The sequence below is a fragment of the Bacteroidales bacterium genome, from assembly GCA_026418905.1.
Taxonomy (GTDB): domain Bacteria; phylum Bacteroidota; class Bacteroidia; order Bacteroidales; family DTU049; genus JAOAAK01.
In genome coordinates this window covers 115,343-173,013 of sequence record JAOAAK010000003.1, presented here as the reverse complement: position 1 = coordinate 173,013, position 57,671 = coordinate 115,343, and the positions used below count along the sequence as shown (strand labels likewise).

Annotated in this window: 45 protein-coding genes and 1 tRNA gene (1 of these 46 cut by a window edge); 29 read left to right on the top strand and 17 right to left on the bottom strand. The window is 35.7% G+C overall.

Translation table 11 applies throughout. The annotated features are described in order from the left end of the window. The first annotated feature begins 74 nt into the window (after positions 1-74). From N2Z72_00945 to N2Z72_00925, 5 genes are all read left to right on the top strand, one after another. Complete coding sequence (locus N2Z72_00945; protein MCX7696243.1) at positions 75-749, top strand: succinate dehydrogenase cytochrome b subunit; 675 nt, start codon at positions 75-77, stop codon at positions 747-749. A 12-nt stretch (positions 750-761) separates the two neighbouring features. Further along, positions 762-2,699, top strand: coding sequence for a fumarate reductase/succinate dehydrogenase flavoprotein subunit (locus tag N2Z72_00940; protein MCX7696242.1), 1,938 nt, complete (start codon positions 762-764; stop codon positions 2,697-2,699). Positions 2,700-2,714: 15 nt separating this feature from the next. Beyond that, a complete protein-coding gene (locus tag N2Z72_00935; protein ID MCX7696241.1) occupies positions 2,715-3,497 on the top strand; it encodes a succinate dehydrogenase/fumarate reductase iron-sulfur subunit in 783 nt (260 codons plus the stop codon). Positions 3,498-3,577: 80 nt separating this feature from the next. Beyond that, on the top strand, positions 3,578-4,651 hold the full coding sequence (locus tag N2Z72_00930; protein MCX7696240.1) for a C1 family peptidase: 1,074 nt from the start codon (positions 3,578-3,580) through the stop codon (positions 4,649-4,651). A gap of 601 nt (positions 4,652-5,252) precedes the next feature. Next, positions 5,253-6,239 carry a hypothetical protein gene (locus N2Z72_00925; protein ID MCX7696239.1) on the top strand — a complete coding sequence of 329 codons (987 nt, stop codon included), beginning with the start codon at positions 5,253-5,255 and terminating at the stop codon, positions 6,237-6,239. Here the strand turns inward: N2Z72_00925 and N2Z72_00920 are convergent. Further along, a complete protein-coding gene (locus tag N2Z72_00920; GenBank protein MCX7696238.1) occupies positions 6,179-6,472 on the bottom strand; it encodes a hypothetical protein in 294 nt (97 codons plus the stop codon). The genes N2Z72_00925 and N2Z72_00920 overlap by 61 nt on opposite strands. Between N2Z72_00920 and N2Z72_00915 the strand changes: the two genes are divergently transcribed. After that, the gene (locus tag N2Z72_00915; protein ID MCX7696237.1) at positions 6,447-7,982 is read left to right on the top strand and encodes a tail fiber domain-containing protein; all 1,536 of its coding nucleotides are present in this window, start codon (positions 6,447-6,449) and stop codon (positions 7,980-7,982) included. The two genes, N2Z72_00920 and N2Z72_00915, sit on opposite strands and share 26 nt — an antisense overlap. 31 nt (positions 7,983-8,013) lie before the next feature. On the opposite strand, the gene N2Z72_00910 is transcribed toward N2Z72_00915, so the two are convergent. Further along, the gene (locus N2Z72_00910; protein MCX7696236.1) at positions 8,014-9,171 is read right to left on the bottom strand and encodes a T9SS type A sorting domain-containing protein; all 1,158 of its coding nucleotides are present in this window, start codon (positions 9,169-9,171) and stop codon (positions 8,014-8,016) included. 747 nt (positions 9,172-9,918) lie between these two features. On the opposite strand from N2Z72_00910, the gene N2Z72_00905 reads away from it, so the two are divergent. From N2Z72_00905 to N2Z72_00890, 4 genes are all read left to right on the top strand, one after another. Next, positions 9,919-12,252, top strand: a complete 2,334-nt coding sequence (locus N2Z72_00905) for a TonB-dependent receptor (protein MCX7696235.1) — start codon at positions 9,919-9,921, stop codon at positions 12,250-12,252. A gap of 2 nt (positions 12,253-12,254) precedes the next feature. Then, the gene (locus tag N2Z72_00900) at positions 12,255-13,613 is read left to right on the top strand and encodes a hypothetical protein (GenBank protein MCX7696234.1); all 1,359 of its coding nucleotides are present in this window, start codon (positions 12,255-12,257) and stop codon (positions 13,611-13,613) included. Positions 13,614-13,834: 221 nt separating this feature from the next. After that, positions 13,835-14,956 carry a PH domain-containing protein gene (locus N2Z72_00895; GenBank protein ID MCX7696233.1) on the top strand — a complete coding sequence of 374 codons (1,122 nt, stop codon included), beginning with the start codon at positions 13,835-13,837 and terminating at the stop codon, positions 14,954-14,956. Positions 14,957-14,961: 5 nt separating this feature from the next. Next, positions 14,962-15,435 carry a hypothetical protein gene (locus N2Z72_00890; GenBank protein MCX7696232.1) on the top strand — a complete coding sequence of 158 codons (474 nt, stop codon included), beginning with the start codon at positions 14,962-14,964 and terminating at the stop codon, positions 15,433-15,435. Positions 15,436-15,480: 45 nt separating this feature from the next. Here N2Z72_00890 and N2Z72_00885 read toward each other — a convergent pair whose 3' ends face one another. The 3 genes from N2Z72_00885 to N2Z72_00875 are packed head-to-tail and all read right to left on the bottom strand — an operon-like array spanning position 15,481 to position 19,434. Then, positions 15,481-17,541, bottom strand: coding sequence for an AAA family ATPase (locus N2Z72_00885; GenBank protein MCX7696231.1), 2,061 nt, complete (start codon positions 17,539-17,541; stop codon positions 15,481-15,483). Between the two features lie 2 nt (positions 17,542-17,543). Next, positions 17,544-18,497 (bottom strand): phosphoribosylaminoimidazolesuccinocarboxamide synthase, encoded by a 954-nt coding sequence (locus N2Z72_00880; protein ID MCX7696230.1) that lies wholly within the window; start codon positions 18,495-18,497, stop codon positions 17,544-17,546. Beyond that, positions 18,481-19,434 (bottom strand): PhoH family protein, encoded by a 954-nt coding sequence (locus N2Z72_00875; GenBank protein MCX7696229.1) that lies wholly within the window; start codon positions 19,432-19,434, stop codon positions 18,481-18,483. The genes N2Z72_00880 and N2Z72_00875 overlap by 17 nt, the downstream gene beginning before the upstream one ends. Positions 19,435-19,469: 35 nt before the next feature. Here N2Z72_00875 and N2Z72_00870 point away from each other — a divergent pair, with 35 nt between their 5' ends. Both N2Z72_00870 and N2Z72_00865 read left to right on the top strand, forming a co-directional pair. Next, positions 19,470-20,237 carry an SAM-dependent chlorinase/fluorinase gene (locus tag N2Z72_00870; GenBank protein ID MCX7696228.1) on the top strand — a complete coding sequence of 256 codons (768 nt, stop codon included), beginning with the start codon at positions 19,470-19,472 and terminating at the stop codon, positions 20,235-20,237. A gap of 43 nt (positions 20,238-20,280) precedes the next feature. Then, a complete protein-coding gene (locus tag N2Z72_00865; protein ID MCX7696227.1) occupies positions 20,281-20,799 on the top strand; it encodes a 1-acyl-sn-glycerol-3-phosphate acyltransferase in 519 nt (172 codons plus the stop codon). 5 nt (positions 20,800-20,804) lie between these two features. On the opposite strand, the gene N2Z72_00860 is transcribed toward N2Z72_00865, so the two are convergent. From N2Z72_00860 to N2Z72_00840, 5 genes are all read right to left on the bottom strand, one after another. After that, positions 20,805-21,974, bottom strand: a complete 1,170-nt coding sequence (locus N2Z72_00860) for an OmpA family protein (GenBank protein ID MCX7696226.1) — start codon at positions 21,972-21,974, stop codon at positions 20,805-20,807. A gap of 1 nt (position 21,975) precedes the next feature. Next, positions 21,976-22,647 (bottom strand): hypothetical protein, encoded by a 672-nt coding sequence (locus tag N2Z72_00855; protein ID MCX7696225.1) that lies wholly within the window; start codon positions 22,645-22,647, stop codon positions 21,976-21,978. A 41-nt stretch (positions 22,648-22,688) separates the two neighbouring features. After that, positions 22,689-23,978 (bottom strand): aminopeptidase P N-terminal domain-containing protein, encoded by a 1,290-nt coding sequence (locus N2Z72_00850; GenBank protein MCX7696224.1) that lies wholly within the window; start codon positions 23,976-23,978, stop codon positions 22,689-22,691. Further along, entirely contained in the window at positions 23,971-24,804 is an 834-nt protein-coding gene (folP, locus tag N2Z72_00845; GenBank protein ID MCX7696223.1) for a dihydropteroate synthase, read from the bottom strand. The genes N2Z72_00850 and folP overlap by 8 nt, the downstream gene beginning before the upstream one ends. Positions 24,805-24,857: 53 nt before the next feature. Then, positions 24,858-24,931: transfer RNA gene (locus tag N2Z72_00840), tRNA-His, on the bottom strand. A gap of 58 nt (positions 24,932-24,989) precedes the next feature. Here N2Z72_00840 and N2Z72_00835 point away from each other — a divergent pair. The 9 genes from N2Z72_00835 to N2Z72_00795 all read left to right on the top strand — a co-directional run bounded on the left by N2Z72_00835 (position 24,990) and on the right by N2Z72_00795 (position 36,880). After that, the gene (locus N2Z72_00835) at positions 24,990-25,577 is read left to right on the top strand and encodes a molybdenum cofactor guanylyltransferase (GenBank protein MCX7696222.1); all 588 of its coding nucleotides are present in this window, start codon (positions 24,990-24,992) and stop codon (positions 25,575-25,577) included. Continuing rightward, entirely contained in the window at positions 25,562-26,041 is a 480-nt protein-coding gene (locus N2Z72_00830; protein ID MCX7696221.1) for an NAD(P)H-dependent oxidoreductase subunit E, read from the top strand. The genes N2Z72_00835 and N2Z72_00830 overlap by 16 nt, the downstream gene beginning before the upstream one ends. Beyond that, positions 26,016-27,233: an SLBB domain-containing protein gene (locus tag N2Z72_00825; protein MCX7696220.1), complete on the top strand. Its 1,218-nt coding sequence runs from the start codon at positions 26,016-26,018 to the stop codon at positions 27,231-27,233. The genes N2Z72_00830 and N2Z72_00825 overlap by 26 nt, the downstream gene beginning before the upstream one ends. A gap of 11 nt (positions 27,234-27,244) precedes the next feature. Beyond that, positions 27,245-29,974 (top strand): formate dehydrogenase subunit alpha, encoded by a 2,730-nt coding sequence (gene fdhF, locus N2Z72_00820; protein MCX7696219.1) that lies wholly within the window; start codon positions 27,245-27,247, stop codon positions 29,972-29,974. 127 nt (positions 29,975-30,101) lie between these two features. Beyond that, on the top strand, positions 30,102-31,157 hold the full coding sequence (locus N2Z72_00815; GenBank protein ID MCX7696218.1) for a hypothetical protein: 1,056 nt from the start codon (positions 30,102-30,104) through the stop codon (positions 31,155-31,157). A 76-nt stretch (positions 31,158-31,233) separates the two neighbouring features. Then, complete coding sequence (locus N2Z72_00810) at positions 31,234-32,391, top strand: RtcB family protein (GenBank protein ID MCX7696217.1); 1,158 nt, start codon at positions 31,234-31,236, stop codon at positions 32,389-32,391. Positions 32,392-32,457: 66 nt separating this feature from the next. Next, complete coding sequence (gene ileS / locus N2Z72_00805; GenBank protein ID MCX7696216.1) at positions 32,458-35,820, top strand: isoleucine--tRNA ligase; 3,363 nt, start codon at positions 32,458-32,460, stop codon at positions 35,818-35,820. Positions 35,821-35,826: 6 nt separating this feature from the next. Beyond that, on the top strand, positions 35,827-36,249 hold the full coding sequence (locus N2Z72_00800) for a TraR/DksA C4-type zinc finger protein (protein ID MCX7696215.1): 423 nt from the start codon (positions 35,827-35,829) through the stop codon (positions 36,247-36,249). Further along, positions 36,242-36,880 carry a lipoprotein signal peptidase gene (locus N2Z72_00795; protein MCX7696214.1) on the top strand — a complete coding sequence of 213 codons (639 nt, stop codon included), beginning with the start codon at positions 36,242-36,244 and terminating at the stop codon, positions 36,878-36,880. Before N2Z72_00800 ends, N2Z72_00795 begins: the two co-directional genes overlap by 8 nt. Here N2Z72_00795 and N2Z72_00790 read toward each other — a convergent pair. After that, positions 36,870-37,835 (bottom strand): D-alanine--D-alanine ligase, encoded by a 966-nt coding sequence (locus tag N2Z72_00790; GenBank protein ID MCX7696213.1) that lies wholly within the window; start codon positions 37,833-37,835, stop codon positions 36,870-36,872. The genes N2Z72_00795 and N2Z72_00790 overlap by 11 nt on opposite strands. A 67-nt stretch (positions 37,836-37,902) precedes the next feature. Between N2Z72_00790 and cysS the strand changes: the two genes are divergently transcribed. The 3 genes from cysS (at position 37,903) to N2Z72_00775 (ending at position 41,707) form a co-directional block, all read left to right on the top strand. Continuing rightward, on the top strand, positions 37,903-39,372 hold the full coding sequence (gene cysS, locus N2Z72_00785; protein MCX7696212.1) for a cysteine--tRNA ligase: 1,470 nt from the start codon (positions 37,903-37,905) through the stop codon (positions 39,370-39,372). Next, entirely contained in the window at positions 39,357-40,385 is a 1,029-nt protein-coding gene (locus tag N2Z72_00780; GenBank protein MCX7696211.1) for a M28 family peptidase, read from the top strand. The genes cysS and N2Z72_00780 overlap by 16 nt, the downstream gene beginning before the upstream one ends. A gap of 155 nt (positions 40,386-40,540) precedes the next feature. Further along, the gene (locus tag N2Z72_00775) at positions 40,541-41,707 is read left to right on the top strand and encodes a carboxypeptidase-like regulatory domain-containing protein (GenBank protein MCX7696210.1); all 1,167 of its coding nucleotides are present in this window, start codon (positions 40,541-40,543) and stop codon (positions 41,705-41,707) included. 124 nt (positions 41,708-41,831) lie between these two features. Here the strand turns inward: N2Z72_00775 and N2Z72_00770 are convergent, their stop codons facing one another. Together N2Z72_00770 and N2Z72_00765 are read right to left on the bottom strand one after the other, a co-directional pair. Next, positions 41,832-42,770 carry a radical SAM protein gene (locus N2Z72_00770; protein ID MCX7696209.1) on the bottom strand — a complete coding sequence of 313 codons (939 nt, stop codon included), beginning with the start codon at positions 42,768-42,770 and terminating at the stop codon, positions 41,832-41,834. Next, the gene (locus tag N2Z72_00765; protein MCX7696208.1) at positions 42,751-43,884 is read right to left on the bottom strand and encodes an AI-2E family transporter; all 1,134 of its coding nucleotides are present in this window, start codon (positions 43,882-43,884) and stop codon (positions 42,751-42,753) included. The genes N2Z72_00770 and N2Z72_00765 overlap by 20 nt, the downstream gene beginning before the upstream one ends. A 146-nt stretch (positions 43,885-44,030) precedes the next feature. Here N2Z72_00765 and N2Z72_00760 point away from each other — a divergent pair, with 146 nt between their 5' ends. Then, positions 44,031-46,433 carry a carbohydrate binding family 9 domain-containing protein gene (locus N2Z72_00760; GenBank protein MCX7696207.1) on the top strand — a complete coding sequence of 801 codons (2,403 nt, stop codon included), beginning with the start codon at positions 44,031-44,033 and terminating at the stop codon, positions 46,431-46,433. Here the strand turns inward: N2Z72_00760 and N2Z72_00755 are convergent. Continuing rightward, positions 46,416-47,579 carry an MFS transporter gene (locus tag N2Z72_00755; protein MCX7696206.1) on the bottom strand — a complete coding sequence of 388 codons (1,164 nt, stop codon included), beginning with the start codon at positions 47,577-47,579 and terminating at the stop codon, positions 46,416-46,418. The genes N2Z72_00760 and N2Z72_00755 overlap by 18 nt on opposite strands. Position 47,580: 1 nt before the next feature. Beyond that, a complete protein-coding gene (locus N2Z72_00750) occupies positions 47,581-48,432 on the bottom strand; it encodes a T9SS type A sorting domain-containing protein (GenBank protein MCX7696205.1) in 852 nt (283 codons plus the stop codon). A 97-nt stretch (positions 48,433-48,529) separates the two neighbouring features. Between N2Z72_00750 and lepA the strand changes: the two genes are divergently transcribed. From lepA to murA, 4 genes are read left to right on the top strand one after another with little or no spacing between them, the layout of a single operon-like run. Beyond that, positions 48,530-50,317 carry a translation elongation factor 4 gene (gene lepA, locus N2Z72_00745; GenBank protein ID MCX7696204.1) on the top strand — a complete coding sequence of 596 codons (1,788 nt, stop codon included), beginning with the start codon at positions 48,530-48,532 and terminating at the stop codon, positions 50,315-50,317. Positions 50,318-50,319: 2 nt separating this feature from the next. Next, positions 50,320-52,554, top strand: a complete 2,235-nt coding sequence (locus tag N2Z72_00740; GenBank protein ID MCX7696203.1) for a UvrD-helicase domain-containing protein — start codon at positions 50,320-50,322, stop codon at positions 52,552-52,554. A gap of 18 nt (positions 52,555-52,572) precedes the next feature. Further along, positions 52,573-53,208: a DUF4290 domain-containing protein gene (locus N2Z72_00735; GenBank protein MCX7696202.1), complete on the top strand. Its 636-nt coding sequence runs from the start codon at positions 52,573-52,575 to the stop codon at positions 53,206-53,208. Beyond that, the gene (gene murA, locus N2Z72_00730; protein MCX7696201.1) at positions 53,209-54,525 is read left to right on the top strand and encodes a UDP-N-acetylglucosamine 1-carboxyvinyltransferase; all 1,317 of its coding nucleotides are present in this window, start codon (positions 53,209-53,211) and stop codon (positions 54,523-54,525) included. Positions 54,526-54,565: 40 nt separating this feature from the next. Here the strand turns inward: murA and N2Z72_00725 are convergent, their stop codons facing one another. Both N2Z72_00725 and N2Z72_00720 read right to left on the bottom strand, forming a co-directional pair. Then, positions 54,566-56,614 carry a hypothetical protein gene (locus tag N2Z72_00725; GenBank protein ID MCX7696200.1) on the bottom strand — a complete coding sequence of 683 codons (2,049 nt, stop codon included), beginning with the start codon at positions 56,612-56,614 and terminating at the stop codon, positions 54,566-54,568. Between the two features lie 7 nt (positions 56,615-56,621). Further along, positions 56,622-57,671, bottom strand: partial view of a DUF1343 domain-containing protein gene (locus N2Z72_00720; GenBank protein ID MCX7696199.1) — the 3' portion only. The gene runs 150 nt beyond the window's last position; 1,050 of the gene's 1,200 nt are visible here — the last part of the coding sequence; its start codon lies off the right edge, out of view; it ends in the stop codon at positions 56,622-56,624.

Genomic DNA, 57,671 nt, shown 5'->3' with positions numbered 1-57,671 from the left:
AAAAATTGTTGTGTTTTTTTATTTTTTTAAAAAAATTATACTTGTAACAGTGACAATTTTAAATTTGCAAAAAAATGCCTTCTCGTTTTATATTGAGATTAAGTTCTATAAGTCAAAAGTTATGGATGGCTTCGGCCGGTGTTTTTTTATTGATTTTTCTTGTGGTCCATTTGTGTATTAACTTGCTTATGTTATTACCTGATGGGGGTCAGACGTTCAATGTTGCCTCACGTTTCATGGCTTCTAATCTGCTTGTAAAAATTTTTGAAATAGTTTTAATTGCTAGTTTTTTGCTTCACATTGCACTTGGAATTATCTTGAAAATACAGAACTGGATGGCAAGGCCTCAAAGATACGCCGTATCAAGTAAGACACCAACTTCTTTTTTTTCACGTTACACTATTTGGACAGGTTTAACTGTTTTACTGGTTTTGATCATACATTTAATAAACTTTAACTTTGTTAAAGAAGGGTGGGTTCCTATGCCGCCAGGTGTAAACGATCCTTTGGATTTTTATACGATGGCTATTCTCTTATTTACCAACGAGGTGTATGTAATCATATACTATGTTTGGCTCGTTGTTTTAGCTTTTCACCTTTATCATGCTTTTCAAGCCGTATTTCAGACATTTGGGTTTAACCATAATCGGTATCAAAAAACTATTCGTGTTCTTGCCCTTTTTTATGCCTTATTCATAAGTGGTGGTTTTATGACGATCCCAACATATTTTATGTTTTTTTACAAATAAAACCTATTCAATATGGAAATAAATGCCAAAATACCAGAGGGTCACATTGCTGAAAAGTGGACCCATTATCGTTCTACAGTAAAATTGGTTAGTCCTGCTAACAAGGAAAAACTTGATATTATTGTGGTTGGAACAGGTTTAGCTGGTGCTTCTGCTGCTGCATCACTTGCAGAATTAGGGTACCAAGTGAAAGTATTTTGTTATCAAGATAGTCCAAGACGAGCTCATAGTATAGCTGCTCAAGGAGGTATCAATGCAGCCAAAAATTACCGCAACGATGGAGATAGTATTTGGAGGTTATTTGAAGATACACTCAAAGGGGGAGACTATCGTTCTCGTGAAGCTAACGTCTATCGCTTGGCCGAAGTTAGTAATGCCATTATTGATCAAGCCGTAGCGCAAGGAGTACCTTTTGCTCGTGAATACAGCGGTTATCTCGATACACGTTCTTTTGGTGGCGCTCAACTTATGAGGACCTTTTATGCTAGAGGTCAAACAGGACAGCAACTTTTGTTGGGTGCTTACGGAGCTTTAAGTAGACAAATCAAGTTGGGAAAGGTTAAATTATATACACGTCGGGATGTCCTCGATATTGTACTCGTCGATGGGAAAGCTCGAGGTATTATTTGTCGCAATTTGCTTACAGGAGAAGTTGAACGTCATTCTGCACATGCTGTTGTGCTAGCTTCTGGCGGATATGGTAATGTGTATTATCTCAGTACCAATGCCAAAGGATCTAATGTCACACCTGTTTGGCGAGCATACAAAAAAGGAGCATGGTTTGCAAATCCGGCTTTTACGCAGATTCATCCCACATGCATCCCTTTGCATGGAACCTACCAAAGTAAGCTCACTCTTATGAGTGAATGCTTAAGAAATGATGGCAGAGTTTGGGTTCCTAAAAAGCTAGAAGATGCAGAAAAATTAAGAAGGAGAGAAATATCTCCCAATGATATCCCCGAAGAAGATAGGGATTATTACCTCGAACGACGATATCCTGCTTACGGTAATCTTGTTCCGCGTGACATTGCAAGTCGTGCAGCAAAAGAAAGATGCGACAAAGGTTATGGTGTCTATGTTACCGGACAAGCAGTCTTTCTTGATTTTCGCGATGCAATAAAAAAACTAGGAAAGCATGTAATTGAAGAACGATATGGTAATCTTTTTGAGATGTATGAAAAAATCGTTGATGAAAATCCTTATGAAGTTCCGATGATGATATATCCAGCTGTTCACTATACCATGGGGGGATTATGGGTTGATTATGAATTAATGAGTAACATACCTGGTTTATATGTGATTGGTGAGGCCAACTTCAGCGACCATGGTGCTAATCGACTCGGTGCTTCTGCCTTGATGCAAGGTTTAGCGGATGGATATTTTATTTTACCCGTAACTATAGGGAATTACTTAGCCAACGAGATTAAAACACCTCCTATATCCAGCAATTTACCTGAATTTATAAAAGCAGAACAAGAAGTCGATGATCAAATTAAGAAGTTGATGAGCATTAAAGGTAAGCTAACAGTTGATGAAATACATCGCGAACTTGGCAGCATCATGTGGGAATATGCGGGAATGTCTCGCAATGCAGAGGGATTAAAAAATGGCATTGGAAAAGTGCGGGCATTGCGAGAAGAATTTTGGAGAAATGTTTATGTTCCAGGTAAAAGCACTTATTATAACGAAGAATTGACTAAAGCCTGTCACTTAGCAGACTTTTTAGAACTCGGAGAGCTTATCATGTTGGATGCATTAGAACGCAATGAATCTTGCGGAGGGCATTTTCGTGAAGAGTATCAAACCGAAGACGGTGAAGCATTACGCGATGATGAAAATTATGCTCATGTTGCCATATGGCAATACACCGGAGACGATACAAATCCTACACGATTAACAGAACCATTGAATTTTGAATATGTTAAACCAAAGCAAAGAAGTTATAAATAAAAAAATTGTATAAGTATGCGATTCACATTGAAGATATGGAGACAAGAAGGACCTGATAAGAGGGGTAAGTTCGTAACATATCAGTTAGATAACGTTTCGCCAGATGCTTCTTTTTTAGAAATGCTTGATATTCTGAATCAAAAACTCATTAAAGACTCGATTGGAAAGGAAAATATTCCCTATGAACAAACTCCTATTGCTTTTGATCACGATTGTCGAGAGGGTATATGTGGAATGTGTGGTTTATACATCAACGGGCGCCCGCATGGACCTGACGATCGCGTTACTACATGTCAACTCCACATGCGAAAATTCAAAGACGGTGACCTTATTGTCGTAGAGCCATTTAGGGCGAAAGCATTTCCTATCATTCGCGATTTAATGGTGGATAGGAGTGTTCTCGATAAAATCATTCAAGCAGGTGGTTATATATCTGTCAACACTGGGAGTGCCCCTGAAGCAAACACTATCCCTGTGCCCAAGCATATGGCTGAGAAAGCTATGGATGCAGCTCAATGTATAGGTTGTGGTGCTTGTGTTGCTGCATGTCCTAATGCTTCAGCTATGCTTTTTGTAGGTGCCAAGGTTGCTCATCTAGCTTATTTACCGCAAGGACAAGTGGAAGCCATGATTAGAGTTCAGAAAATGGTAGAAGCCATGGATGAATGTGGTTTCGGCAATTGTTCAAATACCTATGCATGTGAATATGAATGTCCTAAAGGTATATCTGTTGTACATATTGCCAAAATGAATCGCGATTACCTGAAAGCAAAAATTATTGAAGAAAAGCATTTATAGAAAATTAACGATTTTACCCATATGGTCTTTATAAATTTAAATTCGTGAAAGTGTGTTTGTTTATGATGATGAAAAAGGACATGTATTACTTATGTTTGTTTTTACTTTTTACCCAACAACTTTGGGCACAGAAGAAGGTAGATACTCTGGCTATGGTCAAGCATACACCGATCCGAGATCAGCAGATGAGTGGGACATGTTGGTCTTTTGCTACAACTTCTTTCCTTGAAAGTGAAATACTACGGATCAATCCACAGATAAAGAATATTGATTTGAGTGAAATGTTTTTTGTCTATCATAATTATACGAATAAACTGCAACGTTTCTACTTAAAGCATGGTTATATGTTCTGGACCATGGGAGGTCAGCCTCATGATGTTTTGAAAATAGTTTTTGAAAAAGGGTTTGTACCTGAATATGCCTATCATGGTTATACGACTTCCGACAAAGGACATCATCATGCTCGATTGGATACGGCTTTAAAAAATATTGCACTAAAAATTGACTACACCATTCCTATGTCTGTTTACATGAAAAAATTTGCTGATACTCTCAATTGCTTTTTAGGAAAGGTTCCTGAAAAGTTCATCTATGAGAAAAGACAAATAACTCCGAAAGAATATTCTGCATTGTTAGGAATAGACGCCCAAAAATATGTCAATTTGACTTCCTATCTTCATCATCCTTATTATGAATGGTTTGTTCTTGAAAGCCGGTTTAACTGGGCAGATGTGCTTTTTTTCAATATTCCATGGAATCAATTTGAATCAATTTGCGACAGTGCTCTTATAAAAGGATATAGTTTCGTTTGGAATGGTGATGTTAGCGAGCAAACTTTTGATTATATGTCTGGTTTTGCGGTGTGGAACGATAAAATTTTGAACATTGATACTGAACGACTCGATCACTTTTTCATCCACAAAACTCAAGTGGAACATGTGATGCACGTAATTGGATTGTTGAAAATAGATGGTAAAAAATATTACCTAGTAAAAAATTCTTGGGGAAAGATAGGAAATTTCAAGGGTTACATTCTTATGTCGGAAGATTATTTTCGATTAAAAACAGTTAGCATAACAGTTTCTTCAGACATTTTACCTGAAGATTTTGTGAGAAAGATGATCAAAAAGCAATTTTTTCCTTTTGCCTATTAGTAAATGTATTGATACTTTGTGCTATTACATCACACTTTTACACATGCCTAGTCCGCTGCTGTAGGCCATTGAAAAGCATTCATGGCTCATGAAACTAAGTTTGTTTGATGATATGGATCTTTGACAAAAAATGATATTTCTTACCAAATAGGCAAATCTCCTAAATAGAGTTAATTTGGAGTAAACAATTTAAAAACTTCTAATGCAGGGACAGTTTGATGAGGTTATACATTATTCAAGAAAATAATAAATTTTAAAATACGATATATGCTGCTAATTTATACTTGTAATGATTGTCATGAGAATTTTAATATATCTTATGGAATAATAAACGCATTGATCATACTCTAAACGGTTGAAAATATTTTCAAGTTTACATTTTTATTTAAATTTAATGTTTCGATTTCAAAAGTAGATAAACATTGATGTAAGGTGACAATAAATCAACTTAATTTAAATAAGCTGAATTATAATGATAGTATTCCCTACACCATGAGCATAAAAAATATAATATAAATATTTTTTTGCATAAAAAATAAAATAATATGTAGTATTTTTTTTAAAATTTAAATGTTTTATATTTGTTATAAATTCTAATTTTATGAAAAGGATTGTTTTAATTTTCACGTTGTTATTGATTATTTATGATTCAATAGCACAGAACGTCGGAATATCAGAAACAAGTATTACTCCTCATCCTTCGGCGATGCTAGAAGTGCGTTCATCTAATAAAGGAATTTTAATTCCACGAGTAGTTCTCATTCAAACAACTTTATCAGCTCCCATTGCAAATCCTCAGACTAGTTTGCTTGTGTACAACACTGCTACTCAAAATGATGTGTATCCAGGTTATTATTATTGGGATGGGGCAAAATGGGTTCGCCTTCTGATTAATCAGGATCTTTCTTTTGCTTGGTTGCTTACAGGAAATAATATTTCACCTCAACATTTTATTGGTACGTTAAACAATGAGGACTTTAAAATATATACCAATAACTCGGAAAAAATACGAATAACAACACAGGGCTTCATGGGCATTGGAACTTCCAATCCTTTGGCCATTCTTCATGTCAAAGGTAACATTCGACATAGCGGTTTTCTTATATCTGAAGGAAATTATGCAAAAGAGTGGATGAAATTTGATGAAACACCGTTTGGACACTCTTTGATATTAGGTGCAGGAGCTCTTACTGTCGTAGGTGGTGGGGAATCTTCAGATAGTGTCAGAGCAAATATTCCACCTTCACAAGAATGCTTAATTCTTTCCTCGGATGAAACAGGAAATAATCCTGCTATACAGTTTATCACCAGTGTTCAAAGTGGATGGGGAAATCGTGTCGTTCCCATGACCATAGTTGGGAATGGGAAAATTGGAATAGGAACAATTTCACCAACTGAGCAATTACATGTCAAAGGAAGTGTTCGTTTTGAAGGCGTAGGTGCTGGTACAACAGAAACTACTGGTTTGGTGGTCGATGCAAGTGGGAATGTGAGAACGCGGACTCTTAATTCCATTGCTTTTACTGGTTATACCGAAACAGATCCCAATGCATGGCGTTTAATCGGAAATTCATCCACCAATCCATAAATAAATTTTATTGGAACAACCGATAACGTAGATTTTGTCATTAGAACAAACAATGCAGAACGAGCTCGTGTAAGCGGCGTTGGTAATGTTGGTATTGGGACATCATCTCCTACTGCCAAATTACATGTCAATGGGAGTGTTCGTTTTGAAGGCGTAGGTGCTGGTACAACAGAAACTACTGGTTTGGTGGTCGATGTAAGTGGAAATGTGAGAACGCGGACTCTTAATTCCATTGCTTTTACTGGTTATACCGAAACAGATCCCAATGCATGGCGTTTAATCGGAAATTCATCCACCAATCCATCAATAAATTTTATTGGAACAACCGATAACGTAGATTTTGTCATTAGAACAAACAATATAGAACGAGCTCGTGTAAGCAACGTTGGTAATGTTGGTATTGGGACATCATCTCCAAGTCAGAAGCTTACCGTTAACGGTAACATTGGATTAAATGCTGGGGTAAATTCTTTCATAGGTACGCTCTCAAACACCGACTTGTTATTTTACACTAATAATGGAGAAAAAATGCGACTTACTAAAAGTGGCGACCTTTATGTAGGAAGTAAAAATGATACGATGAGATATCTATTTGATTGGATGTTTCCTCAACCACCAGGGAATTTTTCGTCGAGAGTTCACATCAAAAAGGATTATGGAGTCGCTGGTAGTAATCCTACCATTTATTGTCCGTTAACCATTACTTCTATTGATACGTCAAATTATACTCCTCCTCCAATACCAGCTCACTTTGGTACTTACATTGAGGCCATTAACAAGCGAGGATCAAATAGTGTTTCTGGCGAAACTTATGGAATTATAGCTACAGCACAAGCTGATACATTGTCAAAATTTTATAGATTAACAGGGGGAATTTTTCATTCATACTCCAAAAGCAATGCACTTACCAATCAATCCACTATGACAGCTATAGCTGGTAGGATAAATTATCAAGGAAAAGGTTTTGTGGAAAAAGCATACGGGATAAATTTATTAGGGCAAAATCGTTCTTCAGGTACCCTTAAAAATTATTGTGGTTTTTACTCAATGGTGGATAATATATCTACTGGTAAATATGACACCATCGTTATGTATTATTCTCAGGTTCTGGGAAGATGTAAAGCATCTGTTCTTTATGGTCAGCAAATATTTCTTGACTCTCAATACATAAAACCTCAAAAAATATATGGTCTTTATATTTTAAATAAATCTCAAACAGTTAATCCAAATGATAATTGGGGAATTGCATTGTATGGTTTTAATAAAAATTACATAAGCGGAAATCTTGATGTGGGGGGTACACTTACTGCAACTGCTTGTATTTGCCCCTCTGATTTAAATCTTAAGTCCCATATTTATCCCATACCATACGGTCTTAAAGATGTTTTGATGCTTAAGCCTGTAGCATTTGAGTGGAAGGATAATCACCAACACGATATTGGGTTGATTGCTCAGGATGTCATGGGTGTGATACCTGAAGTTGTTCGAACTTTTTCGAAAAATTCTTCCGATTCTTCTTATTATGCTTTAGATTATGCTAAATTAACTTCAGTTATAATAAAAGCAATGCAGGAACAGCAAGCCATGATTGAACAACAACAAAAGATTTCTGAAGAACAACGAACTATCATCAACCAGCAACAAAAAGAGATCGATTTGCTTAAAAAACAAATTCAAGTATTGTCTGAAGAAATAAAAAAACTACAAACGACAATAATAGCTAATGGATCTGCTAGTAAATGATGTTTAAGTTTATTGAAAAACAAGAATTTTGTTATTGTTTAATGACTCTTACTTGATATGTTTTTCTAGGGGTAATGATATCAAGAATATAGAAACCTTGCTCTAGATGAGAAAAATCTACTTGGTTACTTGTTAATCTCCCATGTTGTATTTGATTGCCTTGAATATTTTTTATAGAATAAATTGCATCATCAACATTTTCGTTAAGAATGATAGTGCAGAGGTTTTGGGTAGGATTTGGATAAACATCAATAAATGTTGTTTCTTCATAGTGGTTGGATGCAGTTGGAGTGGTAGTATCGCATTGAAAAGTATAGTTGTAATAAGTAGTATTTTGCAATCTAGAGAAGAAAATGGTGCGTTGGCTCTGATTATTTTTAAGCATGTAGTTCAGATATGGTTTAAGTATATACATCACACGTTTTTGTTGCTCTTCACGAGAGATGGTGGGTTGGGGACTGGTAGTTGATTCACCAAAACTGCAGTTGAAGTTGTAGTTGGCAAAATAGCAATGACCACCACCCATGATAGTAACTAAAAATTTACAATCACTTCCACAGGCGTTGTACATGGGAATTTGGTGCTGAGAAGGAGGAGTAACACCATCTTTTTCACCGCATAACATTAAAACCGGTACAGTGACGTCGGGAGCTATGTCGATACTTGATGGGTTACTAGTTTCTGCTGCTGCAAAATTAACAATGGTTGTAACGTTGGTATAATTCTGTCCTGCTATGAAAGTACATCCACCCCCCATGGAATGACCCATGATAGCACTTGTACTAGCTACGCGTCCATAAAGGAATGAAGAAGGATTATTTCCTTCGCTTTTGATTTTTTCATTAAGGAAACGAAGATCAAGGCCAAATTGCTGATGATTAGGTGAGATACCGCCTTCTGTGCGAGGAAAAGCCATGATGTAGCCTATTGGAACTAGGCTGTCCCAAAGATTTTTATAACTATCCCATGACATCAAGAAACCGTGACCAAAGATGAGTAAAGGAAATTGTCCGGAAGCAACTGGAACATTATCGCCAGCTGTGTTAGCAGGATAATAGATTTCAGTTTGAATGCTTCGGCCATTACGTGATGGGTCGGTGTATGTAACCTGACGATGACCTATCTGATAGGTCTGGGCAAAAGCAAATAATGCATACCACATCGCATGAAATAAAAGAATTTTTTTCATTTTTTTTCAAAATTAATTATTAATTTTCTGTATGATAAACTGTTACCTGTTTCATAGGTGTTGAAATGAACACATGAATGAAAATGAAGTTTGGTTTAAATTTTTCACATCCACCATTAGATATGATATCCTATTTTCAATTCGTATTGTTTTTATTTCATAAGTTTGTAGAGTTTATCTGCATTGAGGATTTTATTAATCGCTATAGTGTGGGGTGAAAGATTGATTCGGGTAATGTTCAATTATTATTATTAATTATTACGCACGTTGATTTATTATGAAAGTTATAAGTAAACTTTCAAGTGAGGTAAAATTTTTTAAATTTGCTCGATTAAGTTAGCTGCCCAAAAATAAAATGCACTAAGATAGTGTATACTTGCCCAAACACCTAAAGTTTTTATCATTCTCGATTCATAGAATGTTTATTAATGAAAAACAGAATCTGATCAAGAAATATGATGCACAACTTTGCGGCTAAAAATGATTAACTAAAACTAAAAGCATATTCAACTTTAATATGATCAAGCCTTATTTCATTGATATTAATTTCTTTGTCATCGAAAAGTATGTGTGTTTAAAAGTTAAAAAAATAAGTTCCCAAAAGCATTAATGTCAATTACGAAGATCTTGATTTATGATGCATTTTTGATAAAAAGGTGAAATTGTGTGGGCAAGCAAAATTGGAGTTTTTTTATATTTCTTTAAGTAAAAATAAATGAACTATGTTTGTGATTACAATGGATGCCCATGAAAAAATTTTACATTATTATTTTTTTCTTATGGTATGGTTTTCAAAATGCTCAGGTTCCCTTACAAACACTGAGGGGTTATGTACTGGATGAGACTACACGTGAACCACTTATCGGAGCTGTGGTGCTTTTACAAAATCAAGATTCGACTCGGGGAACAGTAACGGATGAACAAGGTAATTTTCGATTCGATCAAATTGCAGTTGGCAGATATCACCTGAAAGTATCATATCTAGGTTATGAAACAAAAGAGTTACGAAACATTGAAGTAAGTTCTGCTAGGCAAACTGTTGTAGAAATTGTTCTAAGCCAAAATAGCATTCTTTTAAAAGGAGTAACCATACGTACTGCAAAGGATGAACAAACTTATCTTTCAGTGCGTTCTTTTCATGTTGAGCAGACCGAACGTTATGCTGGAAGTTTAGGAGATGTAGCTCGGATGGCAGGGAATTTTGCTGGTGTTTCTGTTCACAATGATACGCGGAACGATATCATTATTCGAGGAAATTCACCTGTTGGGCTTATTTGGAGATTGGATGGAATTGAGATTCGTAATCCAAACCATTTTGCAGCACTTGGAACCACAGGGGGACCTGTAGGCATGCTCAACAACAATACTTTGTCCAATTCAGCTTTTTATTCAGGTGCTTTTCCAGCTCGTTTCGGAAATGGGCTCTCTGGAGTTTTCGATCTAAAGATGCGCAAAGGCAATGATCAGAAAACAGAGCTTATGGGGCAAGTAGGGTTTAATGGTTTTGAACTTGGAGCTGAAGGCCCCATACCTTTGCTTAAGCGTTCTTCCTATCTTATCAATGCTCGTTATTCTACTCTTGCAGTTATGCATAAATTGGGTTTTGGAACTGGTACTGGTTCGGCTGTTCCCTTTTATGAGGATCTTACCTATAAAATTTTTCTGCCTGTTGGGGAAAAAAGCGGTATTTCATTGATTGGCCTCTATGGAGATAGCCACATCGATATGCAACCTGATACTGTTGGTAGTGGTTATATGCTAACAAATCAGCGAACAGCTTTTCAATCGGCTTTGTACGTAAGTGCTATTCAGTATCATACCCTCTTATTCAAACAAACTTTTGCACAGCTCGGTATTTCTCATCAAAGTTTTTTCGATAAAACTATTTTAGATGACTTAGATAGTACTCAGAACTTGAAACCATTTTATAGATCTCGCAATAATGGAATGAAGTATTCCTTACAAATGTCCTTTAAAACCCGATTTGCTGGTTCAGTTCAGCTTGAATATGGAGTGGCAGCTCATCGAAATACCTTTAGCATCGTAGATAGCGTATTTCTTCAAACTCAACAGTTGTTTAAAAAAATTCACAATGCAGATATCTCGTTTTATAGTGGTGCTGCTTTTATGCAAATCATAGCTCAGTTAACTTCTAAACTTACCCTAGAACCAGGTGCTTTTATGTTTTACCAAAACCTAAACAACGAAACTAGTTTTGAACCTAGGCTAAGATTACAATACAAGTTAACCCCCTTGCATGATCTTTATCTGGGATATGGTTTACATACTCAGATGCTTCCTCCACAAATATATTTTGTTCTTTCGTCAGATTCTGGATTAACCAACTACCATACTACCAATACTAACCTCAAACTGACACGAGCCCATCATTTAGTCTTAGGATATAGCTACTTACTCAAAGAAAATCTTAATTTGACTGTTGAAGCATATTATCAGTGGTTGTATCGTATTCCTGTTTCTCACAAAATACCCCAATTTAGTTTTACTAACATTGGTGAGTTTTTTTCTATTCCTGCCGTGGATAGTTTAGTAAGTAAAGGAAATGGGCGAAATATGGGAATTGAACTAACTATTGAACGTTCTTTGTGTAAAGGTTTTTATGTATTAGGAACAGTATCTTTGTTTGATTCTAAGAGTACAGGTTATGATGGGAAATGGCGTAACACTGCATTCAATAATCGTTTTATTTTCAATTTGCTTGGAGGGTACGAATGGCGCATAAAAGAAAAAAATTTTTTGACAGTTGACGTAAAAGCAACCTATGCAGGTGGAAAACCTTATCTGCCGATTGATTTGGCAGAAAGCATCAACGAAGGTTCGGTAATGTATGATTTCGATCGGGCTTACGAGGATCGTTTTCCTGACTATTTTCGCCTCGATATACGTGTAGGATTTAAACGAAATGGACGTCATACCACACAGCAATGGGCAATCGATTTACAAAATATTACTAATCATCGGGCTATTATTGGTCAGACATTTGATGCCAAAAGCAATGCCATTCAGAATGTTTACCAATTCGCTTTTTATCCCATGATGTTGTATAGGATATACTTATAAAAATGGAAATGAACGTTATGTATGTAATATCAAGGATCATAAGAGTAGTTTTTATTACTCTCATCACTTTGGTTAAAATTTCGAAAGCCATATCTCAGCCAGATTGGCATCAAATTCGTTCTCACGCAACTTTTCATGTAGCTGATACGGCAACGTATTTTTATCCGGAAATTTTATCCATACATGTCGATGGTTGGGAAGATGGCCTTTATGTTACAAGGGATGGAAAACATCTTTTCTCGACATACATTCCTATTGATATCATTTCGTGGTTAAGTGATTGGTATCCTTGCATTGACTTTAAGCCTTATTATAGAGGGCTTCTTCTTGATATTGATACCATTACGAATATTTTTGGATGTCCTAATTACATTCATAGCGATATTGTGAAGACAGAAAGAATGAATGTAAACAATCCTTTTAATTCGTGGCATTCGTCAAAGTTGAGAAAGTCTATGACGTTTGAAGGTGGTGCCTGTGGAGTGCAGAAAAACACTGATACGTTTGATGTTTTTGTCTTCACGCTCGACGAGGGTGTCAATGGAATGGAAATCATGTTGATGCGAAATGTGTCTACAAATCCGGATTACTCTTCAGCTGTTCCCATTTTAAGCAGTCCTGAGCATGAAGACAATCCACACATAGAACGTTTGTCTGATAGTATTTTGCTGATCTTCTTCGATCGTGCTCGATATATTTATTATTCACTGAGTTATGACAACGGAAGTACTTGGAGTGAACCCAGTTTGGTTACAAGTGTTCTCAATGATCATGCTCCTTACGATACTCAGCCGCATTTATGGTTTGATGGAAATTTCTGGTGGGTATACTTCTGTGCAGATAATCCGGCTGGTTATCGATCCATATATCGATCCCGTCAACTACAATCTGGTGATTGGAACAATTGGTCTCCCAAAGAGTTAGTAATAGCTCCTTTGGGTATAGGTAATGGATATGGAGATATGATGGCAATTGGTGAACCTTCTCTCACATCATGGGGAGATATTTATTTTGTCGTATGTTACGGTAATTCCATGCAATCAGATACAACCAATGTTTACGATTGTGATCCATGGCTTATGAGAAGAAAGCAGCTGCTGCACATTGATCATTACCAGTATTTAAATATACAAGTATATCCCAATCCTACTCAAGGTTGTATTAGCATCAAAAACATTCCTCCTGGTAGTGACATGTTTATAAACGATATGCAGGGTAGAGAAATATGTCGGTTAGGACAAATTTGGCTACATGAAGTTCAAGTAGATTTGAGTTTTCTCAAAGACGGTATTTATATTTTAACATGTCAATCATCACAGGTAAAACAATATAGTTTTTTCCTAATTCATCGAAATTTTTAGAATTTCCTTTGATATTTTGTTTGGTTTATTTTCGGGGGTTCTTCTTCTTATGTACTTGAAGATCTTACGAAAATATTTTATGAATTTTGGCTTATGATTTCATTTAAAAAGTTAAGAATTTATGAGGAATTTAACAATGATTAATTTTAATATGAAAATTTAATATAAAAATTATACTTGAATAAAAAAAATATGTATATTTGCATAAAATTTATAAAAATATGAAAGCATTAAATCATTTTTTAGAACCAGGAGAGGAAATCATTGCTTATCTTCGGAGTGGTGGTTTTAAAAACTGGATTTTTGGGCTAACAAGCAAACACAATGTAATTCTTGCTAAAAGAGCTCTTTTCTTTAAACCGAAAGGATATGAATTTAAAGTGCCGTTTAAGGAAATTAAGTATTTCGATTATGTTTATCGTCCATTTACTATTGAGTTTCAATTTAAAAAAGGAAGCGATAAATATACATTAAATTGTGCTGAAACGGTTATTAAATATGATAAAATTATAGATTTCTTAAATTTTCAACATGTTGAAGCATATCCTTCATACATGAATGGTGAAAAACTTCAAATGGTGATACCTATCAAAGGTAAAAAGGGTCGTCAGACTTTGAAAATTACCAATGAGAGTTTTTGCTTTACTGAACTTACAAAAATGGGTGATGAAAATGAAATAACATGTGTAGAAAGATTTCGTTTTGATGAATTAAAATATTTTGATATTTTGGGACCTTGGGGTCCAAATGCCCTTTATTCTTTGTATATAGCTACACCTCAAAAAGATGATAAATATAAAACTACAAATAATGCTTTGCCAACAATATTTATTTCCTTTCAACCTGCACTTGATATTGACAAATTTTTTGTACAGGAAGAAGTTTTTTACGATATTGATAGAAGCAATGTGGAAACAGCCACGAAAGTTTTTTATGATCCCATGTACAAGTTCCTTCGTTATATTCATGAAAAATTTACTCAGTCCAAACCTTCCTATTTGGAAGCAGATGAGGTCGTTATGTTGGATTTAGAATCAAGAAAAGAATTCTCGATAGGTGTGACTGAACCATCTACTTTTATACGCCTTACCAATAAACGCGTATTAGAATTGAATTTTGATAAAAATCAGAATAAATTTCTTCCGATAAATTCTTGGGTTTATGATAATTTTGAACGAGTTGAGATAACAAAAATTCATAAGGACGGAAGGCTTGAAAATATTAAAATAGAATTCCTTTTTAAAGATGGAGCTAAAAAAATATTTTATAATGATAGTGAAAATCTTGTAAATATTTGCTCTAACATGATTGTCAGCAAAATCAAAAATCAAGAAAAACAATAAAAATCATGAACACATTATTATTATTTGGGATTGGAGCTATTATTTTATTTTACCTTATCCCATGGTTCGGTAAATCGTATATGTTTAAAAAAGGCGGAGAGACTATGGGGAAAGCATATATCCCTATTTATAATACTTGGATATATCTTACTCTTTTACGTTATCCTAAATGGTTGAAAGTTATTTTTATATTATTAAATCTTGTCTGTTTGTCTTTTGGATTTTTGGCTATGTCTGAAAATTCTCAATTCCAAATTGATTTGTTTTTTCTTGGGATAGGTTTGGGGTTTGTTTTTTATGAAATGTTGTTGACTTCTTTTACTTACATACGTTTTTTTAATTTCTTCGGTGTATCTCATAGGAGTAATGAAATTATTATAGTTTTACCTTTTATTTACTACCCTTTTATATGCATTAGAAAAGATTTTTACAGGGTTTTAAAAAATGGAATTTTCTGGGAAAAGGATGAAAAACTTTGATAATTTTAGTTTTGAAAAATTACTGATCTTTTTGAATTAGGCTTTCTAAGAGAACTTGTTTATTATGAGATAGAGTTCTTTTTTCCAATAGTTATATTGGAAGTTATCTAGGATGTTTGAAATTTTTTCTGGTTCAAAGTTATTAAGTCTAGAGAGTTGAGACAATGTCTCATCTGAAACGAACAAAAGAGGATGAATAATCATTTCTGCAAGATGATAATTGCGCCACCATCGTAAGTGTACATATTTTTTATTATCAAAGTCAAGTACAGGTTTGTTTTCAAGAAGTATATGAGTCGATGGTGAGTTTCTTTTAAGAAGTTTAAGTAGTTGTGATTTAAGATGAGGGGATTTGTTGAGTTGTTCTAAAAGAAGAATTTTATTAATAACCTCATCTACAGTTTTATCGAAAAGGTTGCGGAATTGATGTGCTTCTTTGAAGTACGTAGAATATATGCCTCTAAAGCTACTGAGTAAAAAATACACCTCAGCAGTATATTGAATAAGAAAGGGGAATTTTTCCGATGCGAGATGAATGAATTTTTCACCATTTAGGAGTGTATCTACTTTCGTAGGATGAGTTATTAAGAATTCATTTATTTGACAACGAGGATATAATGTTGTGTTTATATATTGAAACCAAAATTTTAACATTGGATCTATAGGATGGAGGTCTTCTAGGGATATGAAATTCTGAATGTTATTATGGATAGGATCGATGTCTAAAAAGTTACGCATGAGCTTTAGCCAGTAAAGGAGTTGATATCGAGGTAGTTCCTCAGGTTTGATCGTATGTTGATGTAATTGATGATAAAACTCGATAATTTGTTGATCAGCTCGAATGATTCCTGGATGTATTGAGGTTCGAAGTAGAAGTCCATCCAGAGAAGTACATCGGCTTAATCCAACATAAACTTGTCCGTATGTGAACACACGTTGAAGATCTAAGTAGACTTTAGAGAAGGTAAGACCTTGGCTTTTATGTATGGTCATAGCCCACGCAAGTTTTATTGGGAATTGCGTAAAAGATCCTAACACTTCTTGCTGAATTTCCATTTTGTCTAGATCTAACTTGTACTGAATATTTTGCCATGTATGACGTTCAAGTTCTATAGGTTGTTCTTCATCATCTGTTTCAATAAATAGTACATTATCTGAAATGCTTTTGACGGTGCCTATTTTGCCGTTATAATATTTTTTATGTGGAGATAAATCATTCTTAAGAAACATGATCCGAGCACCTTCTTTAAGAGTTAGATTATAGTCTGTTGGATAGTATTTTTCGGGAAAGTCACCTTCAATAAGAGCTTCAAAATGATATCCTTTCCCTTTAAGTTGGCTAAGTCTAGTTTGATTGATTTCCTCAACTGTTTTGTTATGAGTAGTGAGTACGAGATAATCTTTATTAAAGAACCAATCAAAATAGGGGTCAATTCTTGAGTTTATCTTTTGTAGATCATCTTGAGTGATTTTGCCCACTCTAATGTTTTCCAAAATATTTATGAAATCGGGATCGGTTTGCCTATGTATTGTCTCGAGTTCTATGGTTGTGTATTGAATTTGACTAAAGGATCGACTGGTGAAAAAATATGGAGAATTATAGAAGTGATAAAAACCATTTTTTTCTTGTTCGCTTACAACTGGAGGGAGCTGAAAAAGATCACCAATAAAAATCATTTGGACACCACCATAAGGAGTTTGATTGCGGCGGATTTTCTTAAGAAGGTAATCAATTGCATCAAGAACATCGGCTCGAAGCATGCTCACTTCATCAATGATGATGGTGTCAAGTTGTTGGATGAGTTCAATTTTCCAACGAGGAAAAGCGATTTCTTCAAGTGGCGAGTTTTGCACATCATCGGGAAGTAGTAGAAGACCATGAGGTAACTTAAAGAAAGAATGTATGGTTTGGCCCCCTGCCTGTATAGCTGCAACACCAGTGGGAGCAAGTATTACAAAACGTTTGTATAAATGCTGACTTAGTTGTTGAAGGAAGTATGTCTTACCAGTTCCTGCACTTCCGGTCAAGAAAACGTGAAGATCTGTAAACTGAACAATATGATAAACAAGTTGGAAGGGTTCATGCAATATGATATCATCGTTCATTTTTAAATAGAAAGGTAGCTTCTAATGGCTTGCTCGATAGCATGAATGGAGGAATCTGCATAAGGTTCAAAGGGTAAACCCAAAAGCTGTTGATAGAGTTCCTGATAGCGAGCCGAGACGTTCATGATGAATTCTTCAGGGATGTTGGGTAAAGTTTGCCCTTCTTTCCCTTCAAAGCCATGACTCATAAGCCATTCTCGAACGAATTCCTTGGACAATTGTCTGGGTGAAATATTGTTTTGCCACTGGTAATCAAAATTTTCAGCATAAAAGTATCTAGAGGAATCGGGTGTGTGAACTTCATCAATTAAAATAATACCGTCGGAGGTTTTTCCAAATTCGTATTTGGTGTCAACTAAAATGAGTCCACGCTCACGAGCCATTTTAGAGCCAAGTTTAAAAAGTTCTAAACTATAAGCTTCGAGTTGTTCGTATTCTTCTTTAGTAGCAAGTCCTTGTTCAATGATTTCTAAAGGGGTGATGTTCTCGTCATGACCGGTTTCAGCTTTGGTTGTTGGTGTTATCAATGGTTTTGGGAATGGTTGGTTTTCCACCATTCCTTCGGGTAAGATATTACCGCATAGATTGCGACCACCTTGTTTGTAGAATCGCCAAGCACTACCAGTTAGGTAACCCCTGACAATAATTTCAATTTTAAATGGTTCAGCCTTTTTACCGATGGTTACATTGGGATGGGGAGATGCTACTTTCCACGTAGGAACTACTTCTTGAGCTGCATCGAGTGAATGGTTAGAAATAGCATTAAGTATTTGTCCTTTGTAGGGTATACCCACAGGAAGCACAACATCGAAAGCACTAATGCGATCGGTAACAACCATGATAAACCAATCTTCAACTTTGTAAATGTCCCGCACTTTACCCCGATAAAAAATTTGGTTATTTGCTAGTTGAAAATTGGTTTCCATCAAAATAGAAATCTCACGTATGTTTTTCATATGCTTGGATTATTTGATTTACAAGAGGATGACGAACCACATCTTCTTCGTTGAAATAAATAAAACGAATTCCTTTGATAGTGCGTAGAACATCTTGAACATGAACTAACCCACTTACTTGATTTTTAGGAAGGTCGATTTGGGTAATATCTCCGGTCAGTACAAATTTAGAATTTAACCCCATGCGAGTTAGAAACATTTTCATCTGTTGGGAAGTGGCATTCTGAGCTTCGTCCAAAATAACAAATGCGTTTTCCAAGGTACGACCACGCATGAAGGCAAGAGGGGCAATTTCAATGGTTCCATCTTCAAAGTATGATAAAAGTTTATTCGTAGGGATCATGTCACGCAAAGCATCGTACAAAGGTTGTAGATAAGGATCGAGCTTATCACGAAGGTCACCAGGTAAAAAGCCAAGGTTTTCCCCAGCTTCGACTGCTGGGCGGGTAAGTATGATGCGCTTGACCCATTTGTTTTTTAGAAATTTGATAGCAATAGCGACAGCTGTATAAGTTTTTCCTGTTCCCGCAGGACCTATGCAGAAAAGAATATCATTATCTTCAATAGCTTTTAGCATTTCACGTTGGCGTGGAGTGCGGGCTTTAATTTGTTTTCCATCTTTACCGAAAAGGATCAAATCTGGTAAGAGAGTATAAGAATCTTTGTTCTCTTCCTGGGAGTCACTATTTTCCTTAATGATTTGCTCGATGTCTTTTTCTTTAATTTCTCCGAACATTTCAAAATGTTTCATCAATAAAGAAAATTTCTTTTCGAAATTAAGTAAGTCCTTTTCGGATCCGATAGCTTTCAATGTATCTCCGCGAACGATGATTTTAATTCCGGGAAAAGCTTTTTGAATTGAACGTAAATGAATATCTTCAGGTCCAAAAAAAGAAACATGATCAATGTAAGCAAGGCTAATAGTACGTTCTGACATCGAGTTTTTTTCTATTTTTGGCAAAAATACACATTTTGAGAAAATTCATTACATTGTTGACAGATTACTCAGTGTATGATTATTACGAAACAATTCTTATAGGAAAATTGTACTCACTTTGTCCTGATGCTGTTATCGTTTCACAAAGAGTTTATAAAAAGCATGATATTAAAACAGCAGGTTTTTTTTTAGCTCAATATTACAAAGATTTTCCCGAAAATACTTTACATATATCTCTTGTTAATGATGCTCACTCTGAACATCAGGATATGTTGTTGATTCAATATAGTAAATGTTTTGTCTTGACTTTTAATAATGGAATGATCTCTTTTTTGCTCGATGATCCTTTGAAAATATGGTTAATTGATCAACAAAATATTGTTACACCTTCTTTCAAAGAATATGACTTCATATCAAAAGTAGTCCAAAGTTGGCTGAGAGGGAATATTGATGAAAACTTTTGTGAGATGACTTACAACGTAGAAAGACGGTTAATGGTTAAACCCATAATCGAAAAAAATTCCATTGTTTGTCACGTAATCCATACGGATTCCTATGGGAATTGTATTACTAATCTTCATGAAGACGATTTTCAAAAGCTTGCAGCAGGACGTCGCTATAAAATTACCATAGGCAAGTATGTACTGGATCGGATTGTCTGGGATTATCCTGAAGCAGGATATTCTGAATTGGTGGCTTTGTTTGGGAAACATGGCTATCTGGAAATTGCTATTGTAATTGATAATGCTTGTCAGTTATTGGGTTTAAGAGAGGGGAGCACTATTAGGATTGAATTTATGTAAAATGAATTGGAAAGCAAAACTAGCTTCCACAATAATAAGGGGAATGAAATGGAGATATTTGGTCAATGTTGATCCATTACCCCCTAAAGCTGTTATTGTCGTTGCCCCTCACACAAGTAACTGGGACTTCATTATAGGAAAATTATGTTTTCTCGCTATAGGATTACATCCCAAATTTTTGATAAAAAAGGAATGGTTTATTTTCCCTTGGAAAAGATTACTTCAGAGCATGGGTGGGATACCTGTTGATAGGTCTCAGCCCGGAGGCTTAATCGATACTCTTGCAGAACAGATGCAGCAAACAGACTCTTTCTATTTAGTCATTACACCTGAAGGTACTCGTAAGCCTGTCAATCACTGGAAACGAGGTTTTTATCACATTGCAATAAAGGCTCACGTTCCTTTGTTGCTGGCATACTTAGATTATAAGAAAAAAATAGCATGTATTGATCAGATTTTTTTCCCATCAGGTGATTATGAAAAAGATTTAATATTCTTTGCAAACTATTATTCACGGTTTACCCCAAAACATCCTGAAAAGTTTTTACCTCCTCAGTTTTAATGTAATTAAGGAGGTAATTTTTGTGAGTTTTTGGGGTAAAGATTAATTAATACTTTTCTACAAAACTTTCTTTCAGGTTGATTAATTTTGGAAAATGGGCATTGAACGCCCATAGGTTTTTCAATAATACGTGAAAGAGCTATTCTGTTTCCATTTAAAAAATGAGAAACACTTTTAACTCTTTTTTCTGAAAGCTGATTTTCTTTTCCATTTGCTTCACCAGGTGCAGCAAATCCCCGAATTTCGATGATGTAATTGGGGTTTTCAAGTAGAAATTCCACTACGATGCTTAGCTTTGCATAATTGTCTGGTAAAAGTTTATAAGCATTTTCTTCAAAATAGATTTCTTTAAGTTCATGAGGTAGTTCATTTTTGTTTGCAAATAAAAGTGAGAAAGAAGATAGTGTGTCTTCTAATGAGATGGTCTTCTCCTCCAAGGACAAAAGGGAATCATCGTTCATTTTTGTTTGCTCTTGTTTTTCTAAAATTGGCAACCCTCTTTCATCCAATTCATAAAGAGCAATGTCATCAATGTAGTAATAGGCATCTCTTCGTTTGAGGCTAAAATATTTTCTGACCAGTTTTTTTCGATTTTGTTTAGTAAAACAACCAATGGTCATATACCTTTCTCCACCTTCAGCTATGAAAACTCCATTGATTCTGATCCATTCACTGGTATCGGTTTGTCGAATACCGTGAGGCATATAGATATGAATTTGAGGTGGGTAATCTTCTGCGGCTTTCCAACTTAAATAGTTTACTTTTGTAGGATAAAAACTTGCTCCAATGGTTTTTAAGTAGCAATTGGCATATCGTGATGGGGTAACATACATTTCAAAGCTATAAGCTTTATTGGGTTTTAAAGGTTCTTTGAGGGGTACGATGAGGAATTCATGATATTTAGGCCAAACTCTCAATCCAGCGTAAGCATAACCGGTTCGAGCATCTCGTAGGATATAAGTTTTATAATTTTTATATGGGTTAACATCTTTTATTTTGACGCCAGGAGCATTTACATAAAAATCAATAGTATTAACTTTTTGCCAGGGTTTAAATACATATCGGTTTCCTTTTTTATCTTCGAAGCCGGGATTGGGTACCAAATTTTGTGAGAACAAATTTGAGATCATTAATAAAAAAAATAAAACATTAGCAAATCCAATCCATCTGAACATGTTAACCTGAAGATTTTTTAAAATAACCTATAAAATATTTTCTATGCCACCAAATATGGAAAATAGATATCCATCCCATAGCAATTCCAAATTGAACATGATAGTATAAAAAATCTTTAATCCAACCAATTTGCCAATTGTAATTAATTTGGAATACGAGTAGAAAACCTAAGATGCCAGAAACAAGAAAGGTTAGAAGCAGCATCAAATTCCAAAATTTAAAATGTTGCTGTTTCTTGATTTTACCTTTGGCGGTCAACCATGATGAAAAAAGATACATGCCCGTAATGATTCCAGCAATGAGAAAAAAATTATAATGACGTTTTTGAGTAGGCATAATTGCTATACATGATGGTTGAAGAAAAATTTTGTTGAATTTAAACGAAAATATTGTTTTATCAAAAGTTGATTTAGAATGATTTGCGTTACTTTTGGGTTGGCGCATGTTAGGAATGGTAGTCGAGGGTGATGATTTTTGAACAGATTGGGAGGTGGTGTCTTGAGGCATTTCTACACGGCCGTAATCACAGTATCCATCTCCATTCATATCAAAAAAACGACCACATTTACCAGGACAGTTTACTTCGTTCCATGGACAAACAAAATCTTGAATCTGTGCTGATGTTAGAATCCAAAAAGTAAAAAAAGATGTAAGGAATAGGAAACGAAACATGAAATTTTTTTACAAATCTATGTTTTTTTGTTAAAAATAGATTAAGACATGAGTTTTTCAATCTCGTTTGGATTTAGGGGCAATCTTGAAGTCAGAACAATTGGAGAATGATAAGTAATGAGAAACATATTTTCGAGGCGGATACCCATGTTTTCGCTATCGATGTAAAGACCAGGTTCACACGTTAGAATCATGCCAGGTTGAAAAGGTATATGTTTATTTCCTACGTCGTGAACTTCAAGTCCTACAAAATGCGAAACTCCATGCATGAAAAACTCTTGAACAACTTTTTCTCTGTCGTTTTTAAGATTATCAGTACTTATTAACTTCAAGTCTAGCAATGGTTTTTCCAGGAATCTCAAAACTTCTTTATTAACTTGTTCGATGGTGTTACCAGGTTTAAATAAAGAAGAGGCAAATTCAAGTGTTTTTAAAACAACTTCATAACACTCCAATTGCCTTTCAGTGAAATGTCCACTGATGGGTAAAGTGCGAGTTATGTCAGCACAATAATTGCCGTAAGATGCACCTATGTCGATCAGAAGTAGCTCATTTTCTTTTAGTTTTGATCGATTGTAACAATAATGTAGAATGTTAGCATTATTCCCAGATGCAACAATGGGGTGAAAGGCATAGCCATCAGCACCTAATCGGAGGAAAGAAGCTAAAACTTGAGCTTCGATTTCGTATTCATAAAGACCAGGTTTGATGAATGGTACAAGATCCAAAAAAGCTTCTTCGGTGATTTCAATTGCTCTTTTGATTTGTTCAATTTCTTCTTCACTTTTTATAAGTCTCATCTCTGTTAAGTAAGGTTTGAGGGATTCAAGTTTATGAAAAGGACAGTTGGACTGAACGTATTTTAACAGTCGCAAAGTTGGGGAGTATGATTGATCTTCTTCTATGAAAGAATTGAGATCCATGTAGATATGGCGTGTGTGGTTTATCATTTCTTTGAAGTAAGTTTTAAAATGTTCAAGAGGGATAATCTTCTCAATAGCTGAGAAGTTGTATATTTCTTCGTTTGTAATTGGTTTTCCTTTCCATCTGGCGGATTTTTCATTTGAGCTTGGAATAAACAATACCTCGCGATATTCTGAAGAAGGATGATGAGGACAAAGTGCTAAGATAGCTTTTTCTATCTCTAAGCCAGTGAGATAGAAAAAATTCGAATCTTGAACAAATGGGTAGAATTGGTCTCCTTTCGAGATTATAAGTTCATTGGCTACGATAAGGGCAACGCTGTCTGGAAGTAATTTTTCAATCAGTTTTTTTCTATTTTTCTTGTAAAATGAGGATGGCAAGGGGGTATATCTCAGATGATCAGGCATATTGATAATTTTTAAAAATTTTAATGAGATCAACCGTTGGTTTTATGTCATGTACACGTAGAATATGAATCCCCTTAAGTAATGCCAAAGTTTGAACGATAAGAGTACCTTCTAATGCTCCGGAAGGATCGGTCTGAAGTATGCGATATATCATGCTTTTTCGACTTACTCCAATAGCAATAGGTTTTTTAAAAATGTGAAAGAAATCCAAATGTTTAAGTAAAAAATAATTTTGTTCTAGCGTTTTTGAAAAGCCAAATCCAGGATCAATGATAATATCGAAAAAACCATGACTATGAAAATGATTTATTTTCTCTGAAAAATATTTTGCCATGCTTTCGAGGATGTTATCGTAATGGGTAAATTGCTGCATAGTTGCAGGTGTTCCCTGCATATGCATAAGAATGTAAGGTACTTTTTTTGAAATGATCAAATTGATCATATTTGGGTCAATGTTCCCTCCGGAGATATCATTGACCATATCAAAACCATGATCTAAAGCATAGGATGCAGTATTAGCATGATAAGTATCAATCGAAAAAATGGTATCAGGAAATTTTTTTTTGAGTTGTGGCACAACATCAGCAAGTCGTCGGATTTCTTCATCATGATCTATGATTGGGGATCCTGGTCGTGAGCTAGCAGCACCTACGTCGATGATGTGAGCACCTTCTTGAATCATTTCTTCGATGCGTTGTATGATATCGGAAGTTTTTTCAAAACGACTTCCTTCATAGAAGGAATCCGGGGTGATGTTTACAATACCCATAACAAGCGGTTCGTCAAGCTCAATGAGCTTATCACTAAATCGAATACTGAATTTCATGATAATAAGGCCACATGTATTTAAAAGAAAAAAGCAGGTTAAACCTGCCTTAGGGTGAAATGTGGGACTTGAACCCACGACCTTCAGATCCACAATCTGATGCTCTAACCAACTGAGCTAATTTCACCGTTCCGTATGCAAAATTAATATTTTTTTTTCGAATGAAAAGAAAAAAAATATGCATAATGTATTATATTTGCTTTAAGATGATGGCTTGTATTTTATCGGGAGGTAAAGCGTTGCGTCTTAACGGACAAACAAAGTCACATATTATTGTTGGCGAAAAACCATTGCTCGAGTGGCAATTAGCAGTTTTGCGAAAATATTTCGAAGAAATTGTCATTATTGGGAGAATAACACACCCTGAAGCTAGAACATTTTTCGATATCATTGAGGGCATTGGGCCCATGGGGGGCTTATATACTGCACTTAAGGTAACAAAGAAATCTGAGGTTTTTATTTTTCCCTCTGATAATCCCTTTCTCTCTGGTTTGTTCATAGAAACTTTAATCCACTTAAGCCAGACGAAGCAACAGGAAGCAATCATCCCATTACATTATGGATATGCAGAACCACTCTATGGACTATATCGAATCAGTATTTTGCCCAAGATTGAAAAGATGCTTAATGAAAAAAGATATGCTATGCATGAACTTCTTCAAAAAATAAATGCCTATTATTTTGAGTGGAATAAAGATCCTGAAATAACCTTTTTCAATATCAATTATCCAGAAGATATTCGAAAAGCCCAACATATATGCCAGAAAGTTTAACAAAATTTGATCAAGTAAGAAAAATTTTGGAAGAATTTCCCCCTCGAAGGGAATACGTTCTTAAAGCTCTTCATAAAATTCAAACTCTTGAAAGACAGCAATTTATTTCTTTCGATATGATTGATATGATGTCCGAGTACTTCAAGTTGACTAAAGGAGAGTTATACGGAATTATTGGTTACTACAGTATGCTTAGCGATGAACCTCGCGCACCTATTTTGATTCAGGTTTGTACGACACCCCCTTGTCATTTTATGGAAGGTCAAAAATGGTATGAAGAACTAAAAAATCTTAACGACTCTGAAATTTTTGTTGAAGAGGCAGCATGTCTAGGTCATTGTGAGATGGCTCCCGTTGTTGCTGTAAATGGTGAAATTATTTCTTTAAAGGAATTTGAAGACGTAAAAAGTTTGATTTCATACATTAAAAAAAGAGCATATGAATCAGCCAATCATAGTAAGTAAAAGATTTGATGAAGGATGTTTATTTCTTGAAGATTACTTAAAGACGGATGGATTCAGAGGCTTTATTAGGTCTTTAGAATTGTTGCCTCAAGAAGTACGATTGGAGATAAAAAAATCAAAGTTAAGGGGGCGTGGTGGGGCGGCATTTCCTACTGGAATTAAAATGGAAACTGCTGCGACCTATGCTCCTAACCTAACGGAACGATTTGTAATATGTAATGCTGATGAGGGTGAACCAGGCACTTTTAAAGATAGGTACATACTTGAACGAGATCCCTTTGCATTGATGGAAGGTATGCTTATAGCAGGCTATGCGATTGGAGCTAAAAAAGGCTTTATTTATGTGCGTGGTGAATATCGAAAAGCCATTAAAGTTTTGGAAGAAGCCATTAAACAACTTTATCAACATAACTGGCTAGGAAAAAATATTCAGTCGACTGGATTTGATTTTGACATAGATATTTTTGTTGGTGCAGGTTCATATTTATGTGGAGAAGAATTGACCTTGATTGAATCGCTTGAAGGAAAAAGAGGTCATCCAAGAATAAAACCACCTTTTCCTGCTCAGAAAGGATTGTGGGGAATGCCAACATTAGTCAATAATGTAGAAACTCTTGTTAATTTGCCTTTTATCATGTTGCATGGGGCAGATGTTTTTGCTTCTATCGGAACAGCCGAATCAGCTGGAACTAAGTTGCTATGCCTTTCAGGACATGTTGTAAATCCCGGCTTATATGAAGTTCCATTTGGTGTAACATTTCGCGACGTTATTTTTGATCTAGCTGGTGGAGTGTCTGATGGGAAAGAACTTAAAGCGATATTGGTAGGAGGTGCAGCAGGGAATTTTATCTCACCTGATTTATTAGACTTGCCCATTGCTTATGAGAAATTGAGCGAATATAACCTTACACTTGGATCAGGCGCTATTATGGTAATGAATGAGACGGTTAAACTTGAAGAAGTTTTGCGAAGTATCCTGGCGTTTTTTAAACATGAATCCTGTGGAAAATGTACACCTTGCAGAGTTGGCACAAGTTTTTTGGTTGAAAAAGCTAGAGAAGAGTTCAATTTAACAAATCTGAAATGGCTTGTAGATGAAGCTCTTTATATGGCTAAGAATTCGCTTTGTCCTCTAGGCCAAAGCCCAATAATTCCTTTACGTTCGTATCAAAAATTTTTTGTTGAATCTTAATTCGTATTTTTATGAAGACTTTTCAGGTTTTAGTGGATGGAAAAAAGATTGTAGCAAAGGAAGGAGCAAATTTGTTGAATTTGTTAAGAAACCACGGATTCGATATACCTGGTCTTTGTTATCATCCTCGTATAAGTCCTTCTGGAGCTTGCCGACTTTGTGTAGTAAAGATTAAGGGTAGACCTGGTACTGTCATGGCATGTACGGTACAAGTTAACGAAGACATGGAAATAATAGCATTTGATGAAGAGCTTGTCCATGAAAGACGTACAACACTTGCACATTTGCTTGCAGAAATTGACGACAAGTACGATGATACGTATATTGATGAATTACAGCCATTGATCGATAAGTATGATTTAAGGGATTTGTCTAAGCGACCTGTATTTTCGTTACTTGATAAAATATCTTTTCATGTAGATGAAACATCACCCGTTCTAACTTATGACTCGAGAAAATGTATTAAATGTTTTCGTTGTATAAAAGCTTGTGATGAAATTCAAGGTAAGGGTGTTCTAAGCATGGCTGAAAGAGGACTCAATTCATTTGTTGTAGCTGGCGTAAAGAATTGGAAGGAATCCGAATGTGATGGTTGTGGGGAGTGCATTCAGTTATGTCCTACTGGTGCTATTGTAGAAAAACCATTTAGAGACAAAATTAAAATTTCACAAATAGAAAGAAAGGTTCAGACGACTTGTCCATATTGTGGGGTGGGATGTCAGATTGAAGCATGGGTGCAAGATGGTACCATAGTTCGTATTCGTGGGGTAGAAGAAAAATTACCCAATCTGGGGAGATTATGTGTAAAAGGGAGATTTGGCTATTTTTATGCTCAACACCCTAAACGATTGACAACTCCTCTCATTCGGAAAGATGGGGTTCTTGTTGAATCTACGTGGGATGAGGCTCTCAACCTGATTGCCCAAGAATTTAATAGAATATTACATCAATATGGTTCTCGTGCTTTAGCTGGATATAGTTCTGCTAAGTGTACGAACGAAGAGAATTATTTATTTCAGAAATTTATTCGCATGGTGTTTCGTAACAACAATGTAGATTATTGCACGCGACTATGTCATGCTTCAACAGTGGCAGCTATGATTAGGTCATTGGGTGATGGAGCAGGAACGAATAGCATCGAAGATTTTGAAAACACTGATTGTGTTCTTGTGATTGGTAACAATATGGTGGAAACACACCCAGTAACTGCTACCTTCGTAAAGCGTGGAAAGAAAAAAGGTCAAATACTTATTGTCATAGATCCTAAAATCACTCCTTTAGCCAAATTTGCTGACTATGTTCTGCAACCAAGGCTCGGTACTGATGTTGCTTTACTCAATGGAATGATGTACTACATCTTTCAGGAAGATTTAGTTGATTTAGAGTTTATAAGAAATAAAGTTCATGGGGGAGAAGAGAAACTATTAGAGCTCAAGGAAATTGTTATGGATTATACACCTGACGTTGTTAAAGCTATTACTGGCGTAGAGCCCGAACTAGTTCGGGCGGCTGCGATTGCTTATGCTAAATCGCCAACAGCTATCATTGCAACGGGTATGGGTATGAGCCAGCAAACTGTTGGAACAAACAACGTTTTTGCACTTATTAATCTTATGCTAATTACTGGACAGATTGCAAAAGAACGTTCCGGAATCAATCCACCCCGAGGCCAGAACAATGTGCAAGGAGCAACTGACGTAGGGGCAAGCCCAATTTATTATCCTGGTTACATTTCGATCTCTGATGAGGAAAATCGTAAGCATGTAGCATCTGTGTGGGGCATACCTTTTGAAGAACTTGATCCTCAACCTGGTCTGACTACTTTAGAAATCATGGATGCTGCTGAAAAAGGTATCATTAAAGGATTGTATATCATGGGAGAAAACCCTGTGATTTCTGACCCTGATCAATTGCACACAGTTCGTGCACTTCAAAATCTTGAATTTTTAGTAGTACAGGATATTTTTCTTACTGAAACAACAGCCTATGCACATGTTGTATTACCTGCTACTTCACTTTTTGAAAAAGATGGAACAGTGGTTAGCAGTGATCGTCGTGTATTGAGGATCAGAAAAGTTGTCGATCCACCTGGCGATGCTAGACCTGATTGGCAAATCATTTGTGATATAGCTCAACGGATGGGTAGATCCATAGGAAAATATTCTCATCCACATGAAATTTTTGATGAAATTCGACTTGTTACCCCCATCATGCGAGGTATAACATACGAACGTCTTGAAAAAGAAGAAATTCAATGGCCTTGCTATGATGAAAAAGATCCTGGTAAGGCAACGCTTTACCTTGACAAATTTAATTTACCAGACGGTAAAGCAAAAATTTTTCCAGTACAATACCAACCTCAATCTGAGTTACCCAACGAAGAATTTCCCTTGGTGTTAAATACAGGACGTCTGCTTTACCACTACCACACTGCCACCATGAGCAGGAAAAATGATACCCTTAATCAATACATTAACGAGTCTTTCATTTTTATTCATCCCGAAGACGCTAAGAAACTAAACTTAAGTGAGAATGAAAAAGTTCGAGTAATCTCTCCTCGAGGCGACATGGTAACTAAGGTGAAAGTATCTGATTTGGTGAATCCTGGCGAGACTTTCATGCCATGGCATTTTCATGAATCACCAGTCAATCGCCTCGTTAGAAACGAAAAGGATCCCATATCTAAAATTGCTCCGTTCAAATATTCAATTATTCGCATCGAAAAATTATCCTTAGTGTGAAGATTGAACGTTAATTTATAAAACTGTTAAAATTTAAACATTTGTACTTTTGCTAAGTGAAAGGATTAAGACTATCATGTTTTTAAAAGGAAACTTTTTTAATTTTTTATTAAGTTTTATCTTGTTAATGTTCATTTTATTTCAATTTGTTTACCCACAGGAGATCAGAAAAGAATTTACTGCTCAGATATTTGGAGATTACTATTATAATATTCAGCGCGATAGTCTGTCAACAACGATGAATTATGCTATACTAAACGATCCTGTTCATATGAATGGCCTGATTTTTCGAAGAATAAATGCTGGCTATACTTTTTTCCTATCTTCAAAAATTTCAACTAAAATTGTTTGGGAAGCAGACAATTTCACTTTTGCTACCAACAACAAATTGAGTTTTTTTCCGAAAGATGCGAGTTTTTCTTTCGATAGTTTGTTTCGGTCATTTGAATTAAGCTTTGGTATCATTCAGCCTCCTGTTTTTGTTCTCTCAGAACGTTGGTGGTCTCATCGTTTTTTAGAGAGAACGATTACCGATTTATATAATTTTTGTTCGAATAGAGATATGGGTATTTCCTTACGAGGTCGATTTTTGTCTGACCGACTCCTATTTACTCTGATGCTTGGTAATAACAATGGAACAAAATTAGAAAATGATCGTTACAAAGCTTTGTATTATTTAATCGGTTTTCAGCCCGTAGAGAACTTTATTATGAGTCTTTCTGGTGCTTATTATTTTCGAAAAAAAATGGATGATTTATATGATTCGATCCCACCCATTCAATCACTTAATAAGGATGAGTTTCTTTTAACCTTTTTCATGGGGTACAAAAAAAACAGGTATTTATCTATAGGTTGGGAATTATTTACTTTTTACAACCAACATGATTATAATACAGGAAGGAGATTTGTGTCATTTTTTTCGTATGGCTCTAGTTTGTTTACTAACTTTTCTCCTTTTAAATCCTGGACTTTTGTGGGTCGATTTGATTACTTCGAACCTAATAGCTACTTTAAATCACTTTATGATCGTAGAATTTATATGTTATTGGCATCCGATTATCATGTGCGAAATGATATGATTATTTCTCCTAATTTACTGATGGAATTTTACGAAAAGAATGCTCAGGGTAAATCTATTAAACCTGGCATCACAGCACGTGTTACTTTTTCATGGAGGTATTGATTATGATTATGTTTTGAAGTTGATTTTCATCACTTTTTCTTGAAATTGTCACTACTATAATCTAACTTTGTGAATGATGAAAACGATCATTCAAACAGAAGGATTACCTATCAAGAGTTGGACGTTAGATATAGAGGAAGGAGCTCTTGAGCAAGCTAAACACTTAGCTCAACATCCTTATGGGAAGTTTCATGTAGTTCTTTTACCTGACGTTCACGAAGGCTTTGGGATGCCCATAGGTTCAGTTTTTGCGACAAAAGATGTTGTTGTTCCCAATGCTGTGGGAGTTGATATAGGTTGTGGCATGTGTGCCGTACGGACATCCTTGCACAAAGATCAAGTTGATCGTAAATTATTGCAATCATGGGTGGATAAAATATACAATAACATACCTGTAGGTTTCAAACATCATAAACAGAAGCAGAGTTTGCCCGATAATCTTAGTCATCCTGTAGGTCCCATTACCGAAAGAGAATGGAAGGAAATTCCATATCAATTAGGCACATTAGGAGGAGGGAATCATTTTATTGAAATTCAATATGACAAAGAAGGCTATATATGGATTATGCTTCATTCGGGAAGTCGCAATCTAGGAAAACAAGTGGCAGATCACTATAATAAAATAGCAAAATCGATGAACGACAAATTGAGTCACCCTATTCCATCTTCGTGGAATCTTTCAGCTTTGCCAGTAGATAGTCTTGAAGGTCAGCAATATCTCAAAGAGATGCAATATTGTCTTGATTTTGCAAGAGAAAATCGTTTTCACATGATGCATAGAATTATGGAGATTATAGGAGAAAAAGGCTGCAAATTTGACAAAATTATTAACATACATCATAATTATGCTTCGTACGAGGAGCATTTTAAAACCAAAGTTTGGGTGCATCGTAAAGGTGCTATTCTTGCAGATCGTGATACTATAGGTATTATTCCAGGCAGTCAAGGTACACCGAGTTTTATCGTGCGGGGAAAAGGAAATCCGCAAAGCTTCAGAAGCTCTTCCCATGGAGCGGGTAGGAAAATGTCGAGAAACAAAGCCATACAGCTACTCGATTTGAATGGAATAAAAAGTAAATTAGATAAACAAGGAATCATACATGCTATTAAAAAACAAAAAGACCTCGACGAAGCACCGGATTGCTATAAGGATATTCATCAGGTTATTGATGAGCAAAAAGATCTTGTTGAGATTTTACACATTCTTTATCCTTTGGCTGTAATTAAGGGTTAGCATAACGTTTCCTCAAAAAGTGAAATTCAGATTTTGTACTTTTGCAAAGCAAAAATATATCTAAGTATGCTTTATAATGAATACGATGAGCTTAATTTGCCAAAAACAGCTCAGGAAATCTTAGAATTTTGGAGAATAAATAACATTTTTCAAAAAAGTATTTCATCCAGAGAAGGTCATCCTGCCTTTGTTTTTTACGAAGGGCCTCCTAGTGCAAATGGCAAACCTGGAATTCATCACGTGATGTCACGCACAATCAAGGATCTTTTTTGCAGATATAAAACGCTTAAAGGATATCAGGTCCAACGAAAAGCTGGATGGGATACACATGGCTTACCTGTTGAGATTGGTGTTGAAAAAAAATTAGGCATTTCTAAAGAGGACATTGGAAAAAAAATAAGCATAGAAGATTTCAACAAAGAATGTCGAAAAGATGTGATGCAATACAAGCAACTTTGGGATGAACTCACTGTGAAAATGGGCTTTTGGATAGACCTCGACCATCCTTACATTACTTTTGACAACAAATACATAGAAAGTGTCTGGTATTTGCTCAAGCAACTTTACGAAAAGGGATTGCTTTACAAAGGTTACACCATTCAACCTTATTCACCTGCTGCAGGAACGGGACTAAGTACACATGAGCTCAATCAACCTGGATGCTATAGGCTGGTTAAGGATTATTCGGTAGTTGCTCAATTTAAAGTGATTCGGAATGAACGAAGCGAATTCCTTTTTTCTTTACCTGATCAGGAAGGAAATGTTTACATACTTGCATGGACCACAACACCATGGACCTTACCTTCTAACACTGGACTTGCTGTAGGAGTTGATATTACCTATGTTGCAGTTCAAACTTATAATCCTTTTACCCTTCAACCTCAAACGGTCATTCTGGCTAAAGAAACACTTTTTCGCTGGTTTAAACCTGAGGAGGAAACCACAAATTTATCAAAACCAGAAAACCCAAAACACATATCATTTAAAGTTTTGGGTGAATTTAAGGGAAAAGATTTAGTTGAGATACGATACGAGCAGCTCTTACCGTATGCAAAACCTCAAGAAGGAGATCCTTTTAGAGTTGTTCCTGGAGATTTTGTTACAATCGAAGAAGGCACCGGTATAGTTCACATTGCTCCAAGCTTTGGTGCTGATGATTTTCGTATGGATAAACTATTTAAACTTGGAGCTTTGACTTTGGTCGACAAGCAAGGTAAGTTTACCGAGGAAATGCAAGAGTTAGCTGGCAAGTTCGTTAAACCTCAATATTACCCAGATTATACACCCGAGAAAGAACGAGAATTGTCGGTTGACGTTGAAATTATCAATAAATTAAAACGAGAAAATAAAGCTTTTAGAACTGAAAAATACGAACACAATTATCCTCATTGTTGGAGAACAGACAAACCTGTGTTATATTATCCGCTTCATAGCTGGTTTATCAGAACAACAGCTTACAAAGACAGAATGATAGAACTAAATAAAACCATTCAATGGAAGCCGGAACATACAGGTTCTGGTCGATTTGGAAATTGGCTTGAGAATATTGTTGATTGGAATTTAAGCCGGACGCGGTATTGGGGAATACCACTTCCCATTTGGTCTACCACCGACGGAACTGAAAGAAAATGTATGGGATCCATTGCTGAACTTTATCAGGAAATTGAAAAAAGTATAGAAGCGGGTTTCATGAAGTTCAACCCACTCAGAGAGTTTGCATTAGATGATCTGTCGGATGAAAATTATCAGAAAATAGACTTACATAGGCCTTACGTCGATCAGATTATCCTGACTTCCAGTAAAGGTGAACCTATGTATCGTGAATCTGAAGTGATTGATGTTTGGTTCGATAGCGGTGCTATGCCTTATGCTCAGTGGCACTATCCTTTTGAAAACAAGGAAATATTTGAGCGTAATTTTCCTGCCGATTTTATTGCAGAAGGTGTTGATCAGACTCGCGGGTGGTTCTATACACTTCATGCTATTGCTACTATGATCAGTGACTCAGTTGCTTTTAAAACTGTGGTTTCTAATGGATTGGTGTTGGATAAGTTTGGTAACAAAATGTCGAAACGTTTAGGAAATGTAATTGATCCATTTGAAACTATCGATCGTTATGGTCCCGATGCTACTCGATGGTACATGATAACTAATTCCCAACCATGGGAAAACTTAAAATTTGATGTTGAAGGCATTTTAGAAGTACAGAGAAAGTTTTTTGGTACCCTTTATAACACTTATGCTTTTTTTGCACTTTACGCCAACATTGACGGTTTTAAATATGAAGAACCTGAAGTTCCTATTGATCAGCGAACAGAGTTAGATAGGTGGATATTGTCTGAATTAAATACACTTATACAAAAAGTTGATGAGAGTTATGCTCAATATGAACCAACCCAGGCAGGTAGGTTGATTGAACATTTTGTTATAGAGTATCTAAGCAATTGGTATGTACGTTTATCAAGGCGTCGATTTTGGAAGGGTGCTATGACCATTGATAAACTTGCAGCATATCAAACTTTATATACTACGCTTGAAACAGTAGCTATTCTTATGTCTCCTATTGCACCTTTTTTTGCCGAGAGATTATATCAGGATTTAAATAGTGTAACACGGAAAAATCCTGCTGAGAGTGTTCATTTAGCCATGTTTCCTAAAGTGAACTTATCTTTTATTGATAAGGATTTAGAAGAACGAATGCAACTTGCTCAGAAGTTAGCTTCCATGATACTGTCATTGCGAAAAAAAGTGGGTCATCGGGTACGACAGCCTTTAAGAAAGGTTCTGATTCCACTTAATGATGATCGGTTGAAAAAACAGATTGAGCATGTTAAAGATATTATTCTTCATGAAGTCAATGTGAAAGAACTTCTGATTATTGATGAAGACACTTCTTTGGTGATCAAAAAAGCTAAACCTAATTTCAAGCAATTGGGACCTCGATTTGGAAAAATGATGAAGGAACTCACCCCAATCATTCAGGCTTTGACCAATGAGCAGATTTTACAACTTGAAAAAGAAGGAAAATTGGATCTATCTATTCAGGGACAGGTAGTCACTATCACTCCAGAAGATGTAGAAGTTTTTGCTGAAGATATCCCAGGATGGGTTGTGCAACGTGAAGATAATATGGTCGTAGCTTTAGATACAGAAATAACTGAAGATTTATATCTGGAAGGACTTGCCAGAGATGTGGTAAATCGAATTCAAAACTTAAGAAAAGAGAATGATTTTGAAGTGACCGATCGAATCGTTGTTTATATAAAAAAATCTGACATTATACAACGAGTGATGCAAAATTTTTCTTCGTATATTTGCAGTGAAACTTTAACAGATCAAATTGAACTGTGTGAGGAAATGCCTGAAAATTCTTTGGTAACAGAAATTGGCGATAATATTCCATTTGTTGTATTCATTCGAAAAAGTTAGTTGCGTATGAATGAAAAAGTAGAGAAAACAAGGTACAGTGATGAGGAACTCGAAGAATTCCGTAAAATCATTTTGCAGAAATTAGAAAAAGCCCGAGAAAACTTAAAAGTCTTACGGGATGCTTATACGGGTTTGAATGATAATGACGTAAGTGATACGAGTCCCACATTTAAAATGCTTGAAGATGGATCGGACGTACTTTCCAAAGAAGAAAATAGTCGGCTTGCTGCACGTTTGGAAAAATTCATCCGTGATTTAGAAGCTGCTCTTGTGAGAATTGAGAACAAGACATATGGTATTTGTAGAGTTACTGGTAAACTTATCCCTAAAGAGCGTTTGATGATCGTTCCTCACGCTACCTTAAGCATTGAAGCAAAACAAAAGCTAACAAAGAAAGAACCACGTATAAGCCTTCCGCCCAATGAATAATAGTAAGAGAAAATTTTACTTTTTCGCTTTTTTTATTTTGCTTCTTCTTTTTTTTGATCAACTTCTGAAAATCTACATCAAGACAAATTTTCTGATCGGTGAAGAAAGATATGTGATTGGCAAATGGTTTAGGCTTCTTTTTATCGAAAACGAAGGAATGGCTTTTGGTATTTCTTTTGGTTCAGTTGCTGGAAAGTATATCTTAACTACTATTCGAATCATTGCCTTTTTTATTTTTCTTTACTTTTTGTATAAGTCTATTGTCAAAAATGCACCATTGATTCAGTCGTTTGTATTTGCTCTTATTGTTAGTGGTGCACTTGGTAATATCATCGATAGTCTTTTCTACGGTTTAATTTTCGAACATAGTCATTTTTACGGTTCCGGAGCTATGCCTGCTCGGATGTTTCCGCCAGATGGAGGTTACGCAGGATTCATGCAAGGGAAAGTGGTAGATATGTTCTATTTCCCTATCTTTGAAATTCAATTCCCTTCCTGGTTACCATTCTTGGGAGGAAGAGAATGGGTTTTTTTTGAACCGATTTTTAATCTTGCAGATACCTATGTGACTACTTCTGTATTAATTCTGTTGGTTTTCTATAAAAAAGTTTTTCCTCCAGCTAAACGTTGAATGCTTCGTTGATCAGAATGTTGATAAAATCAGTCATGTTCATGCCATATGCTTCAACTTGTTTGGGTATGATACTTGCTAAACTCATCCCTGGAACAGTGTTAATTTCCAGAAAATAAAGAATATCATTTTCCATGATATAGTCGATTCTTACAACTCCTTTGCAACGAAAGTATTCATAAAGACGGTATGTAGTTTCTTGAATTTTTTCAATGTGTTTTTTTTCAAGGGGTGCTGGAGTTATTTCCTCAGCAAGAGACTGGGAGTATTTGGCTTCATAATCGAAAAATTCTTTCTTACTTCTTATGAGAGTAGGGGGTAGCACATGTATTTTGTTTTTTTCTTTGAAAGCTCCACATGTAACTTCAATACCTGCTAGTGCTTTTTCAACTAAAATATCTTCACTTACTTCAAATGCTCTGATAATAGCATTTTTTAACTGACTTATTTCATTCACTTTGCTCATCCCAATGCTAGATCCGCTAGTAGCGGGTTTTATAAAAACGGGTAGACCTAAGGTATGAAGGATAAGAGACTCATTTAAAAAACTATTTTTAGGAAAATATAGTCCTGGTGCGGTTGCAACACCAATTGCTTTTGCCAGCAATGTGGAATAATACTTATGAAACGTTAGCATAGAGACATGAGAAGAACAATTCGTGTAAGGGATACCTAGCATTTCAAAATAAGATTGAAGTAAACCATCCTCACCAGGGGTGCCGTGAATCATCATCAAAACTACGTCAAAGTGAATTACTTCACCATTTTTTTTGAATGAAAAATCATTTTTATCGATTGGAATATTATGAGGTTTTATGAGCCACTCTTTGGGTAATATTTCAACTAGATATACTTCGTGTTTTAGCTTGTCTATATGAGATAAGACATTTAGGGCAGATTTTTTTGAGATTTCATTTTCGCCAGAATATCCACCGTACAACAGTGCTACTTTCATTTTTTTTCAAAAATAAAGAGAAATTCAAAGTCAAAACAAACTTGTGGTATTTTGTATCTTTGCTACTATAAATCAGGTTATGTATCTCTACAATTCACTTACTCGCAGGAAAGAGAAATTTGAACCGTTGTATTCCGGTAGTGTTGGGATGTATGTCTGTGGTCCTACTGTTTATGGCGACCCGCACTTGGGGCATGCAAGGCCAGCTGTTGTTTTTGATGTTTTATATCGTTATCTGACACATGTAGGTTACCGGGTACGTTATGTGAGAAACATTACTGATGTAGGACATTTAGAAGGAGATGGCGATGAAGGTGAAGATAAAATCCAAAAAAAAGCTCGGCTAGAACAACTTGAACCCATGGAGGTAGCGCAATATTATACCCGTCGCTATCATCATTTTCTTGAAAAGCTTAATGTATTGCCACCAAGCATTGAACCCTATGCTACGGGTCATATACCCGAACAGATAGAAATGATAGAAAAAATATTAGAATCTGGATTTGCATATGAATCAAATGGGTCTATCTATTTTGATGTACGTAAATTTGCACAATCATATCCTTATGGTCAACTTTCAGGCAGAGATGTAGATGAATTAATGGCTCAAACCCGGGAACTAGAGGGTACTCATGAGAAAAAAGATCCACTGGACTTTGCTTTATGGAAGAAAGCTCCAGCTAATCATCTCATGAAATGGAGGTCTCCGTGGAGCGTAGGTTTTCCAGGATGGCATCTCGAGTGTTCTGTCATGAGTACCAAGTATTTAGGTGAAACTTTTGACATTCATGGTGGCGGCATGGACTTAATGTTTCCTCATCACGAATGTGAAATAGCTCAATCTCTGGCAGCAAGCGGAAAAAATCCTGTTCGCTATTGGATCCATAACAATCTCATTACTATCGATGGTCAAAAAATGAGCAAATCGTTAAATAATTTCATTACCCTTGAAGAGATTTTTGAAGGAAAACATCCGAAATTATCCCAACCTTATGATCCTATGGTCATCCGATTTTTCATACTTCAAGCTCACTATCGGAGTACGTTAGATTTCTCTGATGAAGCCCTTCAAGCTGCCGACAAGGCTTTTTATCGTTTTTCTAAAGCTTTCAACAGTATTGATCAGCTGATCATTGGAGAACCATATAGTGATCTTAACTTGAACGATTTAGTCGAAAAATGTGAGGAAGCCCTTTCCGATGATCTCAATACGCCAGTCGTTATTTCTTATCTTTTCGAAATAGTTCATTTCATCAATCATGCATTGCACAATCATTTGCCTATTTCTGAGTCACAAAAAATTCATCTTCAAAACATCAAAGCAACTTACGTTGAAAAAATTTTAGGTTTAAAACTGCCTCAAATATCGTCTCAAACTATTGATATTGATAAACTTATGTCAATTCTAATAGAAACAAGGAAAAAATTGCGTTTGGCTAAGCATTTTGAACTAGCAGATTATATTCGTGATCAATTACAGCAAAACGGAATTATGTTAAAAGATTTTAAGGATCAGACCACATGGGAAAAATTGTAAAATATTTAAGGAAGTATAAACATTCACTCATGTGGGTGGGTGTTTTATTGATGTTGTTGACTTGTACGAGAAAGAAAACCGAGTCGAGCACTGTTGCTGATGAAAAACCCCCGGTCGTTGAGGTTCCAGAATTTAATGAAGATAGTGCCTATGCATATGTTGCTGCACAATTGGCGTTTGGACCGCGCGTTCCGGGAACAGATCCGCATGCAAAATGCAAAATTTGGCTTGTTGAGAAATTGAAGAGTTTCGGTGCATTTGTCACAGTTCAAGAGTTTAAGACCAAGACTTACGATGGTGTCATTCGTACTGGATATAACATCATTGCATCCTTTGACACATCAAAGAAGGATCGTATCATGCTTTCTGCTCATTGGGATAGTCGTCCGGTAGCAGATCATGATCCTGATCAAGCTAAAAGAAAAGATCCAGTTCCAGGTGCTAATGATGGGGCTTCAGGTGTAGGAGTTCTATTGGAAATAGCGCGAATTCTTTCTCAACATTCAACTCCTAGTGGAATAGATATATTTTTTTGGGATCTAGAAGATTTTGGTCCACCTCAAGATAAGCAAAGAAAGGTATCGGAAAACGCATGGGGTTTAGGTTCTCAATACTGGAGCAAAAAGCCCCACAAACTCGGTTATCGAGCTCGTTATGGTATTTTGCTTGATATGGTTGGTGCTAAAAATCCTACTTTCTATCTTGAAGGCTTTTCACATCAGTTTGCTCCTTCTATTCAGCGAAAAATATGGAATACAGCTCATTCTCTGGGTTATTCCTCTTACTTTTTGATGGAAGAGGCCAACCCCATACTCGATGATCATTATTTTATTAATACTATCGCAGGAATACCTACGGTTAATATTATTCATCAAGAAAAAAATAGTAGTACTGGTTTTTACCCTTATTGGCACACCACCCGAGATGACTTAGAGCAAATCGACAAAAATACGCTTAAAATCGTAGGTCAGCTGATTTTGCATGTTATTTTTACTGAAAAAACAATATCATAAGTTATCGTTTTGCAGTTAAGAAATTGTAATTAATTACAAATGACCAATAGTAATTCAAGTTCGTATTCTTTGAGTGATATTTAAATTTTTTTTCTAAAAAAAATTGTTTTCTTTAAAAAATTATGTATATTTGTATGTAATAAAAGAAAAAATATATGAAAAAGTATTTGTTTTTAATCGTAGGGTGTCTCTTCTTTTTTATGTCCTGCAAGAAAGATACTGAGACCTTAAAGATGGGATTTGTTGAAGGAAAAGTTTACACCCAAAACGGACAGAAACCTTTAGGTGGTGTTTTGGTCTTTGTAGACTATGAAGGCGAAATTTACTACACAACAACTAGTAAAGATGGTTATTTTAAATTAGTTGCTCCTGCTGGCACTCAAGTGGTTCATATTCAATCTGGTCGTGGTAAAGTGTTTAGAACACAGCTAACGATCAACATTGAAGAAGGAAAAAGTGTAACTATTCCAGGGGGTATGGTAAAATTGACTCAGGCTGCTAATTTAGCTTATGTTAAAGGAATGTTTGATGAGATTGAAACTATAATTATAGACAGTCTAGGTTACAGTGCCGACGAACTTACGATTGCTGATTTGCACGATTTGAATACGCTAGAAAATTATGGTGCTATTTTCCTTAATTGCGGCAAACTTGAGCTGTTGGATTCATTGCACTATGCCACGCTAGCTGCCTATGTATCAAATGGTGGCAGCTTATACGTCTCTGATTGGGCAGTGGAGTATTTGATTGGGGATAATAATTCTACTAAAACACATCGAACAAATGACATGTTTGAATCCACGAAAAATTGCATGCCTCGAACAGGTGGTTTTGTTTCTGACACAGAACTATGTACATCTAAAGAGGGCCCATCTACGATTGTAACTGGTGCAACTATTACATATCCTCCATTAGCAGCATATTTGAATAAAAACACTATTGATGTAGAATATGACTTGGGTGGTTGGGAAGTTATTAAGCAATTAAGTAATCATTGGGTTGTCCTTATTCAGGATAACAATTTGGGCTATGGACCACTTGCAATTATGAGAACTTTTAATGCCAACAATATTGCTTTGAAACGTCAACTAGATCAGGGCTGGATAACCATTTGTCATATCCCACCAGGAAACCCCAACAACCCCATCACGATTACTATTTCTGTGAATGCATGGCCAGCTCATCAAGCTCATGGTGACTACATGGGTGCATGTGTAGGTACAGGGGGACAAATACTATTTACAACATTCCATAATCATCCCAGTGGACATACTTCCTCTGACATTATGAACATATTACAGTACTTCGTGATGAATATTTGATGAAATACAAATAAGTCCAAAAGGCCTCTAAGTTATTCTTTTTTGAAGCAGTAATGTTTCAAGAAAGAAAAACTTGAGGCCTTAAAATTATATACCAAGATATACAAGCAGGAAGTAAATGACTTTATTTAGCAAAGTGACATGTGTGACAAAGATATATGAGTGAGTGGTTAACTTTTTTTCTGAAGTTTTCTAATTTTTTGTTTTTCCATGTGAGAATTAAAGACGAATGATATACGTTGCTTACCGTATGATGAAGTAATTTATCCTGGCAACAAGGGACAATATCACCTGTTGTCGAGACGACGAGATATTCATGTAACTTAGAACATACAATTTTTTTCTTCATTCGAGTTAAAGGACGGCTGTATGATTGAACTTGCTTGAATTTGATCAAATCGTGAGGAAAATAGCGAAGCTTTTTTATTATTTCTTCTTTTTTAATGTAGTCAAATAATAAAAATTGAACTTCGATTAGTGGGGTAAAGCGTTTTAATTTTTTCTTACTTTCGTGCAAAGCTTGAAGAGAAAAAATAATGTTTTGAAAACGTCCACCTCTTCTATATCTTTGATAAATTTCCTCGTCGGTTCCATCCATAGAAATGATGATCTTATCAAGTCCTGACCTAACTATTTGATCAGCTATATTGGGAGTGATATTCTGAGCATTGGTTGATAAAGCAACAAAAAGTTTTTTCTTTTTAAGAATGCTGATTTTATCGAATATAGTTTTATCTAGCAGTGGTTCCCCTTGCCAATATAAATTAATATAGAAGACACTTGAGGGTAGTTGCATTAGAATCCTATTAAAAAGATTCATTTCCATAAATGGATGAATTCTGTGAATCTGACCTTGCCCAACTAGACATTCTGGACAAGTAAGCTGACAGACCGATGAGGGTTCGATGGTTAAGGCCCATGGCTTGCTGATAATTATGTTTTTTCTTACTATGTAACTTATACATTTACCAAAAAGGCTTAGAAAATAATGATAGGTGCGTTTAAATGTCAAGCAACGCAGAACAAGCCTAAGCTCAACGAATTTATTTTTTATTCTCTTCACTTCGAGTTTGATTAAGCTGTTCGGAAAAGTTTCGAAACATATTTTGAATAAATTCCCAATTGCCAAAGAGTACTACAGCAATAATCCGCAATAGTGTATAAGCTGGAATAGCAAGAATCATCCCTAAAGGTCCCCACTGGTAACCAGCCATTAGTATAATGAGAAAAATTTCAAGCGGATGAGCTTTAACACTTCGTGAATAAATGTTCGGTTGGAGAATAAAATTATCGATCATATTGCTTATGAAGAAGACGAGAAACATTTTTAAAATAGTGGGTAAAAAAAGGATTGATAATGATTCAATGGGTAAGGAAGCCAATCCTATTAGCGTTCCAAAAAAACCTCCCATCAATGGACCAAGATATGGTATGACGTTGAAAACTCCAAACACAAAACCGATCAAGAAAAAGCTTGGAATGCCCAAAATATACATACCAAGGGAAATGAGGCAAATCATAATAATTTGTTCTAGTACTAGTCCAATAAAGTATCTGGAAAGAAGTTTTTTGCTGTAATGTAGAATTCTAGCAATTTCATCATGTGCTGAAGGGGGCGTGATGAGCTTCAAACCTTTAAAAAATAGTTTGTCATCCTTGAGAAAATAATATGATATGAAAAGTACTGAAAAGATCAAAATGGTAAAGTTTCCAACGAAGGATAATAAGTTTTGTATAAATTTTTGAAAATTGAATAAGTTTAAAAAGTTTTGAATTTCGGTTGCAAGTAGAGACTGAATCGTATCCTCTTCTTTCAGAAAGCGGTATTCTTTGAGAAAATTTTCTATGCGAATGATGTCATTTTGGTAATATAAAAGCATTTTTTCGTAGTCGAAACCAATAAAAAAATTAAGTTGGTGAAGTAAAAAAGGCACCATAAACCAAAGAAACCCCACTAAGATTCCTACCACCACCAGCAAAGCGATGAAGGCGTTAATAGAATGAGGAATATGCCAATTTTTAATCTTTATCTTGTCAAGGATCTGAACCAATGGATTACCCATTAGGGAAAGAATCAAGCTAGTCAAGATGAGTACAAGAATTTGAGGAAAAAAATATATAAATACAAATAAGACAATTAACGTAGGTAACCAAATAACCCAGGAGCTTAATTTCATTTTTTGCAAAGGTACTTGTTTGTTTATAAACTCAAATAGGGTGTTTGCAAAAAAAAAACGACCATATAAACTAAAAAAAATTCAATAGAATATCTCTAAAGAATTATGACGTTTTTTATAAATGAAAAAAATGTAATTTAGACCCTATGGACAAAAGTAGACTATTTTTTCTATTGTTGCTTGTTCTATTGAATCAAATCATGGCTCAGCAGTTAAAAGAGGCCTTCGCTTTTTATGCAAATAATCCACCTCGCATTGATGGTTATTTCTTAGATTCATGTTGGAAAATATCATATTGGTATGATGGTTTTTTGCAAAAATCACCATTTCATGGTAAGGAACCTTCCCAGCAGACTTTTTTCAGCATCGTTTATACCAACGAAGGAATTTACGTTGCCGTTTTTGCTAAAGACAGTGAACCTCGAAAGATTCTTCGTCAGTTAGGGAAAAAGGATGACGACCTTAATGCTGATCAAGTAACTATTTTTTTCGATCCTTATTTAACCAAGCACGATGCTTATGCTTTTCAAGTATATGCATCGGGAACGCAAGCAGATTACCGATTTGAAGACCATTCATACAATGCGATATGGAAAAGTGCGACCGTCGTGCATGATAGTGGGTGGAATGCTGAAATTTTTATTCCTTACAATGCTTTTCGATTTCCAAAAAAAGATGAGCAAGAATGGGGTTTACAAATACAACGTATAGTGCGTCGCACGAGAGAATTATCGCAATGGGCTTTAGAAGAGCAAAATGTTGGGCAACCTCAGTTATTTTGGGGTGTACTTAAAGGACTTAAAAACATTTATCCACCTTTAAGACTCTCACTTCACCCATATGCATCAGTGAATTGGCAAAAGAATGAGAACGGAAGTTTCATAAGTTATGGAGGAGGAATGGATTTGAAATGGGGTATCAATGAAAGCTTTACTTTGGATGTTACACTCTTACCAGACTTTCACCACGTACGTACTGATGAATTAATTAAAAACTTATCTCCTTTCGAAACTTATTATTCTGAGCAACGCGAATTCTTTAAGGAAGGGATTGAGTTATTTACAAAAGGCAATTTTTTCTATTCAAGACGAATTGGAAAGAAACCCAATGGCTACTATGCAGTATTTTATCAAGTGGATTCGACAGATGAAATTATTGAAAATCCTGATCAAGCTAAACTTCTTAACGCTTTTAAGTTAAGCGGAAGAACATCAAATGGGTTAGGAATTGGTTTTTTTAATGCATTCGTACAGAATACGTATGCTAAAATCAGACATCAAGATGGTTCTATCTCTAAAATCTTGACCGAACCACAGACAAATTACAACATTGTTGTTATCGATAAACAATGGAAAAACGGTAATTCCCTTTATTTCATCAATACCAACTCGTATCGTCCAAAAGCTTATCCCAAAAATAATGTTTCTGCCATAGGGAAGGATCTATACTTTATTGACAATAGATTTAAATTTAGCATTTTGTCAGCTCTGACATGGAATGATACCTCTTCATTGTTCTCTCATAAGCCCGGAAAAGCTCTTTATACTTCATTGAGTAAAGTCAGAGGTAATTGGCAAGGTTCCGCTGGAATGAATATGCAGAATCAAGATTTTAATTATAATGACCTTGGTTATCAAAATATCAGGGACTTCCATAAATGGTATATAAATGCTAGTCATACATGGTTTAATCCATTCGAGAAAGCCCGTTTCGTGAAATTAAACGCTAATTTGGAGGGTACGTGGAAAATGAGTAAGAATAAACTTATGGATAACTCGTTTTCTTTGAATTTTCACATGCTTACCATGTCTTATTTTTATTGTTGGTCTGGTGCTTGGATTAATCCTGCGAAGAAGCATGATTTTTATGAACCACGTATCAGCGGATGGTTTTACATTGACCCCATTAAGTTTGGTTCTTATGGAGGCTTTTCGACTTCTTATTCTAAACCTTTTGCCATGGATGGTAATTTTAGTTGCAGCTACACCCCCACATACGAAGGATTTTCTTATTATCTATTATTATCTTCTCTCATGAAGTTTGGAAACCATATTGAAATTAGAATTTCTTCATCGTTTTCTAAAGATAAGAATGACATAGGTTATGCTTTGATTGATTCAGTACCTGTTTTTGGTAATAGATCCTTGCTGACATTTGAAAATTCGTTAACACTTACATATACGATCATAAACAATATGCAGCTTTCTTTGCTGGCAAGACACTATTATAACACTGGTAAATATCATCGATTTTTTGTTCTAGATAGTTTAACTGGGACACTAAAACCCACCTCAACTTCTTATCCTGTTGATTACGGATTTAATTTCTTTTCAGTAGACATCCTGTATAGTTTTGAATTTATGCCTGGTAATTATTTACAGATTGCTTTCAAACCCAATGCTCTTTTAGAGACAAACAATTTTAGTTCAAACTACATCTCCGCAATTCATAATATTATGCAAAAAAACTGGAATCAAGTATTGAGTCTCAAGTGTATGTTTTATTTGGATTATTTTTATTTGAGAAAAAGGTTAAACAGACCTTCTTGACAGGAGATAGAAAAATACGATAGCTACGATTTGAGCAAAACTTAAGAATAATATCATAGACAAACGATCGTATGAATATAAATAACTTGCTATGGCACTTCCTAAAAACCAAGAAAGCCCGAATATCATATGAAAAAATCCAAATAGAGTTGCTTTATTATCTGTAGCTTGTGATGCTAAGTAGGATTTGAAAATAGATTCCTGAGCTCCTAAAGAAATTCCGTATCCTATCATTCCAATTAAGATCCAAAGGGGATCAATTGAAAAAATCAACCATGGTATAATGGGATTGATCAATGAAACTATGAATAGAACTCGGATTCCCCATTTGTCGAAAGCCCAGCCTTGGCCAAAAGCAGAAATTCCATCGACCAACATGATCATGGCATACAATGCTGGAATCCAACTATCCCCGAAAACATTATGGGTTTTGATATGATATCCAACAAGAGGAAAATCAGCAAAGCCAATGGCTACAAATGCAATACCAATCATATAGAACCACAAAGGTTTGCGAAGTGACATGAGTGTAAGTTGAGAATTACGTGAAGAATAGATTTCTTCCGATTTTATGGGATATTTCTCATGAGCCCATAAGAGAAATAAGATAGACAAGGTGGCAGGAATGAAAAGCAGGGCAAAAGTGATATGATAGCTATTTTTTAATAAAAGTGCAAATGTCATGAGAAGAGGGCCTGCAGTTGCTCCGATTTGGTCGAGAATTTCCTGTATGGCAAAGCCTTTACCATGCCCGACTTTGGCTGTGACCGTAGAAAGCAACGCATCTCTTGAAGGAGCACGCATAGCCTTGCCAACTCTTTCAAGCATAATGATAATAACAGCCCATTCCCACATATCGATAAATGCAAGGAATGGTACACTGAAAAGATTGATCATATAGCCTAAAAAGACGAAATGCCAGTATTTACCGGTTTTATCAGCAATTCTGCCAAAAATATATCGAAGAGCATAACCCAAAAATTCTCCCAATCCTGTAAAAAAACCCAATGTGAAAGACGATGCTTCTAGCATTTTTAGGAAAGGACCGTAAAGAGATTTTCCACTTTCATAAACCATGTCAGAAAAGAGACTGACAAAGCCTATGAGCAAAATAAATAGCCAAAATTTCTTATTTTTTATTTTCACATTAAAGTTTAATCAGTTTAACCCTGCTGTTGCCTTGGGGTGAATTAATTTGCATGATATAAAGTCCTTTTGGGAGATGTGAGATATTAATTTTTTGCGAAGGGGTGATATTACTGCGCAGAATGATTTTACCCGACATGTCTATGATGAGTAACTCAGACATGCTTGAAGTTTGATTAATAGTAATATAATCTTGTGCAGGATTTGGAAAGATGGAAAAAGATGAAGTAGAAACATCAATACCACCCGCGGTTTCGATCTGAATAGCATCCAGAGAAGCTTCAGCACCATCAAATCCATGATAAACAAAAGCCAGAGCTACTTTGCTCTGAGAGAGGTAAGCGCTAAGAGAGAGTTCAACCTTTACCCACTCAAACGATTCCCATTTCGAAGTGTCGGTCATAGTTTCATTCCATAAAGTATCGGTAAATGTTTTTCCACTATCTGTCGAGACCACCACATAAAGATCGTAATTGTTTTTAGGATAAATGCCCCAGTACTTAGAAAACTGGAAATAAAAGCGAAGAATCGCAGAAGAAAACTGTGTTAAGTCCATCACGGGTGTAATCAAATATTCGTTTTGGGTGCTTGAGAGAGATTCATCGTAAAGACAATGTACATAGAAATTTCCTTCAAATGGGTCAAGTGAGGCCGTATCCCACGTGCGAGGATTCCCGGAGGATATTAGTTTCCAACCTGTGGGTGGGAAAGGAAAAGATTCAAAGCTTTCATACAATGCATTACCCTTCATGTGTGTAACAGGCACTGAATCGTGCTTTATTGTGTTGACTTTTGGATCCTGTGCTCTCAAAAGGGTGAAAAGCAATAATAAAATTACGAAATTACATTTCATTATGTTTTTTTTTACAAAAGTATTGTTTTTCAAAAATTGATGTCTAGTTCATGAATTAATAAGAGGGAATTAAGTAAAACGTGTATTTTTGCACATTATGAGAAACATCAGAAATTTTTGTATCATAGCTCACATTGATCATGGTAAGTCGACGCTAGCAGATAGATTACTCGAGCTTACGGGAACTATCTCAAAAGAAAATCTTCTTGATCAGGTTCTCGACGACATGGATCTGGAGAGAGAAAGGGGCATTACCATTAAGAGTCATGCCGTTCAAATGAAGTATGAGTATAAAGGTGAAGAATATGTTTTAAACTTAATTGATACTCCTGGACATGTAGATTTTTCATATGAAGTCAGTAGAGCTATTGCTGCTTGCGAAGGGGCTTTACTTGTGGTGGATGCAACTCAAGGTATTCAGGCCCAAACCATATCTAATTTGTATCAAGCTATTGACAACAATTTGGAAATTATACCAGTGATTAACAAAATTGATATGCCTTCTGCCATGATTGAAGAGACCAGAGATCAGATAGTAGAACTTTTAGGTTGCAAACCTCATGAAGTTATCGAAGCAAGTGCTAGAACAGGTCAGGGAGTGGACAAGATTCTGGAGGCTATTATAGAGAGAATCCCACCGCCTCAAGGTGATCCTGATGCACCTCTTCAAGCTTTAATTTTTGATAGTGTTTACAATTCATTTCGAGGAGTGATTGCTTATTTCCGTGTTTTCAATGGAATTATTCGTACGAATGATGCAGTAAAACTTTTTAGCACAGGAAAGACGTATCAAGCAAATGAGGTTGGAACATTAGGGTTAGAATACATTCCCAAACCTTTTATTCAAGCAGGTGATGTGGGTTATATTATTTCAGGTATCAAAACTGCTAGTGAGGTTCGTGTTGGAGATACTATTACACATGTAAACCGCCCATGTCCTGAAGCAGTTAAAGGTTTTAAACCAGCAAAACCTATGGTTTTTGCCGGGTTATATCCTGTTGATCCTGATGAATTTGATCAACTCAGAGAATCTTTGGAAAAGCTTCAACTTAATGATGCAGCTTTAACTTTTACTCCTGAATCATCGGCAGCACTTGGATTTGGTTTTAGGTGTGGGTTTCTTGGCTTACTTCACATGGAAATTGTTCAAGAAAGGCTAAATCGAGAATTTAACATGAGTGTCATTACCACTGTACCCAATGTTTCATACTTGATATACACTAAAAAAGGAGAATTAATAGAAATTCATAATCCAAGTGAAATGCCAGAACCAACTAAAATTGAACGCATTGAGGAACCTTACATCGAAGCACAAATCATTACGAAAGCTGAATACATCGGTCCTATTATTAAATTATGCATAGATAAAAGAGGCACTTTAAAATCGCAAAATTTTCTCTCTGTAGACAGGGTTGAAATTGTATCCGAGCTCCCACTAGCAGAAATAGTTTTTGATTTTTACGATAAACTTAAAAGTATTTCGAAAGGTTATGCATCTTTTGATTATCACGAAATAGGCTACCGTGAATCAGACCTAGTTAAGCTGGATATCCTTCTTAATGGCAATCAGGTAGATGCTCTTTCTGCTCTAGTTCATCGTAGCAATGCATATCCCCTTGGAAGAAAAATATGTGAAAAACTAAGAGAACTTATACCTCGTCAACAGTTTGAAATTGCGATCCAAGCTGCTATAGGATCAAAAATCATTGCTCGCGAAACTATCAAACCATACAGAAAGGATGTTACGGCTAAATGTTATGGTGGAGATATAACCCGGAAGCGAAAGTTACTTGAAAAACAAAAAGAAGGAAAGAAAAGAATGCGGCAGGTTGGTCAAGTAGAAGTGCCTCAAAGCGCTTTTTTGGCTGTATTAAAGCTCGATTGATTATGACTAGTTTTCTTAAAGATTTAACCCCCGAGCAGTACGAAGCTGTCACACATGGAGATGGTCCCTTGATTGTCATTGCTGGTGCTGGAAGTGGCAAAACTCGTGTACTTACTTATCGTGTTGCATATCTTATTTCACAGGGAGTTCGACCTGACCAAATCATGGCTTTGACTTTTACCAATAAAGCAGCTGAAGAAATGAAACAAAGAATTCGTCAACTTGTGTCATCTCAAAATGCTTTACAACTATGGGCTGGAACTTTTCATTCCGTTTTTTTACGCATACTACGGGTCGAACATAAAATAATAGATTTTGATAAAAATTTTACCATTTATGACCGAGACGATAGCCTTCAAAAAATAAGGAAAATCATCAAAGAACTTAATTTAGACAACACTGTCTATAAGCCGTCAAGAATCTTAGAACGTATTTCTATGGCTAAAACTAACCTTATCAGCTACATAGACTATTTTAACCATCCGACTTTTTCTGAGCAAGATCGATGGGAAAAAATCCCCGAGACAGGTACTATCTATCAAATATATCAGCAGCAAATGAGAACATCTCATGCAATGGATTTTGATGATATCCTCTATTTCACATATTTACTTCTCAAGAACCATCCTGAAGTTCGGAAAAAATATGGTAATAAATTTAGATATATCCTCGTCGATGAATATCAAGATACTAACGTATTGCAGTATGAAATCTTGAAATTGCTTACAGATTATCATAAAAATATTTGTGTGGTTGGTGATGATGCACAAAGCATTTACAGTTTTCGAGGTGCGAATATTCAAAACATATTCGATTTTCAGAAGGATTTTCCGGGATTTACACTAGTAAAACTTCAGCAGAATTTTCGTTCTACTAAAGTTATTCTTGAGGCAGCTAATCATCTTATTAAGCAAAATAGGCAGCAAATTCCCAAAAATCTATGGACAATTAAAGAAGAAGGGAGACCTATTTCTCTGTTACAGGGATTAAATGAAGAGGATGAGGCAGAAAAAGTGGTCAGTCATTTGTTTCACTATAAAATGTCTTATCAGCGAAAACATAGCGATTTTGCAATATTATATCGAACCAATGCTCAAAGCCGTGCTTTTGAAATTGCCCTTCGCAAAAGCAACATCCCTTACAAAATATATGGTTCTTTATCATTCTACAATCGAAAAGAGATTAAGGATTTACTAGCATATTTTCGAGTTGTTATTAATACAGATGATGAAGAAGCTTTGCTAAGAATCATTAATTATCCTCTCCGTGGAATTGGAGAAACAACCATTGAGAAACTGGTTCATTTTGCTCGAGAGGAAAAAACAAGTGTGTGGAATATATTGAAAAAAGTCGAAGAAAAGAATTTTAATGCTGGCACTATTGATAGATTAAAAAAGTTTGTAAAATTGATAGAAACCTTTCGTACACTTCAATTTTCATCGTTGTACGACTTGGCTTACTATATTTATGAGAAAAGTGGAATGAAGGAAGATATCGAGAATCTTAGCAAAAATGAAAAAGTAGCAAGCATTGAAAATATTGAAGAGTTGTTAAACAGTATCAGTGGCTTTGAGCAGAAATTTATTTTTGAAAACAATCATGCTCCTACTTTGCTTGATTATTTGTCCTCAGTTTCATTGTTGACTACAAGTGAAATGGCTCCAGGTGAAGAAGAGCATGATCATGTAAAACTCATGACCGTACACACTGCTAAGGGACTTGAGTTTCCTGTGGTTTTCGTAACGGGACTAGAAGAAAATCTATTTCCTCATTATTATGGTTTGGAAAATGAACCAAACAAGATTGAAGAGGAAAGAAGGTTATTTTATGTTGCTCTGACCCGTGCTCAAGAAAAACTTTTTCTTTCCTTTGCTCGAACACGATCGATTCAGGGAGAAATTAAAATAAGAAAACCTAGTCCTTTTTTAGAAGAGATCCCACTAGAGCTTTTTGAAAAGGTCAATAAGTATTTTTCGCCAGCTGACACAACTGCAACATTACCGAATCCTAAAAAAAATGGACAATTTCAAACACCTCTTTATCATATTCATCCAGAAGAAATACCACCTGCTGACAATGTCATGCCTGGTATGAAAGTTTTGCATTCTCACTATGGCGAAGGATATGTGGAAAGTACGGAAGGTGAAGGGGAAAACAAGAGAGCTGTCGTAGCATTTGAGTCGGCTGGGAAAAGGGTACTTTTATTAAAATTCGCCAAACTTAAAATAATTTCATAATTTTGTTAAAATACATCCATGCGATACAACACTCAGCTTGAAAAAATACGAATGACTGAATACGGTCGGTATATCCAGCAAGTAATTGAATATTTACCCAAAATTGAGGACAAAAAAGTGAGAAGCAAAATTGCTACTGAAATTGTCCAAGTAATGGCTATTATTACTCGAGTGCATCTGCGGGATAATCCAGAAATTAAGCAAAAACTTATGGATCATCTCCATATCATTTCCGGATTTATGCTGGATATTGATTCGCCTTTTCCAAAACCAACACCTCCTGAGGAAATAAAACCTCATCCGCTTTCTTATTCAAATCCCGAAATTATTAAATATAAATATCACGGAAAGTACATTCAAACTCTTATCAAACGAATAGCGGAAATGGAAGATGGTCTAGAGAAAAATGAACTTATTAAACTTACGGTAATTTTGATGAAAAAATTTTATTATGCTTGGAACAAAGAACATGCTAAAGATTCGGTAATTATCGAACAAATGAGAGAACTTTCAAATGGGAAAATTATTCTAACAACAGAGCAAATAGAGCAAATACAAGAATCCTATAGGCAAAGTAAGGAAGCAAGAAACTCTTATTCAAGCAATGGAAAAAAGAAAAAGCAACTATTGATGTATAATAAAACAAGAAGATAGATGTCCCGATTTGTTATTGAGGGAGGATACCATTTAGAAGGAACATTTCAACCTCGCGGTGCAAAAAATGAAGCTCTTCAAGTTTTATGTGCCACATTGCTTACGGATGAAGATGTGATCATTCATAATTTACCAGATATTCTCGACGTAAAGAACTTAATTCGAATTCTTGAATTATTAGGAGTGGAAGTGGAGCCATTATCAAATAAAGGTTCTTATCGATTTAACGCGAGAAATGTTACTGTTGAAAAATTTCAGTCTTTACTTTGTGAAAAAAAAATTTCTCTTTTGCGCGGAAGTATTTTAATTGCTGGACCCCTTTTGGCTCGTTTTGGCTTAGCCATTATTAACAAACCTGGCGGTGATAAAATAGGCAGAAGAAGACTTGATACTCATATTCATGGTTTTATAAAGTTGGGGGCGAATGTAGAAGTAGATAACTATAAAAATGTAATTACTTTCAGAAGTGATAGACTCAGGGGAACTTATATTTTACTGGAGGAAGCTTCGGTAACAGGTACGGCTAATTTGATTATGGCTTCTGTTTTAGCTGAAGGAACAACGACAATTTACAATGCTGCTTGTGAGCCATATATTCAGCAACTTTGTAAGATGTTGGTTAACATGGGAGCTAAAATTCATGGGATTGGTTCCAATTTGCTGACCATTCATGGAGTGTCATCTTTGCATGGAACTGATCATACCCTTTTGCCTGATATGATTGAAGTGGGGAGCTTTATTGGGTTGGCTGCCATGACTCAAAGTAATCTTATACTTAAAAATGTTTGTTTACCTCAATTAGGCCAAATACCTGATGTGTTTAAAAAACTCGGAATTAAAATTCTAATGCAAGGAGATGATATTGTGGTTCCGTATCAGGATGTTTATGAGATTCAGACCCCGTATGATGGTAGTATCCTTACGATTAGTGACGCCCCTTGGCCAGGATTTACACCCGATTTATTGAGTGTTGTACTCGTAGTTGCTTCTCAAGCTCGTGGAAGTGTAATGGTTCATCAAAAAATGTTTGAAAGCCGTTTATTTTTTGTTGATAATCTGATTGAGATGGGTGCCAAAATTATTTTATGCGATCCGCATCGTGCTACAGTCATAGGTCTGGAAAGAAAATATCCGCTGCGAGGAATAGAAATGTCTTCACCTGATATTCGAGCAGGTATTTCAATGCTCATTGCTGCTCTTTCTGCTCGTGGAAAAAGCATCATTCATAATGTTCATCAAATTGATCGAGGTTACGAGCGTATTGAATTGGTTCTACAACAATTGGGAGCAAAAATTAAAAGAGAAGAAGAATACTAGTTCTTTTTTCAAATCAATTTTAATCAATTTTAATACAGTTTCATTTTTTCTGACTCAATTGCCAATAATAAGATGCACTATCTTTCATACCAAGCTTATCAAAAGAAATGGCAATGTTTCTCAAAATTTGTGGATTCTTTGGATTTAGGCGATGAGCTTTTTTAAGGTAATAGAGAGATTTAGTGAATTGTTGTTTCATTCCATATAACACGCCCAGATTTTCGAGGACTGGGGAATAGGTTGAATCTAGGGAATAAGCTTTTAGCAACCATTTTTCTGATTGAGCAAAGTCATGCCTTACTCTGCCATACATTTCTCCCATTTTGTTAAGTGCTGGTACATAGATACTGTCTTTTTTGAGGGCTGCATGAAGGTAATAAAATGTAGAATCATACTTGCCAATTTGATCATAAACTATAGAGAGTTGGAATGGATGTTTGACACTGTCGGGCTGCAATTTCATAAGTTGAAGAAAAGCACTTTTGCTTACGTGGTATTGTTTTTTCGTAAGGGAAGCCAGACCTACAAGAAAAAGATTATCATACAATACCTTTCGTTCGGGGGCTATTTGAATGGCTTTCACGTAGTCACGATAAGAACCTTCAAAATTTTCAACAATAAAATGTGCTTTTCCGCGAAGATCGTATACGCCGATATAGAGAGGGTAAATTTTTTCGGCTCTGTTTAGATAGAAAATGGCTGTATCAGCAAGATTTTTCTTTTTTATGGGATGTGCTGTTTCGTCGGACATTTGTAAAAGAATTTCAGCCAGAGATACATTGACCTTGGCAGATCGATAAGATGTTTTGACATCGGTGGAAAAAAGTGTATAATTGTTTTTCCATGCGGGATTTCGCAAAATAGTGAGTAATGAATAAATAAAAGCAACCATCATAAAAGCCATGTTGATCCATTTCTTTTGAGCGAAATTCCTTTTAAACCAACCAACGAAAAACATTGAAAAACCTAAAAGGGGAGTAAACATAAATCGCTCATTCATAAAGGTGCCAATATTGAAAAATAAATTGGAAGAGATAATGAAAGTCCCCCAGAAAATTCCAATTCCTATAACGTCCCAAGGTTTTTTTCTTAAGTAGATAAGTGCATATATGAAAGAAAACAATGTTAAAAACAATCCGATCCAAACCAAAGGATCGGAAAAATTAGTGATTTGAATATGGAAGGGGTAATAATCGTGGGTAAGGGGATAGGGTATGATGAGCAATTTAAAATACAACAACCATGTATAGAAGATAGTTGCCAGTTCCTCTGACTTGGTTGAATAGACAAATGGATTGTTCATAAGTTCTTTGACAGGTTCAGTGTTGAGTAGTCCTCCAAGCACCCAGCTACGAACGGCAATGAAAATTATAGCTGGCAGTAAAAGTGATAAAAAGGGAAGAACAACATTTTTCCATCGATTTAAAAAATTTTTTTCGATCAAGAATAAGAAAAATGGATAAATAAATAGCCACATGATGGCATTTTCTTTAGAAAAAAGAGCCAATGTAAACATAAGGAACGAACCAATCCAATATATGATGTTAGGTTTTTCAAAGTAACGCCATGCAAGCACTATGCTTATCAGGCTGAAAAGAAGACTGCAAATTTCATCACGGCCTTTAATATTAGCAACGACTTCCGTATGAAGGGGATGAACGACAAAGATAAGAGCTGTCAAGAAAGGAATTGACCACCATGATTCTGTAGGTAATGATAATTTATGAGCTATGCGCAATAGAAATCTAAATACTACCCATCCCAAGCAACTGTATAATAATACGTTAATCAAATGCCCGATATGTGGATTAAAGCCGAAGAGTTCTTTTTCAAGAGCAAACATGAAATGAGTTAGAGGCCTGTAACGTCCACCAGCAACGAGAGTTTTTCCCTTGCCAAACAACCCAGCGAATGCATCGTTGGTGAAAATTTCGTAGGTACCTGCCAGCCCTTTTTGGGTAAATGTATTGCCGGTGATCATAAGCAAGTCGTCGAGGGCATAATCATAAGAAATAGTCTGAGCATAGAGAATAAAAGAGAGCAAAACAATGATCCATGATTGATATAATTTGATTTTCCCTGGATACATATTGAATTTAATTTTCAAAATCCGGATAAAGTAGATATTTTTTACGAATTGCTTTGAAAGCTTCTACTTCTTCCTTCCATCTTGAGCGAATCTCGTTGGCATTTTTTCCCGAGATAATGAGCTTACGTAGTTCGTCTGTACCAGCAAGTTTGTCGAACATGGCTGGTTTGAAAAATTCTTTTTCTTTTCCCATTTCTTTGAATGATTGATATAATTGAATAATTAGTTCGATGTGAATGTGAGGAGTAGTTTTTAGTAACTGAGCAAGATGTTTTAAATTAAAACCGTGACAAATGAGATGAGCATAAGGCGGGTTGTCACTCATGCCAGCAATAGGGATAGGTGTAAATGAAGTATCTCCTTGCAAAGCTGGGTGACCGATAAGCTCAAATGGTCTAAGAGTTCCCCTTCCCACACTCATGGTAGTTCCTTCAAGTAATCCAACGGTAGGATAAAGGTAGATAGCATCGATGGAAGTTAAGTTAGGAGATGGTTTAATGGGTGGTACATATCTTGTGTTGTGATCGTAGCCTTTGCAGGGAATCACCGTTAATTGTATTTTTTTCCCCGCACTAAGCCATCTTTCTTCGTTGATCATCCATGCAAGTTCTCCGGGTGTTAAACCGTATACGATAGGGATGGGTAACATGCCGATGAAGCTTTTGAACTGAGGTTTTAAAACAAATCCATCTACATAAAACCCATTAGGATTAGGACGATCAAGAATAACAAGAGGTATATTGTTTTCTAAGCAAGATTCCATAATGTAATATAAAGTTGAAATATAGGTATAAAAACGGACACCTACGTCTTGAATGTCATAAAGCACGATATTTACATCTTTTAAGTCAGCAGACGTGGGTTTCTTTTTTTCACCATATAGAGAAATCACAGGTATATTGCGATAAGTAGAATCTGCGATGGGTTTCCCATCGGGGATGATACCCCAAAAACCATGTTCGGGGGTCAATATTTTGCAGATCCTGATATTGGAACGTATTAAGCTATCAACGAGAGGTGTACTTCCGATGAAAGATGTTTGATTGGCAACAACAGC

What these genes read in the sequence shown, in the direction of transcription:
- N2Z72_00835 (MCX7696222.1), top strand. Translation starts at nt 24,990, where the DNA reads ATGTATTATATTTGCTTTAAGATGATGGCTTGTATTTTATCGGGAGGT.
- N2Z72_00750 (MCX7696205.1), bottom strand. Translation starts at nt 48,432, where the DNA reads ATGAAATGTAATTTCGTAATTTTATTATTGCTTTTCACCCTTTTGAGA.
- N2Z72_00795 (MCX7696214.1), top strand. Translation starts at nt 36,242, where the DNA reads ATGAATAATAGTAAGAGAAAATTTTACTTTTTCGCTTTTTTTATTTTG.
- N2Z72_00855 (MCX7696225.1), bottom strand. Translation starts at nt 22,647, where the DNA reads ATGTTTCGTTTCCTATTCCTTACATCTTTTTTTACTTTTTGGATTCTA.
- N2Z72_00945 (MCX7696243.1), top strand. Translation starts at nt 75, where the DNA reads ATGCCTTCTCGTTTTATATTGAGATTAAGTTCTATAAGTCAAAAGTTA.
- fdhF (MCX7696219.1), top strand. Translation starts at nt 27,245, where the DNA reads ATGAAGACTTTTCAGGTTTTAGTGGATGGAAAAAAGATTGTAGCAAAG.
- N2Z72_00765 (MCX7696208.1), bottom strand. Translation starts at nt 43,884, where the DNA reads ATGAAATTAAGCTCCTGGGTTATTTGGTTACCTACGTTAATTGTCTTA.
- N2Z72_00740 (MCX7696203.1), top strand. Translation starts at nt 50,320, where the DNA reads ATGACTAGTTTTCTTAAAGATTTAACCCCCGAGCAGTACGAAGCTGTC.
- N2Z72_00725 (MCX7696200.1), bottom strand. Translation starts at nt 56,614, where the DNA reads ATGTATCCAGGGAAAATCAAATTATATCAATCATGGATCATTGTTTTG.
- N2Z72_00930 (MCX7696240.1), top strand. Translation starts at nt 3,578, where the DNA reads ATGTATTACTTATGTTTGTTTTTACTTTTTACCCAACAACTTTGGGCA.
- N2Z72_00760 (MCX7696207.1), top strand. Translation starts at nt 44,031, where the DNA reads ATGGACAAAAGTAGACTATTTTTTCTATTGTTGCTTGTTCTATTGAAT.
- lepA (MCX7696204.1), top strand. Translation starts at nt 48,530, where the DNA reads ATGAGAAACATCAGAAATTTTTGTATCATAGCTCACATTGATCATGGT.
- murA (MCX7696201.1), top strand. Translation starts at nt 53,209, where the DNA reads ATGTCCCGATTTGTTATTGAGGGAGGATACCATTTAGAAGGAACATTT.
- N2Z72_00850 (MCX7696224.1), bottom strand. Translation starts at nt 23,978, where the DNA reads ATGCCTGATCATCTGAGATATACCCCCTTGCCATCCTCATTTTACAAG.
- ileS (MCX7696216.1), top strand. Translation starts at nt 32,458, where the DNA reads ATGCTTTATAATGAATACGATGAGCTTAATTTGCCAAAAACAGCTCAG.
- N2Z72_00885 (MCX7696231.1), bottom strand. Translation starts at nt 17,541, where the DNA reads ATGAACGATGATATCATATTGCATGAACCCTTCCAACTTGTTTATCAT.
- N2Z72_00920 (MCX7696238.1), bottom strand. Translation starts at nt 6,472, where the DNA reads ATGGAATTAAGAGTCCGCGTTCTCACATTTCCACTTACATCGACCACC.
- N2Z72_00810 (MCX7696217.1), top strand. Translation starts at nt 31,234, where the DNA reads ATGAAAACGATCATTCAAACAGAAGGATTACCTATCAAGAGTTGGACG.
- N2Z72_00815 (MCX7696218.1), top strand. Translation starts at nt 30,102, where the DNA reads ATGTTCATTTTATTTCAATTTGTTTACCCACAGGAGATCAGAAAAGAA.
- N2Z72_00895 (MCX7696233.1), top strand. Translation starts at nt 13,835, where the DNA reads ATGAAAGCATTAAATCATTTTTTAGAACCAGGAGAGGAAATCATTGCT.
- N2Z72_00735 (MCX7696202.1), top strand. Translation starts at nt 52,573, where the DNA reads ATGCGATACAACACTCAGCTTGAAAAAATACGAATGACTGAATACGGT.
- N2Z72_00910 (MCX7696236.1), bottom strand. Translation starts at nt 9,171, where the DNA reads ATGAAAAAAATTCTTTTATTTCATGCGATGTGGTATGCATTATTTGCT.
- N2Z72_00800 (MCX7696215.1), top strand. Translation starts at nt 35,827, where the DNA reads ATGAATGAAAAAGTAGAGAAAACAAGGTACAGTGATGAGGAACTCGAA.
- N2Z72_00940 (MCX7696242.1), top strand. Translation starts at nt 762, where the DNA reads ATGGAAATAAATGCCAAAATACCAGAGGGTCACATTGCTGAAAAGTGG.
- N2Z72_00880 (MCX7696230.1), bottom strand. Translation starts at nt 18,497, where the DNA reads ATGAAAAACATACGTGAGATTTCTATTTTGATGGAAACCAATTTTCAA.
- N2Z72_00775 (MCX7696210.1), top strand. Translation starts at nt 40,541, where the DNA reads ATGAAAAAGTATTTGTTTTTAATCGTAGGGTGTCTCTTCTTTTTTATG.
- N2Z72_00900 (MCX7696234.1), top strand. Translation starts at nt 12,255, where the DNA reads ATGGAAATGAACGTTATGTATGTAATATCAAGGATCATAAGAGTAGTT.
- N2Z72_00865 (MCX7696227.1), top strand. Translation starts at nt 20,281, where the DNA reads ATGAAATGGAGATATTTGGTCAATGTTGATCCATTACCCCCTAAAGCT.
- N2Z72_00825 (MCX7696220.1), top strand. Translation starts at nt 26,016, where the DNA reads ATGAATCAGCCAATCATAGTAAGTAAAAGATTTGATGAAGGATGTTTA.
- N2Z72_00830 (MCX7696221.1), top strand. Translation starts at nt 25,562, where the DNA reads ATGCCAGAAAGTTTAACAAAATTTGATCAAGTAAGAAAAATTTTGGAA.
- N2Z72_00860 (MCX7696226.1), bottom strand. Translation starts at nt 21,974, where the DNA reads ATGTTCAGATGGATTGGATTTGCTAATGTTTTATTTTTTTTATTAATG.
- N2Z72_00905 (MCX7696235.1), top strand. Translation starts at nt 9,919, where the DNA reads ATGAAAAAATTTTACATTATTATTTTTTTCTTATGGTATGGTTTTCAA.
- N2Z72_00925 (MCX7696239.1), top strand. Translation starts at nt 5,253, where the DNA reads ATGAAAAGGATTGTTTTAATTTTCACGTTGTTATTGATTATTTATGAT.
- N2Z72_00790 (MCX7696213.1), bottom strand. Translation starts at nt 37,835, where the DNA reads ATGAAAGTAGCACTGTTGTACGGTGGATATTCTGGCGAAAATGAAATC.
- N2Z72_00875 (MCX7696229.1), bottom strand. Translation starts at nt 19,434, where the DNA reads ATGTCAGAACGTACTATTAGCCTTGCTTACATTGATCATGTTTCTTTT.
- folP (MCX7696223.1), bottom strand. Translation starts at nt 24,804, where the DNA reads ATGAAATTCAGTATTCGATTTAGTGATAAGCTCATTGAGCTTGACGAA.
- N2Z72_00935 (MCX7696241.1), top strand. Translation starts at nt 2,715, where the DNA reads ATGCGATTCACATTGAAGATATGGAGACAAGAAGGACCTGATAAGAGG.
- N2Z72_00890 (MCX7696232.1), top strand. Translation starts at nt 14,962, where the DNA reads ATGAACACATTATTATTATTTGGGATTGGAGCTATTATTTTATTTTAC.
- N2Z72_00780 (MCX7696211.1), top strand. Translation starts at nt 39,357, where the DNA reads ATGGGAAAAATTGTAAAATATTTAAGGAAGTATAAACATTCACTCATG.